The 54,538-nt window shown below is 61.8% G+C and carries 50 protein-coding genes and 2 pseudogenes; 34 read left to right on the top strand and 18 right to left on the bottom strand.

What is annotated here, in order from left to right:
• Positions 1 to 71 precede the first annotated feature (71 nt).
• Positions 72 to 512, top strand: a complete 441-nt coding sequence (locus tag AC792_RS03225) for a hypothetical protein (RefSeq protein WP_049829143.1) — start codon at positions 72 to 74, stop codon at positions 510 to 512.
• Positions 513 to 1,012: 500 nt separating this feature from the next.
• On the opposite strand, the gene AC792_RS03220 is transcribed toward AC792_RS03225, so the two are convergent.
• The 6 genes from AC792_RS03220 to AC792_RS03190 form a co-directional block, all read right to left on the bottom strand.
• Positions 1,013 to 2,584, bottom strand: a complete 1,572-nt coding sequence (locus AC792_RS03220; RefSeq protein ID WP_200903351.1) for an arsenic transporter — start codon at positions 2,582 to 2,584, stop codon at positions 1,013 to 1,015.
• 85 nt (positions 2,585 to 2,669) lie between these two features.
• Positions 2,670 to 3,092: an arsenate-mycothiol transferase ArsC gene (locus AC792_RS03215; RefSeq protein ID WP_049829141.1), complete on the bottom strand. Its 423-nt coding sequence runs from the start codon at positions 3,090 to 3,092 to the stop codon at positions 2,670 to 2,672.
• 91 nt (positions 3,093 to 3,183) lie between these two features.
• Entirely contained in the window at positions 3,184 to 3,468 is a 285-nt protein-coding gene (locus AC792_RS03210) for an ArsR/SmtB family transcription factor (RefSeq protein ID WP_235436325.1), read from the bottom strand.
• An 817-nt stretch (positions 3,469 to 4,285) separates the two neighbouring features.
• A complete protein-coding gene (locus AC792_RS03200) occupies positions 4,286 to 4,570 on the bottom strand; it encodes a hypothetical protein (RefSeq protein ID WP_049829139.1) in 285 nt (94 codons plus the stop codon).
• Positions 4,567 to 5,133: a recombinase family protein gene (locus AC792_RS03195; protein WP_049829138.1), complete on the bottom strand. Its 567-nt coding sequence runs from the start codon at positions 5,131 to 5,133 to the stop codon at positions 4,567 to 4,569. The genes AC792_RS03200 and AC792_RS03195 overlap by 4 nt, the downstream gene beginning before the upstream one ends.
• Positions 5,134 to 5,287: 154 nt before the next feature.
• Positions 5,288 to 6,241, bottom strand: a complete 954-nt coding sequence (locus AC792_RS03190) for a LysR family transcriptional regulator (protein ID WP_082177341.1) — start codon at positions 6,239 to 6,241, stop codon at positions 5,288 to 5,290.
• A 105-nt stretch (positions 6,242 to 6,346) separates the two neighbouring features.
• Between AC792_RS03190 and AC792_RS03185 the strand changes: the two genes are divergently transcribed.
• The 5 genes from AC792_RS03185 to AC792_RS03170 all read left to right on the top strand — a co-directional run bounded on the left by AC792_RS03185 (position 6,347) and on the right by AC792_RS03170 (position 12,946).
• Positions 6,347 to 7,534, top strand: a complete 1,188-nt coding sequence (locus AC792_RS03185; RefSeq protein WP_049829137.1) for a TDT family transporter — start codon at positions 6,347 to 6,349, stop codon at positions 7,532 to 7,534.
• Between the two features lie 465 nt (positions 7,535 to 7,999).
• The gene (locus AC792_RS18135; RefSeq protein ID WP_200903350.1) at positions 8,000 to 8,167 is read left to right on the top strand and encodes a DUF3105 domain-containing protein; all 168 of its coding nucleotides are present in this window, start codon (positions 8,000 to 8,002) and stop codon (positions 8,165 to 8,167) included.
• Positions 8,168 to 8,645: 478 nt separating this feature from the next.
• Positions 8,646 to 9,005: a heavy-metal-associated domain-containing protein gene (locus tag AC792_RS17205; protein ID WP_160317597.1), complete on the top strand. Its 360-nt coding sequence runs from the start codon at positions 8,646 to 8,648 to the stop codon at positions 9,003 to 9,005.
• A gap of 293 nt (positions 9,006 to 9,298) precedes the next feature.
• Positions 9,299 to 11,272, top strand: coding sequence for a heavy metal translocating P-type ATPase (locus AC792_RS03175; protein ID WP_049829136.1), 1,974 nt, complete (start codon positions 9,299 to 9,301; stop codon positions 11,270 to 11,272).
• Positions 11,273 to 12,232: 960 nt separating this feature from the next.
• Positions 12,233 to 12,946: a DUF305 domain-containing protein gene (locus tag AC792_RS03170; RefSeq protein ID WP_049829135.1), complete on the top strand. Its 714-nt coding sequence runs from the start codon at positions 12,233 to 12,235 to the stop codon at positions 12,944 to 12,946.
• Between the two features lie 429 nt (positions 12,947 to 13,375).
• Here the strand turns inward: AC792_RS03170 and AC792_RS03165 are convergent, their stop codons facing one another.
• From AC792_RS03165 to AC792_RS03155, 3 genes are all read right to left on the bottom strand, one after another.
• A complete protein-coding gene (locus tag AC792_RS03165) occupies positions 13,376 to 14,359 on the bottom strand; it encodes an arsenic resistance protein (protein WP_049829146.1) in 984 nt (327 codons plus the stop codon).
• Between the two features lie 152 nt (positions 14,360 to 14,511).
• On the bottom strand, positions 14,512 to 14,943 hold the full coding sequence (locus tag AC792_RS03160; protein ID WP_049829134.1) for a MerR family transcriptional regulator: 432 nt from the start codon (positions 14,941 to 14,943) through the stop codon (positions 14,512 to 14,514).
• Between the two features lie 212 nt (positions 14,944 to 15,155).
• Complete coding sequence (locus tag AC792_RS03155; RefSeq protein ID WP_049829133.1) at positions 15,156 to 16,202, bottom strand: NAD(P)-dependent alcohol dehydrogenase; 1,047 nt, start codon at positions 16,200 to 16,202, stop codon at positions 15,156 to 15,158.
• A 501-nt stretch (positions 16,203 to 16,703) separates the two neighbouring features.
• Between AC792_RS03155 and AC792_RS03150 the strand changes: the two genes are divergently transcribed.
• The 6 genes from AC792_RS03150 to AC792_RS03125 all read left to right on the top strand — a co-directional run bounded on the left by AC792_RS03150 (position 16,704) and on the right by AC792_RS03125 (position 22,198).
• Entirely contained in the window at positions 16,704 to 17,540 is an 837-nt protein-coding gene (locus tag AC792_RS03150) for an alpha/beta fold hydrolase (RefSeq protein WP_049829132.1), read from the top strand.
• Between the two features lie 363 nt (positions 17,541 to 17,903).
• Positions 17,904 to 18,680, top strand: coding sequence for a CHRD domain-containing protein (locus tag AC792_RS03145; protein WP_049829131.1), 777 nt, complete (start codon positions 17,904 to 17,906; stop codon positions 18,678 to 18,680).
• A 445-nt stretch (positions 18,681 to 19,125) separates the two neighbouring features.
• A complete protein-coding gene (locus AC792_RS03140) occupies positions 19,126 to 19,668 on the top strand; it encodes a helix-turn-helix domain-containing protein (RefSeq protein WP_049829130.1) in 543 nt (180 codons plus the stop codon).
• A complete protein-coding gene (locus AC792_RS03135) occupies positions 19,665 to 20,399 on the top strand; it encodes an ABC transporter ATP-binding protein (RefSeq protein ID WP_326947619.1) in 735 nt (244 codons plus the stop codon). Before AC792_RS03140 ends, AC792_RS03135 begins: the two co-directional genes overlap by 4 nt.
• 71 nt (positions 20,400 to 20,470) lie before the next feature.
• A complete protein-coding gene (locus AC792_RS03130; RefSeq protein WP_049829128.1) occupies positions 20,471 to 21,208 on the top strand; it encodes a hypothetical protein in 738 nt (245 codons plus the stop codon).
• A gap of 144 nt (positions 21,209 to 21,352) precedes the next feature.
• Positions 21,353 to 22,198, top strand: a complete 846-nt coding sequence (locus tag AC792_RS03125; RefSeq protein ID WP_082177335.1) for an alpha/beta fold hydrolase — start codon at positions 21,353 to 21,355, stop codon at positions 22,196 to 22,198.
• Positions 22,199 to 22,219: 21 nt separating this feature from the next.
• Here AC792_RS03125 and AC792_RS03120 read toward each other — a convergent pair whose 3' ends face one another.
• The 3 genes from AC792_RS03120 to AC792_RS03110 all read right to left on the bottom strand — a co-directional run bounded on the left by AC792_RS03120 (position 22,220) and on the right by AC792_RS03110 (position 26,383).
• Positions 22,220 to 23,167: a tyrosine-type recombinase/integrase gene (locus tag AC792_RS03120; RefSeq protein WP_152915995.1), complete on the bottom strand. Its 948-nt coding sequence runs from the start codon at positions 23,165 to 23,167 to the stop codon at positions 22,220 to 22,222.
• Positions 23,168 to 23,547: 380 nt separating this feature from the next.
• Positions 23,548 to 24,597, bottom strand: coding sequence for a LacI family DNA-binding transcriptional regulator (locus AC792_RS16070; RefSeq protein ID WP_235436323.1), 1,050 nt, complete (start codon positions 24,595 to 24,597; stop codon positions 23,548 to 23,550).
• Positions 24,598 to 24,637: 40 nt separating this feature from the next.
• The gene (locus AC792_RS03110) at positions 24,638 to 26,383 is read right to left on the bottom strand and encodes a glycoside hydrolase family 13 protein (RefSeq protein ID WP_049829125.1); all 1,746 of its coding nucleotides are present in this window, start codon (positions 26,381 to 26,383) and stop codon (positions 24,638 to 24,640) included.
• Positions 26,384 to 26,494: 111 nt separating this feature from the next.
• Here AC792_RS03110 and AC792_RS03105 point away from each other — a divergent pair, with 111 nt between their 5' ends.
• From AC792_RS03105 to AC792_RS03080, 7 genes are all read left to right on the top strand, one after another.
• Entirely contained in the window at positions 26,495 to 28,420 is a 1,926-nt protein-coding gene (locus tag AC792_RS03105; protein ID WP_200903348.1) for a glycoside hydrolase family 13 protein, read from the top strand.
• Between the two features lie 199 nt (positions 28,421 to 28,619).
• The gene (locus AC792_RS03100; RefSeq protein ID WP_049829123.1) at positions 28,620 to 29,930 is read left to right on the top strand and encodes a sugar ABC transporter substrate-binding protein; all 1,311 of its coding nucleotides are present in this window, start codon (positions 28,620 to 28,622) and stop codon (positions 29,928 to 29,930) included.
• A gap of 122 nt (positions 29,931 to 30,052) precedes the next feature.
• A complete protein-coding gene (locus AC792_RS03095) occupies positions 30,053 to 31,684 on the top strand; it encodes an ABC transporter permease subunit (RefSeq protein WP_235436322.1) in 1,632 nt (543 codons plus the stop codon).
• A gap of 1 nt (position 31,685) precedes the next feature.
• The gene (locus AC792_RS03090) at positions 31,686 to 32,645 is read left to right on the top strand and encodes a sugar ABC transporter permease (protein WP_049829122.1); all 960 of its coding nucleotides are present in this window, start codon (positions 31,686 to 31,688) and stop codon (positions 32,643 to 32,645) included.
• A 53-nt stretch (positions 32,646 to 32,698) separates the two neighbouring features.
• On the top strand, positions 32,699 to 34,585 hold the full coding sequence (locus AC792_RS03085) for a glycoside hydrolase family 13 protein (RefSeq protein ID WP_152915996.1): 1,887 nt from the start codon (positions 32,699 to 32,701) through the stop codon (positions 34,583 to 34,585).
• Between the two features lie 19 nt (positions 34,586 to 34,604).
• On the top strand, positions 34,605 to 34,760 hold the full coding sequence (locus AC792_RS17200) for a hypothetical protein (protein WP_160317596.1): 156 nt from the start codon (positions 34,605 to 34,607) through the stop codon (positions 34,758 to 34,760).
• Positions 34,760 to 35,638: an aldo/keto reductase gene (locus tag AC792_RS03080; RefSeq protein WP_049829120.1), complete on the top strand. Its 879-nt coding sequence runs from the start codon at positions 34,760 to 34,762 to the stop codon at positions 35,636 to 35,638. Before AC792_RS17200 ends, AC792_RS03080 begins: the two co-directional genes overlap by 1 nt.
• Positions 35,639 to 35,986: 348 nt before the next feature.
• On the opposite strand, the gene AC792_RS03075 is transcribed toward AC792_RS03080, so the two are convergent.
• Entirely contained in the window at positions 35,987 to 36,580 is a 594-nt protein-coding gene (locus AC792_RS03075; protein WP_326947614.1) for a recombinase family protein, read from the bottom strand.
• Between the two features lie 208 nt (positions 36,581 to 36,788).
• A complete protein-coding gene (locus AC792_RS16775) occupies positions 36,789 to 37,532 on the bottom strand; it encodes a hypothetical protein (RefSeq protein WP_152915994.1) in 744 nt (247 codons plus the stop codon).
• A gap of 318 nt (positions 37,533 to 37,850) precedes the next feature.
• Here AC792_RS16775 and AC792_RS03070 point away from each other — a divergent pair, with 318 nt between their 5' ends.
• From AC792_RS03070 to AC792_RS16055, 5 genes are all read left to right on the top strand, one after another.
• The gene (locus tag AC792_RS03070; protein ID WP_200903347.1) at positions 37,851 to 38,897 is read left to right on the top strand and encodes an AAA family ATPase; all 1,047 of its coding nucleotides are present in this window, start codon (positions 37,851 to 37,853) and stop codon (positions 38,895 to 38,897) included.
• Positions 38,894 to 39,346 (top strand): hypothetical protein, encoded by a 453-nt coding sequence (locus AC792_RS16770; protein ID WP_152915993.1) that lies wholly within the window; start codon positions 38,894 to 38,896, stop codon positions 39,344 to 39,346. Before AC792_RS03070 ends, AC792_RS16770 begins: the two co-directional genes overlap by 4 nt.
• Before the next feature lie 231 nt (positions 39,347 to 39,577).
• On the top strand, positions 39,578 to 40,018 hold the full coding sequence (locus tag AC792_RS18130) for a DUF4365 domain-containing protein (protein WP_160317595.1): 441 nt from the start codon (positions 39,578 to 39,580) through the stop codon (positions 40,016 to 40,018).
• Positions 40,015 to 41,145: a hypothetical protein gene (locus tag AC792_RS16765; RefSeq protein WP_152915992.1), complete on the top strand. Its 1,131-nt coding sequence runs from the start codon at positions 40,015 to 40,017 to the stop codon at positions 41,143 to 41,145. The genes AC792_RS18130 and AC792_RS16765 overlap by 4 nt, the downstream gene beginning before the upstream one ends.
• Before the next feature lie 62 nt (positions 41,146 to 41,207).
• The gene (locus AC792_RS16055) at positions 41,208 to 44,510 is read left to right on the top strand and encodes a type ISP restriction/modification enzyme (protein WP_152915991.1); all 3,303 of its coding nucleotides are present in this window, start codon (positions 41,208 to 41,210) and stop codon (positions 44,508 to 44,510) included.
• Between the two features lie 53 nt (positions 44,511 to 44,563).
• Here AC792_RS16055 and AC792_RS03060 read toward each other — a convergent pair.
• Positions 44,564 to 44,758: pseudogene (locus AC792_RS03060) on the bottom strand (transposase); the annotation flags it as partial.
• Positions 44,759 to 44,796: 38 nt separating this feature from the next.
• Here AC792_RS03060 and AC792_RS16050 point away from each other — a divergent pair.
• A pseudogene (locus AC792_RS16050) lies at positions 44,797 to 45,003 on the top strand (transposase); the annotation flags it as partial.
• A gap of 7 nt (positions 45,004 to 45,010) precedes the next feature.
• On the opposite strand, the gene AC792_RS16045 reads toward AC792_RS16050, so the two are convergent.
• A complete protein-coding gene (locus AC792_RS16045) occupies positions 45,011 to 46,183 on the bottom strand; it encodes a type II toxin-antitoxin system death-on-curing family toxin (RefSeq protein WP_160317594.1) in 1,173 nt (390 codons plus the stop codon).
• A gap of 345 nt (positions 46,184 to 46,528) precedes the next feature.
• On the opposite strand from AC792_RS16045, the gene AC792_RS03055 reads away from it, so the two are divergent.
• The 6 genes from AC792_RS03055 (at position 46,529) to AC792_RS03040 (ending at position 50,470) form a co-directional block, all read left to right on the top strand.
• Entirely contained in the window at positions 46,529 to 47,209 is a 681-nt protein-coding gene (locus tag AC792_RS03055; protein ID WP_082177327.1) for a recombinase family protein, read from the top strand.
• Between the two features lie 189 nt (positions 47,210 to 47,398).
• Positions 47,399 to 47,749 (top strand): histone-like nucleoid-structuring protein Lsr2, encoded by a 351-nt coding sequence (locus tag AC792_RS03050; RefSeq protein ID WP_049829115.1) that lies wholly within the window; start codon positions 47,399 to 47,401, stop codon positions 47,747 to 47,749.
• 121 nt (positions 47,750 to 47,870) lie between these two features.
• Positions 47,871 to 48,119: an antitoxin gene (locus tag AC792_RS16040; RefSeq protein WP_082177326.1), complete on the top strand. Its 249-nt coding sequence runs from the start codon at positions 47,871 to 47,873 to the stop codon at positions 48,117 to 48,119.
• A 483-nt stretch (positions 48,120 to 48,602) separates the two neighbouring features.
• Entirely contained in the window at positions 48,603 to 49,070 is a 468-nt protein-coding gene (locus AC792_RS03045; protein ID WP_152915990.1) for a hypothetical protein, read from the top strand.
• 1 nt (position 49,071) lies between these two features.
• The gene (locus tag AC792_RS16035; RefSeq protein WP_082177325.1) at positions 49,072 to 49,272 is read left to right on the top strand and encodes a helix-turn-helix transcriptional regulator; all 201 of its coding nucleotides are present in this window, start codon (positions 49,072 to 49,074) and stop codon (positions 49,270 to 49,272) included.
• Between the two features lie 274 nt (positions 49,273 to 49,546).
• The gene (locus AC792_RS03040; protein WP_049829113.1) at positions 49,547 to 50,470 is read left to right on the top strand and encodes a hypothetical protein; all 924 of its coding nucleotides are present in this window, start codon (positions 49,547 to 49,549) and stop codon (positions 50,468 to 50,470) included.
• Between the two features lie 137 nt (positions 50,471 to 50,607).
• Here the strand turns inward: AC792_RS03040 and AC792_RS03035 are convergent, their stop codons facing one another.
• Entirely contained in the window at positions 50,608 to 51,228 is a 621-nt protein-coding gene (locus AC792_RS03035; RefSeq protein WP_049829112.1) for a hypothetical protein, read from the bottom strand.
• Positions 51,229 to 51,427: 199 nt separating this feature from the next.
• On the bottom strand, positions 51,428 to 51,991 hold the full coding sequence (locus AC792_RS03030) for an RNA polymerase sigma factor (RefSeq protein ID WP_049829111.1): 564 nt from the start codon (positions 51,989 to 51,991) through the stop codon (positions 51,428 to 51,430).
• Between the two features lie 156 nt (positions 51,992 to 52,147).
• Between AC792_RS03030 and AC792_RS16030 the strand changes: the two genes are divergently transcribed.
• The 3 genes from AC792_RS16030 to AC792_RS16025 all read left to right on the top strand — a co-directional run.
• Positions 52,148 to 53,008: an aminoglycoside phosphotransferase family protein gene (locus AC792_RS16030; protein ID WP_082177324.1), complete on the top strand. Its 861-nt coding sequence runs from the start codon at positions 52,148 to 52,150 to the stop codon at positions 53,006 to 53,008.
• Between the two features lie 61 nt (positions 53,009 to 53,069).
• Complete coding sequence (locus tag AC792_RS03020) at positions 53,070 to 53,546, top strand: hypothetical protein (RefSeq protein ID WP_152915989.1); 477 nt, start codon at positions 53,070 to 53,072, stop codon at positions 53,544 to 53,546.
• Positions 53,547 to 54,421: 875 nt separating this feature from the next.
• Positions 54,422 to 54,538 (top strand): MerR family transcriptional regulator (locus AC792_RS16025; RefSeq protein WP_152915988.1); only part of this gene is annotated, 117 nt, incomplete at its 3' end.

Raw genomic sequence — 54,538 nt, 5'->3', positions numbered from 1 at the left:
CTGACCGTTAGGTAAGTGGGCATGGTTCGCCCGCATGTGCAAGGTTGTCGAGTGGAAGGGGACAGATCGTTATGGCGGCACCACGGAAGTCAGCGCAGCAGGTCGCAGCACGGGAGAAAGCACGCGCGAAAGCGCAGGAGCTGACCGAGCGGCACGAGAAATTGATTGACCTTGCGGCGGGGTTCTTCGAGCAGCAGGAAAACGCCGAGCAAATCCGCGCCGAGGCGCAGGAGCGCGCGGATGCGATCCTGGCGAAGGCCGAGGAAGACGCGGCGTCTGCCCTGGCGGAGGCTGGGGCGAAGGTACGCGCAATGTTGGATACCGGGGAGTCGCGCGCGGCGGTCGCGGCTCGCCTGGGGTTGAGTGGCGCGGAGGTAAAACGAGTCCTCGACGGTGTAGGAACGACCATAAGTGCAAGTACCGGTAAGGGGACCGAGGACCGTGCGGCGACGATCACAGAATCAGCCACCGAAGTCGCTGACCAGGTCGCGGCCGAAACAGCAGCGGCCTAACGGTTTGACCCACGCATGACGGATTGTGAGTGCGGGGGGATCGACGTAGTCGGTCTCCCCCGTCGCGTCCGCGGGTGTGGTGGTTGATCGGGTGTCGGCGTGTTGACGCGGGTGCCCTGTACGGAGCTGGTGGCACGGTGTGGTTCTGGTGATGGCTGGGTGTGCGAGGGACGGCGATTCGTCGCCGGTGACCACCGTTTGAGGTAAGCCCGCCGGCGTCGAAGCGCCCCGCCCACTAACGGCGAGCTGACCGGCTCCCCCTCCCTCGCCTCGTACAGGTCCGGGGCCGGGGCAGGTGGTGCAGTTTCCTGCACCACCGGCTAGATGGTACTTGGTGACGGCGTACTCCTCGCCGGTCATCTCTTCCTGCTCTGCCTGCATGTCCTCCATGTACTCCACCGGCTCCGCGTCCTCAGTGATGTTCCTATAGACACGCTCCGCTCGAGAAGTCGTCACTGTGTAGGCCGAGCCTGAAGTCATCTACGGGGTAGTTTCCCTACTCAGACCCCGATGATGGTGAGCCAGCCAGCCAAGGCGAGGAGGGTGATGATCAGGACGGGGATGGTGAGGACGATGCCGACGCGGAAGTACTGGCCCCAGCCGATGTGGATGCCCTTACGGTCCAGGACGTGCAGCCACAGTAGCGTGGCGAGGCTGCCGATGGGGGTGATCTTCGGGCCGAGGTCCGAGCCGATGACGTTGGCGTAGATCATCGCCTCCTGTGTCACACCGGTAGCACCTGCGGCGCCGATCGCGAGGGAGGCGATGAGCACGGTGGGCATGTTGTTCATCAGCGACGCGAGGACCGCGACGATCACACCCACGCCGAGGGCCGTGATCAGGACGCCGTTGTCACTGATCGCCGAAAAGACGCCGGCGAGCTCGTCGGTGAGGCCCTGGTTCCGCAACCCGTACACCACCAGGTACATGCCGATGGAGAACAAGACGATCTGCCACGGCGCCTCCTTCAGAATCCGTGGAACCGAGATCCGCCCGTCCGGGAGCACAGCTACGCCGTCCCCTGTTGAAGTGAGGAATCCATCATCGATGTTCACATCAGAGGTGTTCACGTCGGCCGCAGAGGCATTGACCGTGGTGCTGTCGGTGGAGCGATGGGCTGCGCCAACGGTTTCGTCGTCGAGGTCCGCTGCCCGACCGGCACAATCAGTCCCAGCCGTCGGGGTCTGCGTCGCGGAACCTGCTGCCATCGGGTTTGTCACTGGGCCTAGCACTGATGCGGTGCGGCGGAAGAGGACTGCGGGTTTTCGGGAGGCGACGAGCATGAGGACCACGGCGCCGAGGCCGGCGACAGCCGAGAGAGGAATGTGGAGGGGTTCGGCGGCGAAGTACCCGATGAGCAGGACCACAAGGACGATCCACCCGGTCTTGAACGTCAGAGGATCCGCGATGGCTGACGTGGGTGTTCCCAGGACGCTCACGTCATAGGTACGGGGAATGACCTTGCGGAAGAACAGGAACAACATGCCAAGGCTCGCGGCCACCGAGACGATGCCGACCGGGACCATGACGACCGCGTAGCGGGCGAAGCCAATGTCGAAGAAGTCCACGGTGACGATGTTCACCAGGTTGGAGACCACCAGGGGCAGGCTCCCAGCGTCGGCGATGAAACCACATGCGATCACGAACGCAAGGGAAGCCTTGGCCGGGAACTTCAGGGCCAGGAGCATCTGGACGACGATCGGGGTCAGGATCAGCGCCGCCCCGTCGTTGGCGAAGACCGCCGCGATCGCCGCCCCCAGCAGCACGATCAGCGTGAAGAGTAGCCGGCCGTTGCCCCTGCCCCAGCGGGCGACGTGGAGGGCCGCCCAGCGGAAGAATCCGGACTCGTCGAGGATCAGGGAGATGATGACGATCGCAACGAACGCGAACGTCGCGTTCCACACGATGTCCCACACCACCGGGATGTCGGACAGGCTCACCACCGTGGTCACCAGGGCCACGGCGGCCCCTCCCAGGGCGGACCACCCGATCCCCAGGCCCCTGGGCTGCCAGATGACCAGGGTCAAGGTGGCGAGGAAGATCAGAACAGCGACCACGGTCATGGCAGTCATAGCGAGAGGGCTCCTAACAGGAGGGCAGGAAGAAACACACCAATGAACTCACTCACGAGCTCACCGGCGACGAAGTGACGGGGAGTCAGCTGGTGGTGAGCTTCCGGTGGAGGTCGGTGACGCGGGCGAAGATGTCGTCGCGGACCAAGCACATGCGTTCGATGCCATCGATCCCACGGTCGCTGGGCTCATCCGTCACCCACCGCTCATACAGGGTCCCTTCGACCCTCTCGATCTGCGCTTCGGCGCCGAGGATGACAACGACGTCCGCCTGGCTCTGGTCCTCCGCGGTGATCTGCCGGGGGACATTCTGGCTGATATCCACCCCTACCTCGGTCAGGACCTGGGCCGAGAAATCGTTGACCGCGGAGCCCGGCTTCGACCCGGCAGAGGCGGTGGTCACGGAGTCCCCGGCGACCTTGTCCATCAGACCGGCGGCCATCTGGGACTTACCCCCGTTCTTTACACACACGAACAACACCGAGGGCTTCTCAGCCTTGAAACTCATCAGGGGACACTCACTTCTTCTGGGCAGACAAGAACCGAACAGGAATGAAGCAGGGGCCAGGTAAGAACGGGCCCGGGAGGCTAAAGCGCCGTTACTTGGGTTCGGTGAGGACACCGGCGAGGGTGTCCAGGGCCCCGGGCATGATGGAGAAATACGCCCAGACACCACGCTTCTCACGGTGCAGGATCCCGGCGTCGACGAGGATCTTCAAATGATGCGACACCGTCGGCTGCCCTAGATCCAACGGCTCGATGAGATCACACACACACGCCTCGTTCTCCGGACTGGCGGAAATCAACGAGACCAGGCGCAACCGGTGCGGGTCGGCGATCGCCTTGAACTGCTTCGAGAGCTCCTCGGCCCGCTGCGCACTCATCGCCGGCGCACCCGAGGGCACACAGCACCGACCCCCATCAATCACCTCTGTGGTCGCGAAACCCGTGTCTGCAGCCCTGGTAACAGTAATAGTTCGGGGCCCGGAAATCGTCGTCATGCCACCCAGCATACCCAGACATTGACAACCGTCGATATGGTTTCGCATACATGAGATCAGGGGTAATACGTCTTCGATGTACTACCCCTGATCTGGTTGACCAGCCCACCGGTGATCTCGCCCTGAAGGAGCTTTAGAACAGAGTTGGCGCACTGGGGTCACGGCCTATGATCAACGGCCGAATGATTGGCTCGTTCCAACCGTGCTCAAGCAGAGCAGCACGCAGTTGCACGGACTGGGCGTGGAACTGGGCGCGGCCGACCCCGCGCCACCGAAACGTCGAGGCGTTGGCATGACGGCCCTTCCGCGACCGGTCCAGCATGTTCAACGCCTGAGTACCCGGCAGTAAGTGGGAGTCTCCTCCAGTGCTGGCGTGGACGCACAAGGGCACATCACACATGTGCATCAAGGCGATGCCGGGGTGCAGGGTTTCACCGGTGAGGTGTTCATAGGCGTAGCGTTGCGGCCGCACTGCCCGCTGTCCCCCGTCGCGGGGAACCCAGAACCGTCCGTACCCGTCGTCCGCGATCGCGCCGACCCAGATCCAACAGTCCTGCAGGCGAGGGCCCTTGACGCCTTTCTCCCAGAACCGCTCCGTTTCTATCCTCGGCTGCCGCGCCACTGCCCTACCCTCCTCTAGTCATCGTCATCGTGCCGGAACCGGGCGTGACAGGGACATGGGGCAGGGGACGTAAGTGATTCAACGGTAGGCCAGGACATGGCGCCTCTCCATGCACACGGTCCACCCAATGACCAGGACTAAGACGCCACCGACCAGCAGTAATCCCCACGACGGTGCGTCGGCTGTAACGACGATGACGAAGGCACCAAGGAACCACAGGCCGACGGCCAGGGCGCCGGCGACCTGGTGACGAACCCGCCGACGCATCGGCAGCACGAGCAGTGGAAGCAGGAACAGGGAGCGAACGAGCAGGTAACTGTAGCGGGTGCTCGCGGTCAAGACCCACAGAACGATCCTGGTCATCGCGCTCCCCCGTCCTCGCCAAGGTGGCGGTAGATCGTCGCCCGGGACACCCCGAACGTGTCGGCGATCTGCTGCACCGTGTACGTCTTCTCCTCATACATGGTCCGTGCCTGCCGGATCTTCGTCGCACTCATCTTCACCCTTCCCCCACCCTTACGCCCCCTCGCCCTGGCAGCGGCCAAACCATCCTTCGTGCGTTCGACGATCAGGTCGTGCTCGAACTCGGCGATCGCCGCGAGCATATGGAAGAAGAGCCGCCCACCCGGAGTCGTCGTATCAATACCTTGCGACAGCGCCTTCAACCCGACACCCTGATCCTCGAGACTGTCTGCGACTTCCTTCAAGTTCCGCACCGACCGACCCAGACGGTCGAGCTTCGTCACCACCAGGGTGTCCCCCGCCCGCAGATACTCCAACGCATCATCAAGGGCCGGCCGCTTCGCCAACACCCCAGAGGCATGCTCGACGAACACCTTCTCGCACCCGGCGGCTTTGAGCACATCAGTCTGCCCGTCGAGTTTCTGCTCCCGAGTCGACACCCGCGCATAACCAACAGCTGCCATGCCCAAAATGTATTGCGAACGCACCTGACGAGACATAGCTCTCGGACACGAGCCACGAGACACAACACGCCGCTTTTGACGGCAAGTCTGCGAACTATCTCATGGACGGTCGTTTTAGGTAGCCGATCTCCTCTGCTTCGCGACGTCGCTTGGTTCATGACTTCCGGCGGGTGCTGGTTCCCGGGACAGTTTTGGCGGCGATCGCTGCGAGGTCACGGGCCGGCCCGGGAGGCGGTGAGGTGCCGGTCTGCCAGATGGCGGTCAGTGTGCGGCGTAGGGGCAGCCCGTGAACGGGTACGGCGACGAGCCGGTGCAGTGCGAGGTCGTCGCGGACGGCGAGAGCGCTGAGTACTCCGGGGGCCGTGCCGGCTGCGATGGCGGAGCGGACGGCCGCCGTCGTGGAGAGTTCTACCATTGGTTCTACCGGGGGCGGGGCCCCTGCGGTGGTGAGCAGGTGCTCGAGGGCGTCCCGGGTTCCGCTGCCGTGTTCCCTGGTGACCAGCGCGGTTGCTGCCAGCTCGCGGGCCGTGACGGGTGTCTGGCGCCGGGCCCAGGGGTGCTCCGGTGCGACGACCAGGACCATGTCATCCTCCTGCACCGCCGCGGCACTCAAGTCCGGGGGAAGGTGTGGGCTTTCGATGAAGCCGATGGCTGCCTGTCCGGATCGGACCCGGGCTATGGTGGCTTCACTGTTGTTCACCGCCAGCTCCACGACGGTGGGGACGAGTTCGAGGCTCTCCTGCTGGCGGCGCAGCGCGACCAGCCAGAGCGGCAGCAGGTGTTCGGCGATGGTCTGGCTGGCCGCGACCTTCAACTGCCGGGCGGTGTCGGATCGGAGCGAGGCGATCCCGGCATCGAGCCGTTCCCCGGCTGCGAGGACCTCTGCGGCCCACTCTGCGACCAGTTCACCTGATTCTGTCAGGGTGGACCCCCGCGGGGTCCGGGTCAGCAGGACGAACCCGATCTGGGACTCCAGGGAACGCATCCGGGAGGAGACAGCCTGCTGGGACAGACCCAAGTGTTTCCCGGCGGCGGAGAGGGATCCCAGATCATGGACCGCGGCGAGCATTTCCAGGGCGGAGAGCTCCGGTATCCGGGGGCTGAGCATCGAGATTCTCCTTCAGACACGGTGCATTAGATACAAGTCCGGCTTGTAGCCTGACAAGTGTATGCCCCCTACTGCGCCAGGTCCGAGACCGGGAGCATGGAAGGTATGGGAACACTGCTGCTGACCGCCGACAAGGACCACACCACACCACCGGCACAGACCCCGGGTAGCCGTACCGGGGGCCGGCGCGTCCTGCGCCGTCTGGAGAAGCCCTCGGAGCTGTTCGCGAACCTGACCCCTAACTGGTTCGCCTCCATCATGGGTACCGGGATCGTCGCGACCGCCGCCGCGACGCTGCCCCTGCAGTTCCCCGGCCTGCGCACCGGCGCCACCATCGTCTGGGCCCTGGCGTCCTTGCTGTTGATCCTGCTGAGCGCCGCCACCGGGGTGCACTGGATCCGGTACCGGGAAACCGCCCGAAGCCACCACAGCCATCCGGTGATGGCACACTTCTACGGCGCACCCCCCATGGCCCTTCTCACCGTCGGCGCCGGGACCCTGCTGCTGGGAAAGGACATCCTCGGCGAACAGCTGGCACTGAGCATCGATGTGGTGCTCTGGACTGCCGGGACCCTGCTGGGGTTGGCCAGCGCCGTCGCCGTCCCGTATCTGCAGTTCACCCGGCACCAGGTCACACCGGACAGTGCGTTCGGCGGCTGGCTGATGCCTGTCGTCCCGCCTATGGTTTCGGCCTCCACCGGGGCGCTGCTGCTGCCCTACGTCCCGGCCGGGCAGGCACGCCTGACCCTGCTGATGGGCTGCTACGCGATGTTCGGACTGAGCCTGCTGGCCTCCATCATCATCACCACCCTGATCTGGAACCGCCTCGCCGGGCACAAGATCGGGGCCGCGGCGGCCGTTCCCACCTTGTGGATCGTGCTGGGCCCGCTGGGCCAGTCCATCACTGCCGCGAATCTCCTGGGCGGAAACGCCCACCTCGCCGTGTCCGGGACCCTGGCCCGGGCGATGGAAGCCTTCGGGGTCCTGTACGGGGTGCCGGTCCTGGGCTTCGCGCTCATGTGGGCCGGCCTCGCAACCGCCATCACCATCCGCACCGCACGCCAGGGCCTGCCGTTCTCCCTGACCTGGTGGTCCTTCCCCTTCCCCACCGGCCCCTGCGTCCCGGCCCCGACTGGCCTCGCTGCCCACCCCCGCCCCGCCGTGTTCGACGCGATGGCCGTTGCCGGCTACACCCTGCTGGTCGCCGCGTGGATCATCGTCGCCGCCCGGACCTTCCACGGCAGCATCCTCGAAGGCCCCCTCTTCCAGAAACCCGCAACGACCACACCGTAGGCGCGGCCGCAGCGCACCGTAGGCGGGGCCGCAGCGCACCGTAGGCGGGGCCGCAGCGCACCAGTAAGCCCCCCACGGAAACAAGCAACCGGTCACAGCACCCGAAGGCGGTCTCATGAAACCCCGGACAACACCCGGCTCACAGCAACGCTCACCCACCACCACAAAAGGGCCAAGTCGCCCGCCCGATTCCAGCGGCCGCTGATCGCCGTCGGCGTGCCACTCTTCCTCGCAACCGGCGCGCTCACCCACGGGCTCGCCGTAAACGGCGGCGGTCAACACCGACCCCGGCAGCAGAGAAGGACCCGACCATGATCGAAGAAGTCACCAGCTATCCCGGCCCGAGCAGGAACCACGTCCAGACCGCGGTGACCTATCCGCAACGTCCCGGCGCCGGCGGAGACCACTCACCGGTGTGGACGAACTGCGGAGCCAACGACCGGCCCGTACAGAAAACCCCGGGCAGTGCACTCCCTTGAACACGGTGCCCTCTGGATCAGCTACCAACCCAGGCTTCCCGCCGATGACATCGCCAAACTCGCCGGCTTGCAATCAACCACAGCCACGTGCTGGTTAGTCCCTCTCCCGGCCAGGAATCCCGCATCGAAGCAACCATCTAGGGAAAACGACTAAGCGTCACAGACCCCGCAGCTCCGCGGCTGTTCGCATTCATCAAAGCATCTCAGCCAAGGTCCGCAGACACCCGAACCCGGCGAGACCTACAGCGGCGGAATCAACGCAAAAATCAGGAGACATACTGCCGCTCGGCCGATCAGCCATCCAACGCCCACCGTCCCATGAACTGCCGATCACCCATTGATGGCTCCCCGGACGGGACGACAAACCGCCAATCTAAACTGCGATTTAACTGCCATCTCCGACTAAAAGTCACACACCAGCGGACGCTCCAACAATGATGCACCACACCTTGACGTATACCCCTGGGGGGTATACATTCGGTTCTACCTCAGAAGGTAGTCTCCCCTCCCCGGGACGTACGCCGTACAGGTCAACTGCACCGCGCGATGGAACCAGAACCTCACCAGCGCTCACGCGTTCTTCGCCGCGGCTACCTCGACACTTCGTTGCTCACCGTTTGCAGGAGACCACCATGACTGACCCTGTCAGGACCCCGCTGAACCTCACCGACATCAGCGGACCCCAGAACGTGGATGCGAGCTCCCCCATGGGAGGGTCGTGTGGGTGCTGCGCGCCCCAGCAGGCCACTGCAACGCAGCCGACGACTGAAGGCTCGATCTCTGCCGACTATGCGGTCACCGGCCTGACCTGCGGTTCCTGTGCAAGCCGTGTCAGCGGCGCTATCAGCGCCCTGGACGGTGTGGACAATGTCCGGATCGCTCTCGTTCCTGGCGGCGTATCAACCGTCAGTGTCACCAGCAGCCAACCCCTTGATGCGTCGTCCGTCCAGGACGCCGTCGAGAAGGCCGGCTATCAGCTCACGACCGCCTAAGATCCACCGCGCCTAGGCACGGGTCCCTCCCCTCGAGAGGGCCCAAAGGAAGAATCATCATGAGCAAAAACCAGAACATCAACAACCAGCACCACCCGGGCGAACCGAAATCAACACACGGTCAGGCCATGCCCGAAAGCCACGCCCACTCAGTAATCTCCACCCAGGAGCAGCCCGAGGGAGGCCATGAACCCGATCAACACACGAACCACGAGGCTCACGGCGCGGACCAAGGCACAGATGAGGATCATCAGGTCCATTCCCATGGGGAGCATGCCGGGCACTCGACGGCGATGTTCAAGAACCGGTTCTGGATCAACCTAGTCCTCGCGGTTCCCGTGGTCGCGTTCAGCCCGATGTTCACTATGTTCTTCGGGGTCATGCCGCCCGAGTTTCCCGGCTCCACCTGGATCGCCCCCATCCTGGGCACAGCCATCTTCGTCTACGGCGGCGCCCCGTTCCTGAAGGGCGGGCTGACGGAGCTGAAGTCCCGGCAGCCGGGCATGATGCTGCTGATCGCGATGGCGATCAGCGTCGCGTTCATCGCCTCCTGGATCACCACCCTGGGCATCGGCGGGGTCGACCTGGACTTCTGGTGGGAGCTCGCCCTGCTGGTGGTCATCATGCTCCTCGGGCACTGGATGGAGATGCGCGCCCTCGGCTCCGCCGCCGGCGCCCTCGATGCCCTGGCGGCCCTGCTGCCCGACGAGGCCGACAGAGTGACCAGCACTGGCCCCGAGACCGTGCCGGTCAGTGCATTGGTCGTCGGTGATGTCGTGCTCGTACGCTCCGGCGCCCGTGTACCGGCCGATGGGCAGATCACCGACGGGACGGCCGAGTTCGACGAGTCGATGATCACCGGCGAATCCCGCACCGTGTCCCGGACGATCGGTGACACTGTCGTCGCCGGCACAGTCGCGACCGATAACGCGGTCCGCGTGCAGGTGAACGCCGTGGGGTCGGAGACGTCCCTGGCCGGGGTCCAGCGCCTGGTCACCGAAGCCCAAGCCTCATCCTCGAGGGCCCAAGCCCTTGCGGATAAAGCCGCGGCCCTGCTGTTCTACTTCGCCCTGGGATCCGGGATCCTGACCTTCATCAGTTGGATGCTCCTGGGCAGCCCGGATGATGCGGTGATCCGCACCGTCACCGTCCTGGTCATCGCCTGCCCCCACGCCCTGGGCCTGGCGATCCCCCTGGTCATCGCCATCTCGACCGAGCGGGCCGCGAAAGCCGGGGTGCTGATCAAGAACCGCATCGCCCTGGAGCGCATGCGCACCATCGACGTGATCCTGTTCGATAAGACCGGCACCCTCACCGAAGGACAGCACGCCGTCACCGCGACCACCACCATCACCGGGACCACCGAGCCTGAGCTCCTGGCCCTGGCCGGGGCGGCCGAGGCCGACAGTGAGCACCCCGTCGCCCGGGCCATCGTCACCGCCGCCGGCACCAACCCGGACGCAGCCGACCTCGGCTACACGGGCACGGGCTTCTCGTCCATGACCGGCCGCGGTGTCCGCGCCACCGTCAACGGGTCCGACATCGCCGTGGGAGGCCCGAACATGCTCAAAGAACTCGGACTGGAGACCCCTGCCGACATCGCCGGGACAGTGCAGGACTGGGTGGGTCGCGGCGCATCGGTCCTGCACGTCATCCGCGACGGTTCCGTGATCGGCGCGCTCCGCCTCGAGGACAAAGTCCGTGAGGAATCCCGGGCTGCCGTGAAGGCTTTGCAGGCCCGCGGGGTGAAGGTAGCGATGATCACCGGGGACGCACGCCAGGTCGCCGACGTCGTCGGCAAGGAGCTCGGCATCGATGAGGTATTCGCCGATGTCCTACCCAAGGACAAGGACTCCAAGGTCACCGAACTACAGTCCCGCGGATTGAAGGTCGCGATGGTCGGCGACGGGGTGAACGACGCACCGGCCCTTGCCCGGGCTGAGGTTGGTATCGCGATCGGCGCGGGTACGGACGTGGCGATGGAATCCGCCGGCGTCGTCCTTGCCGGAAACGATCCGCGGGCTGTACTGGCGCTGATCGACCTCTCCCGGGCCAGCTACCGCAAAATGATCCAGAACCTCATCTGGGCCACCGGGTACAACGTCCTGGCCGTCCCCCTGGCCGCAGGAGTGCTGGCCTTCGCCGGCATCCTGCTCTCCCCTGCCGCTGGAGCGGTCCTGATGAGCGTGTCCACGATCGTGGTCGCACTCAACGCCCAACTACTGCGCCGGATCGACCTCAGCCCGGAACGGATCAGTACCAACTAGAACCGGCAGCACCCGCGCCAGTCCTGCAAGGCCCCGTACCGACCCTGCTCGATGACCTGTTCGTCGAACAGGTTCGGTTCCCGTGTCTGGCCCTGGTTACGCTGGAAACCAGGATCAGACGGCAAGACCTAGAACCCGCCGGCGACGAATGATGACGACGACATAGTCCGGAGCAGTAGGACGCCGCCTTGAGCGCAGCAAGGGCAGTCATGGAAGAGGTGAGGACGGTGAAAGAGGTGAGGACGCGTCGTTTCACGCTGCTCCGCGTACCCGTGGCTTCCTTGCTTCCTGCCCTGCTTTCGTTCATCGGGCTGACCGCTGTGATCGTCGGGATCCTCGCCATGCACGTATGGATGGGCGGCCACGTGGCAACAACCCACCACAGCGCCGGCACCCCGACGTTGCGCATCACGACGGTAAGTTCCGCCCATGCCCACTCTGCTTCCACAACAGTGCTATCAGGAGGCTCTTCAGCGGTCTCAGCCAGCGACACGGATAACCAGTCGGTGACGCAGCTACTACCTGCACTGACCCAGCTGGCCGGTGATCACACTGATCAAGGAATGCTCACAGGGTGCGGTGGGGACTGCGCAGAGATGGCGTTGGGCATGTGTGTGCTGGCCCTGGTCCTGGTCGGTATCGCCTGGCTCCTCACCCCGACCGGACGGGCCCTCACCTTCTCGCTGCTTCGCCGCGGACCGCCCGTGGTGTACTGGGCGTCCAGACCAGCTCCTACCCCTTCACTGACTCAACTCTGCATCAGTCGCACATAGAATCCGCGGCCCATACCCGCACCTCACGGGCGGTCGGGCTGCCGATATTCCAGCACACTCCGCGCGCCCACGACGCATCCACGTCGATTGACGGCGTCGCCGACGCTGCCTCACCCCTTGGCCCGTGCCCGGGCAAGGGTGAGCAACTGACAGCACACCACTTTGAGCTTTGAAGGATCTGACCACTATGAAGCATTACCTTTCCCTCGCCGCACTAAGCCTTACCACAGCCCTCACTCTCTCCGCCTGCGGCACAGAATCCGACACCACCAGCACCGACACGACCAGCTCCGAGGCGGCTGCTCCTGCCTCGAGCGCAGCTACCGAACCCTCCCCGCCGGCTGACGCGTCAGCGACCACCGGTCCGGACGCCGTGTCCGAGGAGCACAACGACGCGGACGTGATATTCGCGCAGATGATGATTCCCCACCACCAGCAAGCCGTGGAGATGAGCAAGATGATGCTCGCCAAGGACGGCATCAGCCCCGAGATCACAGACCTCGCGACGAAGATCAAGGACGCCCAAGGACCCGAGATCGAGACCATGACCGGCTGGCTCGAAGCCTGGGGTGAGCCCATCGAGCCCGAAGGCGGAATGGACGACGGTTCCGAAGGCCACGACACAGGCGACATGGGATCCGACTCCGATTCCGGGTCCATGGGCAGCATGGAGGGAATGATGAGCGAGGAGCAGATGTCCGACCTCGAATCCGCCGAAGGCACCGAGGCGTCCGGCATGTTCCTGGAATCCATGACCGCCCACCACGAGGGCGCGATCGGCATGGCCCAGACCGAGATCAACGACGGTGAGAACCCGGAGGCGATCGAGCTGGCCGAAACCATCATCGACACCCAGCAAGCCGAGATCGACGAGATGGAAGAGCTCCTCGCGGGCCTGTAGACCTCACGCCAGCAACACCACGCAATCCACCCCTCGGACACGGCTCACGTGAGGACCGGGTCCGAAGGGACGTGATTGCCCTCTGACAGGTGCCGGTGTGGGGGGGCCCGTCCCCTCCACACCGGCACCGTTTCAACCCCTCCCCCGACTCCTCAGGTCACCGGTCAGCTACTCAGCGATTCGTTCCTGTGTCGACTGATCTTTTCGACGCTATCTCCTAAAGACTGCCTGTTGTCTTCGTCCCTGTCCCGCATCGCACACCTCGGCTCGATCGCCGCTCTGGCCGTGCTGCTCAGCGCCTGCACCACCCCGACCCAATGTCCCAAAAGCCATCAGATAATAAGTGATGCGCTAGGAATTCAGGCGAGGGCGCGGGGACTGTCTGATAAACGGTGTGTGGGGTCCGGGGGGATACCGAACCTTCGTATGTTAGTGCGTGGAATGGGGTTGGTGGTCGGTGGGTGCTTTTTCACGGTGCCGGACGATCTGGCTGAGGGCTGCCAGGATCGGGAGCTCGATCAGGGGCCCGATGACCAGTGCTACCGCGATGAGGGGCCGGTCGGGGAACGCTGCGACGGCGATGCCGAGGGCGATCGGGGAGTTCCGTGCAGTGGTGACCATGGTCAGGGTCACCCGTAGCGGTCCGGACAGGCGCAACAGCTTGGCCACCCCTGTCGCGACGATCGGGAGGGTGATGAAGAAAACCGCCAGCGATGGGAGGAGCATGAGCATCTCGGCCCCGTTCTCGGCTACTACGGGTGCCTGCCAGGCGAACATGGCGAACACCGCCAAGCACAGCAATGGCATGACCAAACGATTCGCGGCCGTGCTCACGTGCTCCTGGCGCCACGTATCACCCTTGGTCCGGGTGATGATCCAGCGGAGCCCGAACGCCACCACCAGGGGTGTCAGCAGCATCAAGAACACCGCCTCGAGGAGGGTTCCGGTGTCGACCATGGCCGAGGTGCCGCCAAGGAGCAGCACGTAGACCGGAAGCAGGAGCAGTTGCAGCACCAGGTTCACCGGTAATAGCGCGGTGGCGATCCCGGTGTGGCCCTTGGCCATGGCGGTGAAGACCAGGTACCAGTCGGTGCACGGGGTGACCAGCAGAAGCAGCAACCCGATCCGCAGATCAGGCTGCCCGCCCAGGAGACCGGCGCCCAGAGCCCATGCCAGCACCGGTGTGAACGCGTAGTTCAATACCAGGCTGGCGGCGACGAGGCCCTTGGCATTGCCGACGGCTTTGAGGTTCGAGGCATCCAGCTGCACGAACACCATGGTGAGCATCACCAGCAGGGCCGGGACCACCACGTGTTCCCCTAGTTCCCCGACCGGGCTAACCAGCCCGAGGCCAAGCCCGGCCAGGGCCGCAACACCGACGAAGACGCTCTGCAATCGTTCGGCCCAAGTCATCGTGAAGCTCTCCATCCGTGAAAGTGATCAGATCCCGCCCAGGTGTGCGGAATGAACATCCGCGCGGCGTGTCTGCCCGATCACCGTAAACGTTGGAGTCAACTAGAAGGTCAAACCAGCTCGTCGGGCCTGAGGCTTGGCGCTGATCTTCCTCAGCAGGGGTCTTGATCCGTACACGAATCTGGGGTGCCCTGCAGGAGGGCGCACTCGGTGCGGCACCGGCGTCCACTGTCCGGGCAGGCGGTCACATTGCGGTTCGCCTCCGCCAGCCGGCCCCGAAGACGCTGTAACACTGCTAGGCGTTCATCGACCTCACGCAGGCGTTCGGCCAGTTTCGGACGCAGCGTCTCACGCACCTGCGTACAGCTCTCGTCCTCCACGACCGTGAGTAGGTCCGAAATCTCCGGCAGGGACAGATCGAGTTGCTTCGCCCCGTCGATGAACGACAACCGCTCCAACACCGCCTCGTCATACTCCCGGTACCCATTCATGCTCCGCCCGGCGGCGATCAGCCCAGCCGACTCATAGAACCGCAGCGTCGTCGCCGGCACCCCGGACTTCCGCGCAACCTCTGAAATCCGCATCCCCTAAACCTAAACCCTCGATCTGAAGCGAATGCCGGGGCTTATACGCTCGACAAGCGAGAGGTAGAAGAGCCCCTTGCATGCGGCCAATGTTGCGCAGGGCGTACCCCAACGCAACACCTGCAGCGAGCTAGCTGTGCGACCGACCGTGTCACGGAAAAGGCCACCCTTACCGGGTGCGGTAGGGGTGGCCTGTTCCTGTTTCGTGTGGGTTAGGCGAGGGTGGCGGCGTCGATGACGAAGCGGTAGCGGACGTCGGAGTTCAGGACTCGCTCGTAGGCGTCGTTAATGTCGTCGGCGCCGATGAGCTCGGTCTCGGGGTGGATGCCGTGCTCGGCGCAGAAGTCGAGCATTTCCTGTGTTTCTTGGATACCGCCGATCATGGAGCCGGCCCAGCTGCGCCGGCCCGGGATGAGAGCGAACGCGGGGACCGCGAGGGGCTCGGACGGGGCCCCGACGTTCACGAGGGTCCCATCGACCTTTAGCAGGCCGAGGTAGGCGCCCATGTCGACCTTCGCTGAGACCGTGTTGATGATCAGATCAAATGAGTTCGCGAGTTCCGTGAAGGTCTCCGGATCCTTTGTCGCGTAGTGGGCCTTCGCGCCGAAGCGTAGGGAGTCCTCCTTTTTGGAGGTTGTCTGGGAGAGCACGGTGACCTCGGCGCCGAGGGCTGCGGCGATTTTCACGCCCATGTGGCCCAGACCGCCTAGGCCGACGATGGCGACCTTCGTGTCCGGGCCGGCCTTCCAGTGGTGCAATGGGGAGTAGAGGGTGATCCCGGCGCATAGCAGCGGGGCGACCTTCTCGAAGTCCAAGCTCTCAGGCACCCGCAGGACGAAGTCCTCCGTCACGACAACAGCCTGGGAGTAGCCGCCCTGGGTGATCGTGCCATCAGCGGGGTCCACACCGGCGTAGGTTTGGATGTTTCCCTTGGCGCAGTACTGCTCATCGCCGCGGACGCAGTACTCGCACTGGCCGCAGGAGTTGACCATGCAGCCCACACCCACACGGTCGCCGACCTTGTGCTTGGTGACCTCGGAGCCGATCTCGCTCACGGTGCCGACGATCTCGTGGCCGACGACCTGGGGGTACTGGATCTCTCCCCACTCCCCGCGCACGGTGTGGATGTCGGAATGGCAGATACCCGAGTAGGCGATGTCGATCAGCACGTCCTTCGGGCCGACGTCGCGGCGCTCGATGGTGGTCCTGATCAGCGGTTCCGTGGCGGACGGTGCCGCAATGGCGTTGACGGTGCGCATGATTCTCCTTGAGAACGGGTGTGGGGTGATCACGCTGTGCGCGTGGGTGGGGCATCGAGGTGTCGAGACCGACACGTCAGCAGATCCGCAGGCTCCGGGTCGGAGCCGCCTTGGATGCTGCTCTCAAGTATATCGACTGCGATGAGCTCCTCCCGGGTGAGGGAGACGTCGACCACATCAGAGTTTTCCGCGATGCCACCACGGGAGCGTTTGCCGGCGTCCCACCACAGCTACGCCGATCGTTGATCTGGGATCAGGGACAAGAGATGAGCTCCAACATCTAGTAGCGAGTTCGCAGGTGTGAGCTTCTTCGAAGGTGGCGGGGTTGTCGGTGGGTAGCTGGCGGTCGAGGTCACCGCGGTATCGTCCGGGGCTTCCGGGGGCTGGGTGCACGGTGCGGTCGAGGGAAAGTATCTGGGTCACCCATCCGATAGACAGCGTGCTGACGAATACTGTGGGTATGTCACGTAACCCACGTCTTCACCCTTTGGAGGTACAGCTATGACGGAGATCGTCGCTCATCACGGTTTGTTCAAGGACACCAACCTGCATGTCGATGACACCGGTGGGACCGGTCGTCCCGTGGTCCTAATTCACGGCTGGCCGTTGTCCGGGGAGGCGTTCAAGAACCAGGTGCCGGCGTTGGAGGCTGCCGGGTACCGGGTGATCACCTATGACCGGCGTGGTTTCGGTCGTAGTGACAAGCCGATGACCGGGTACACGTACGACACGCTCACCGAGGATCTGCAGGCTCTGCTCGAGGAGCTCGATTTACAGGAGGTGACCCTGGTGGGGTTCTCCATGGGTGGAGGGGAGGTCGCCCGCTACTTCTCGAAGTACGCTCCGGAGCGCATCCGCAGTGTCGTCTTCGCCTCCGCGGTGCCGCCGTTCATGATGCAGGGCGAGGACAACCCGGACGGGCCCCTCACCAAGGAAGCAGCCGCCTCGATGACGAAGGATCTGACGAAGGACCAGGAGTCGTTCTACGACGGGTTCACCACCGACTTCTTCACCGCCAACGGTGAGCTGAAGGTCACCGAAGCCCAGCGTCAGGAAGCCATCGAGTTGTGTCTGCAAGCGGATAAGAAAGCAGCCCTTGCGTGCATGGAAGCCTTCGGCACCACAGACTTCCGCGATGACCTGACCAAGATCACCGTCCCGGCACTGGTCCTGCACGGCGACGCCGACGGCGTCGTACCGTTCGAAGGCTCCGGGCAGCGCACTCACGCCACTGTGCTCGGCAGTGACCTGCACATCATCAAGGGCGCCCCGCACGGGTGCAATGTCAGCCACCCCGATGAGTGGAACCAGGCCCTGATCACCTTCCTCGCGAAGTAAGCCAGGGCGTGCTCGTCCGGATCAGCCAGGAGAGGACCGCACTGCCCGGCCATGCAGGCCGGGCAGTGCACTGCTGCTCGCAAGACCCCTTGGTTCTGCTATCGCGTAGCGGTCCACCCAAGACCTTCCACACCGACAGTCAGACCTCATCCTGCGTTCAGCGCCGGCTCCAGGATCCAGTTCCGCAGCCGCTGGACTGCTAACGGGTTCCAGTCAGGATCAAGCCTTTCCGGTACGAGCTGGTACTCGTGCACCCCAGGCTGGGGCGCTATGTGGACTCAACATCGTGGCGTACATCGGAAATGAGTAAGCACACTGATAGATTTTCGTTTGTCTCACTCATGCATCAAAAGGACTTTTTTCATGAAGAACAGCATGCGTCTCCTCGCAGTCCCGACCCTCGCCCTCGGCGCCATCGCCCTGGCAGGATCCCCGGCCATGGCCGCCCATGACGGAACCTACTCCTCCACCCTCGGCCAGCTCAACGGCACCACCGGCACCGGCTCGATCACCCTCGACGTCACCGGCGACCAGGCAACCGTGGACCTGCAGGTCTCCGGCCTCGCCGAGACCTTCATGGACGGACCCTACCCCCACGTCCAGCACGTCCACGGCGGAGCAGCAGGCACCTGCCCCACACCCGACGCCGACGCCAACGGCGACGGCATCATCAACACCTCCGAAGCAGCAGCCAACTACGGCGACATCCTCACCACGCTCACCACCTCCGGTGCCACCACCCCGGCCGAGGGCCTCAACCTCGAACTCGGTGGCCAGGGCGGAACCTACTCCATCCAGCGCACCATCACCCTCGACGACGCCACCCAGGAAGCCCTCGCCGCCGGCACCGCCGTCGTCGTGGTCCACGGCCTGGACCCCGCCACCGCCGGTGTCTCCGAGGACGTCTTCAACTCGCCCAGCGACCTGGACCCCGAACTCCCCCTCGGGGCCACCTCGCCCGCACTGTGGGGCACCCTCGTCGCCGCCCAGATGGCCGCCATGCCCGAAGGCGGGGCCGACCCCGGTGTTGCCACCTCGTCCTCCAACACGGCCGGCATGATCGCCCTCGGTGGTGGCCTCATCCTCGCCGCCGCAGCCGGCGGAACCTACATGGTGCGCCGCAGTAACACCAAGGCCTAACACCCGCGCAGCCAGCGCCGGGAACACAATCGGCCTGCAAGGATCTGCTGGGCACACAGAAGCGCCACACACCCTCACAACAGGTGGTGGCGCTTCTGTGTGCCCGGGGTGAGCGTGCCCGGGGTCAAGGAGTTCCGACCACCACCATCATGGGACGCGGCTCGTCCTCGGTCCGCGTCTTACCGGTAGTGCAAACAGTTCGCCCCGCACCAGGTGATCGAGCCCACGACGAAGCTGTCGGTGTTCTTTCCTTCCCTCCTGACACTCAAACGCGCATGGCTGCAGCAGTGTAACCACTGCGGGCGCACATCCTGGATCAGCACCTCGGAGCCACGGAACCTTACACACTCGTCGCGGGAGAACCAAGAACGGCTAGCCCGATGCTGATGCACCCCCCACCAACTCGGTCAACCGTTATCAGTATCAATACTGATACTCTCGAGTCATGGTTACTTCTGCTGCTCTTTTGCATCCGGTACGGCTCCGGGTAGTTCAAGCACTTCTGGCCGGTGAGGGTCTGACGACTCATCAGCTGCATGAGCGGTTGTCGGATGTCCCGATCGCGACCCTGTACCGGCATGTGGGGTACTTGGTCACCCATGGGTTACTCGAGGTCAGTAGTGAGCAGCAGGTGCGTGGGGTGAGCGAGAGGACCTATCGGGTGGTCGAGGAACTGGCGAACCCGTCGGCGGAAGAGTTGGGGGCGTTGTCGCCGGAGGAGCTTCTGGCGACGTTCACGATGTTCACCTCCGGCATGATCCGAGACTTCAGCACCTATGTAGATCAGGGTGACCATGATTTGGTCGAGGACCGGGTGAGTTTCGCGCAGGCCGATTTCTGGGCGACGACGGGCGAGGTTGATGCGTTCTTCGACACCGTGATGGTGGCGTTGCGTGAGCTGATGAGCAACGAGCAGGCCCCGGATCGTCCCCGCCGTGTCCTGACGACGGTACTGCTTCCCCGGCCCGAGAAACTCGTTGCGCGATGACACCGTCTGAGATGGGATCGGCAGGGATTGTCGTTGAGGCCCAGGACCTGGTGGTCGGGTATGACCGGGCGGTAGTGGGTCCGATCACCGGGGGTCGTGGGCCGGGTGTGACCGCGTTGCTCGGGCGGAACGGTGCGGGTAAGACCACACTGATGCGGACCCTGTGCGGGGTGATTCCTGCTATGTCGGGGCGATGCGCGGTCTTCGGTGAGGACGTCAGCGACGGGGCGGCGGTTCGCTCCCGGGTCGGTTACCTCGGTCACGAGCTTGCGCTGGCCAGTGCACTGACCGTGGAGCAGAACCTGAGCTTCTGGCGTGAGGTATGGGACAGCATTCCAAAGAGCACACTCATCGACCACGATGAGCTGATCGACCGGTTCGACCTCACCGAGGTCCTCGGCCGACGGGTCAGGTCGCTCAGCCGCGGTCAACGTCAACGCGTCGAGATGGCCCGCCTGGCGATGACCGACCCCGACGTCGTCATCCTCGACGAGCCGTTGACCGGGTTGGACCCGGTGTACGCGGCGCAGATCCGCGACCTCCTCCGTGACTGGGGTAGGACGCGTACGGTCCTGTATTCCACCCACAGTGTCCCTGAAGCACTGGAACTCGCCGACAGGTTCCTCCTGGTGCGCGGAGCAGACCTCATCGACCTCAGCCCTGACAACAACCAGGGTGAGGACGCTGTCACCGAACAGATCATCCTGAACCACCTGGAGCCAGCGGCATGAACGGCACCCGATACTTAGTGGGCCCTCGTGTGCGCGCCTTTACCCGGCGGGCGTGGATCCAGCAAGGAACCATGGCGCTGTGGCTCTCCGTCCTGATCGGCGCCGGCTACGGCCTCCTCGTTCTCCTGGCCCCATCGGGCATGGACACGATGCCTGAGATGAGCGAGGTGATGGGCTCTCATGCATCCGGGCTGGCAGCGGTGCTGGGAGCCGACGGCCAAGTACAGGTGATGGGTTCCTACCTGCTCGTCATGGCCCCGGCCCTGCTCGGCGCTCTGGTCGGCATCATTGCCACCCTCACCCTGCCCGGTGTGGTCGCCGATGATGTCAGCGGAGGTGGTATCGAGGTGCTCCTCGCCAGCCCTATCCCCCGCCGGAACCTGTTCCAGGCCTACCTCGGCGCCGGCTTGGTTCTGGCGGGTGCTTCTTGGATGGCAGCGACCTTCAGCTTCGCTGTCGCGGTCGCCCTCAGCACTCTTTTCACGGATGCGTCGGTGACGATGACCGTGCCTTATGTCCTTGCTCTTGTCGTCCTACCACTGTCCATGGGCATCTGGTCGGCAACCATCACGCTCTTCGGGGCACTCCTGTATCCGCGCGCCCTGGAGTCCCGGGCCGGCATGAACGGCGGACCCATCCGCCTACTCGCCATCATGCCCACACTCTTCGCTGTCCCGTCCGTCGTGTTCCTGGACCGATGGATCCTTCCTGCCCTCGGCGCCGTCCTCCTCACAACACTTGTCGCGAGCATTCTCATCACTGACCTGACAGCCCGACGATTCCGCAGCACCCGACTCCTCGGCACCTGAACCCGCGGCATCTGAACCCATGACAGCCAATCGATTCACTGGTCACCGCTAAAAATGGAAGCGAGCTGACACTTGCTCCACCCACGTCCTTACTGCCATCGCTGTCCGGTTGACCATGTCCAGTAGACCGGCAAGGCTCGGTTGATGGCTTCTCCACCTGATCAGACCCGCGTGATCGTGAAAGAACGATCCGGATGTGCACTCCACGCATGGGTACATGGCCCTGGGAATGCGCCCCTGGTGGTGCTGACTCATGGGGCGACGATGGATCACCGGATGTTCGACAGCCAACTACCACCGCTGCTGGCTGCGGGATATCAGGTCATGACGGTGGATCTTCGCGGCCACGGGCACTCCAGACCACTCGGTGGCGCACCTCTGTCGGTTCCGGCCCTGGCAGAGGATGTCCTTGCCCTCATCGATGAAGCAGGAGCCGACCGGTTCGTCGTCATCGGCCAGTCCCTCGGCGGGTACGTGGCCCAGGACCTCGTTCTGCGGTATCCCCACCGTGTCATCGCCCTGGGAGTCATCGGGTCGACGGCCACCACCACCCCGATTTCGCGCCTGGACGCATACCTTCTCAGAAGCTCGGTGACCTGGTTCCGTTTCTGGCCGTATAAGCATCTGCGGAAGCTTATGGTGACGTCTCTCGCCCATGACGAGGAGGTCCAGGCCTACGCCCGGGAGGCCATGAACACGCTGACGAAGGAGGAGTTCCTCACCATCTGGACTGCGGTGACCCACGTCCACCAGCCACTGCCTGAGTACCGTATCGAGCATCCATTCCTGCTGACGCACGGGGACCAGGACCGCACCGGGAACATCCGTGCAGTCGCACCGGCCTGGGCTGCACGCGACCCGCAGTCCACGTACGTGGTGATCCCTGACGCCCGCCACAACGCCAACCAGGACAACCCCGACTTCTACAACCGGGCCCTACTGAACTTCCTGACCCAGCATGCACCTACGGATCCATCCCAGCGGAAATGAGCACTTCCCCGGACCAGCATGTTAGGCGAGAGCGCGGGCGACGTCGTAGCTGGCCGACTTCACCAGGTTGTTCCGAGCCCTGTCGTACCGGCGGGTGGTGCGGGGGTCTGCGTGGCCCATGCTGTCCTGCAGAGCATGGAGAGACGTGCCGGTGTCGAGGGCGATGGTGGCGAAGGTGTGCCGGAGACTGTGCGGGCTGACCCGCCCCTCAATCCCGGCCTTAGATGCCAAGCGTTGAACCGTGCGGAAGGCTTCGCTGCGCTGCCAGGGCTTTCCGGTGCTGGTGGTGAACAACGGCTGCCCACGGAGGTGAGCGGCGCCGTCGCCAACAACGTGGATGAGTTCAGCCCCGTTGGTCTCGAGGTAATCGTTCAACGCCACCGCAGCAGGCGCCGGCACGGCGACCTTCGCGCTTTTCCCACCCTTACGCCGGATGGTCAGGGTGCGGTGGCCTGAGTCGTGCCCGTAGTCGGTGGTACTCGCACCCAACGCCTCCCCCACCCGGATCCCGGTAAACAGCAGCAACGCGACGAGGGCGTGGGACCGTGGGTCATCGACCCGCGCTGTGGCGAGCAACGCCCGGGCTTGGTCGCGGGTGAGGCCCTGGGTCGAGCTGTGATCCGCATCGACCACAGGCCGGGTCACCGTCGCCACCGGGTTCAGGGTCGTCACCCCGTCGGCGATGGCGTAGCGGTAGAAGCTCGATAGAGCAGCGAGGTTACGGGCGATCGTGGTGGGGGCGCCTTGGAGGGTGTGCCGGTACCCATCGACGTGGACCCGCCGGACGCTCAGCAGATCGAAACCCATGGCGTCGAGCCAGGTGCAGTAGTGCTCGAGGTTCCGGGTGTAGGCGGTAAGGGTGTGGGGCGAGGTCTGGGCGAGCTGCCACGCGGCGATAGTGCTGGCGTGTCGCTCCCGATTCGGGGCAGGGGCGCTGGTATAAGCAGCACTGAAAACAAGGTCACTCATACTGACCACATCATAAGCGACATTATGGTGTGGATCCTGGACGTAAGCCAGGAATCGAGAAAAGCAGCCATTTCACCCTCGAAAACTCTTGACTCTGAGAGGCGTAAGGCTATATGGCCTATCGCCGATCCGGTGGTCAGGACAGAAGACGACACCTCCTAGTGATGCAGGTGCGTGTCTTACTCGTGCTGCTCATGGCCTATACCGGCTGGGGTGAGAACTACTGACAGCTCCACGTCCCGTGACAGAACTACAGTATTTGAGACCCAATAATGAGACTTCACCTAACCAGTGAGTCTGCGAAGTGGCTCGTCTTTGTCAGCTACGGATTACAGCGGTGAATGGCGTGGTTTTGCGGTAATTGGTAGCGGGGGTGCATCTCAGTGGAAGGTAGGATTCTTGTTCTTCGTGGGGGATGCGGTTGATGACCTGGTCACGATGGTGATGGGAAGCTCGGTGAGCGAGGGGAGCGTTCCTCTCCTGCCTTCGTGGGTTTCGGCGAGTTCATCGAGGAGTGTGTGAGCTGCTCGTGTTCCTTGCTCTTCCACGAATTGGTCGATGGTTGTCAGTCCGAAGACGACGCCGAGCGGGTGCTTGTCGACGCCGATGACGGACAGCTGTTCCGGAATGTGGAGTCCGAGGTCGCGAGCTGCGAGGATCGCGCCGATGGCCATCTCATCTGAGGCACAGCAGATTGCGGTGGGCCTGTTGTGGGGATCTGCCAACAGTGATTTGGCCACTTCGTATGCGCTGTTGACGGTGTAGTCGCTGATGACTGACCAGGCGGATCTCTGCTCGAGGCCAGCGGCTTCCATTGCTGCTCGGTAGCCCTCTCGTCGGTCCCAGGAGACATGGAAGTAGAGGTTGGACTCGTGTTCACCACCGATGTGTGCGACTCGCGTGTGACCGAGACCGATGAGATGATCTGCTGCTAGACGACCAATTGCGTGTTCATCGATGGTCAACGAAGCGATGCCTGGAAGCGATCCGCCGATACTCACGACGGGAATATCTAGTGAGAGAAACCTTGTGGTGTCAGCCTCATTGAGACGAAGACCGACGGTGATGACCCCGTCGAGTCTTTTTCTGAGGAGAAAATCATCCAGGACGGTTCGGCGGTGAAGATCACCCTGGAAGTCGTACAGGGTGAGGTCGTAGCCGGCGTCGATCAGTGGCCGTGTGAGTCCCTCGAGAACTGTTGAGAAGTACCAGCGATTCACGTAGGGAAGGACGACGCCGATATTACGGCTACGACCGGTGGCAAGACTCGATGCATGATAGGAGATCTGGAAACCGAGGTCAGCTGCTGCGGCTTGAACCCGGGCGCGGGTTTTCGGGGACACACTGCCGCGTCCGCTCAGCGCGCGTGAAGCGGTTGCCTGCGAGACACCAGCGGCAAGAGCCACATCTTTGATGCCGAGTACGGGCACATCCCCTCCGGGCGTCACTGCCCGCGACCGTGGCGTGGGCTCACTTGAATCGCAGCCAGATGCACTGCTCAGGGACCAGTGTATGGCTCGTCTTCGGCGTGCCTGGGATGACGTTGTCGCTGTCGAGCAGCACATCGAAACCGGGAAGAGCGACCTCACTGGATCCGAGGTTCATGACCACCAGTACCTCACGGTTCACGAACGCGAGCACGTCGTCACCGAAACCGTCGTACCAGGCAAAAGATCCTGAGCCCAGGTTCAGGGCTCGGCGCTGATCGAGTGCGGCGCGATAGAGAGAGAGCGTTGATCGACGGTCGTTCTGCTGCTCAGACCGCGCGTAATTGCCCCAACCGGTTGGTTGCGGAAGCCATGAAGCGCCGGTGTCATTGAACCCGGCGGTTTCACCGTGCTGCGCCCAGGGAAGCGGGATACGGCAGCCGTCCCGACCAAGACGCGCGCCGTCAGTGCGAGCAAATGTCGGATCCTGTCGCACCTCGTCCGGGAGCTCTGTGTGGTCGGCAAGTCCCAGCTCCTCCCCCTGATAGAGGTACACACCTCCTGGGAGGGCGAGCATCAGCATCGCCGCGGCGCGGGCGAGGGTGAGGCCTCGTTGCGTGTCCGGCTGAGCATCGCCTGTGCCGATTCCGTCGCCGTCCCGGATGCCGTCAGGTCGTCCGCCGTGGGGATAACCGAATCGTGTGGCGTGGCGGACCACGTCGTGGTTCGACAGGACCCAGGTGGTGGGTGCGTTCACGGCATCGAAGCCTCGTAGTGAGGTCTCGATCACGCTACGAAGTGATTCCGGTTCCCACTTCGTGCCGAGGAAAGCGAAGTTGAAGGCCTGCTGCATCTGGTCCGGCCGCACCCAGTCGGCGAGTCGCTCCACGGGGGAGATGGATGCTTCAGCACACAGCACCCGGTCGCCGTCGTATTCGCGCATGATCGCGTTCCAGCGGCGGTAGATGTCGTGCAGTTCGGGTTGCCCGAACATGGGTGCTTCGTGCCCTGGGAACCCCTCGGAGCTGTTGCCGTCGGCCCGTCCGCCCCAGTCCGGCAGTTCGGGGTGTTTGACCAGTGAGTGTGCAACATCGACCCGGAAGCCGGCGACGCCCCGGTCGAGCCAGAAGCGAAGTGTCTGCTCGAATTCCTCGTGTACGACGGGGGCGTGCCAGTTGAAGTCCGGTTGGGACGAGTCGAAGAGGTGCAGGTACCACTGGCCCGCAGTGCCGTCGGTCTCGGTGATCCGGGTCCAAGCCGGGCCCCCGAAGTGGGACTGCCAGTTGTTGGGCGGTAGCTCACCGTTCTCGCCTTTGCCGTTGCGGAAAATGAAGACCTCCCGCTCGGCGCTTCCTGGCTCGGAGCCGAGGGCGGCTCGGAACAGTGCGTGTTCGAAGGAGCAGTGATTTGGAACGAGGTCGATGATGATGCGAAGACCAAGGCCGTCGGCACGGGCTATCAGGGTGTCGAAGTCCTCGAGGGTGCCGAACATGGGGTCGACATCGCGGTAGTCGCTGACGTCGTACCCTCCGTCGCGCTGCGGTGAGGGGTAGAAGGGCGAGAGCCAGAGGGCGTCGACGTCGAGTTCACGGATGTTCGCCAGCTCGGCGGTGATTCCCTGGAGATCTCCTTCGCCGTCTCCGTTCGCGTCACGGAAGGACCGCGGGTAGATCTGGTAGATCACCGAGGACCTCCACCACTCAGTGCCACGATGGGCTTCCTCGTCCGATTGACGGATGTGAATGAGGTTGGCGGTATCCGGTAGCCCGGTAGCGGCGTCGATCGACATGATGGCGAGTGTACCGAGAACCGCCCTACAGTGGAACCGCTTCCAACTACTTGGTAGTTACCGGCCCCCCCTGTGCGGGGCCCACTCAACCGTTTGGAGAAAGGGCCAGAGATGACCGGAAACGCTCAACCGAAACCAGATGCCGCCGATGCTGACCAGAAGCAGCCAGGAGCTGTCGGGTTCACTGATCTGTCAATGGTCCCCCATCACGACGGATCCGCCCTGTACGTTTCGGATCTCGCCCCGAATCTCGGCGATACGGTGTCGGTGTTTTTGCGGGTACCCCGTAGCAGTGGAGTCACTCAGGCGATGCTGCGGACCTTCATCGACGGCGAGCAGGCACTGACAGCGACGACCGTCGCCCGTGACAGTGAGCACGAGTTCTGGTTGCGTGGAGACATCCGAGTCGAGAACCCGGTGGTGACGTATCGGTGGCTCCTCGATGGGCTGCCGGGCGGCTATCAGTGGTTGAACGGTGAGGGGATCCACGCCCGGGACGTCACCGACGCCGCTGATTTCCGGATCACGACTCATCCGGCTCCGCCGTCCTGGGCCGCAGACGCCGTCCTGTACCAAATTTTTCCCGACAGGTTCGCAAAATCCATGGACCGTCCTGCACCCGAATGGGCAATCCCGCAGGAGTGGCATGATCCCGTGATCGGGGTGGGACCGGAGACCCCGTACCAGTATTACGGCGGTGACCTCGACGGCATCATCGCTCATCTCGACCACATCGCCTCCCTCGGAGCGAACACCGTCTACCTGACACCGATCTTCCCCGCGCGGTCCAACCACCGTTACGACGCGTCGACGTTCGATGAAGTCGATCCGCTCCTGGGCGGGAACGCAGCTCTCGCACGCCTCACAGAAGCGATTCATGCACGCGGTATGCGCATCATGGGGGATCTGACGACGAACCACTGCGGTGCAGCGCACGAATGGTTCCAGCGCGCCACCGCGGATGCGGAATCACCCGAAGCAAGCTACTTCACGTTCACGCATCACCCCGATCAGTACGTGTGCTGGTTCGGCTATTCCTCACTTCCCAAGTTCGACCACCGGAGCCAGGAACTACGCAGCGCCCTCTACGAGGGGCCCGAGTCCACAGTGGCCACCTGGATCAGCGAGCATGGCCTCGATGGGTGGCGTATCGATGTCGCCAACATGACAGCCAGGCTCGGCACCATGGATCTCAACCACATGGTCGCAACCACTATCCGCGCGACCATGGCCGAGGCGAACCCCGAGTCCCTGCTTCTGGCAGAACACTCGCACGACGCCTCCGGTGACCTGCTCGGTGACGGTTGGCACGGGGTCATGGACTACGCAGGTTTCTCCCGACCTGTGTGGCAATGGCTCAAACGACCGGAGACGGTCCGCTTCGAATCCGGCCCCTTCACCCCGATGCCCTCCTTTGGTGCCACGTCGATGGTCCCTGCGATGCGCGGCTTCAGCGCAGCGCGCCCCTGGCGTGCGACCGCGCACGCACTGACCCTCATCGGCTCCCATGACGTGCCGAGAATCGCCGAGTACTTGGACCGGAACGAGGATCTGATCACCGTCGCCTTCGGGCTCCTGGCCTCCATGCCCGGTATACCTATGCTCTGGGCAGGCGATGAGATCGCTCAGGAAGGTTCCAACGGAGAAGACGGACGACGCCCCTTCCCCTGGCAGGACACCGACCAGTGGGATACCGCCCGACTCGCGACCACCCGGGCCCTGTTCACCACCCGTGCCCAGAGGCACGCGCTGCGTCACGGAGGACTGCGCTGGCTCGGTTACAGCGATGCCGCCATCCCCTTCCTGCGGGAATCACCCGAAGAGACAGTCCTCATCCACGCCGCCCGCGCCGCCCCGACCCCGCCCGGCTCCCCAGCACGATCATCGGAAGGACCCTCACCGGCCTGGCCGGCACCCCCGATCTCCAGGCCGACGCCGATGGAATGCTCACCCTTCCCGCTCACGGCCCGGCCTTCTCGATATGGCTCAGCGAGAACGACTGAATCAACGGCCAGCGAGGTCCGCCGAAATTGCTGAGAGCGAATCGGACACGTCCGCGTCCAGGGCCGGCCACCTCACAGGGTCGTGCGCAGAGGGGGGAAACCGAGTCATCTTGAGGAAGTTTTTGTAAGCGGTTCCATTTTGTTCTCTGGCGCGTTACTGTCGTCCTGTCCGCAGCGCAGCGCTCTCGCCTCAATCGGGGCCCGCGCCAACCGATTATCGTGTGAGGAGCAACATGCGCACCAGAACTACGCGCACCACTGTCCGGTCATTTGCCGTCGTCGCAAGCGTTTCCTTCCTTCTCACCGGATGCTCCGGTGGAGGCGGGGAGACAACATCGGCCGATACCACCGCAACAACCGCTGCCGCCCCTGCGGCCGGTGAAAGCGCCGCTCCCGCTGTGCGAGGCGATGAAGACCTCATCATCTGGGCCGAACCCCCTCGTGTGGAGTACATCCAGAAGATCGCTGACGTCTTCGCCGAAGAGAACGGCATCACGGTCGGAGTGCAGGGGATCGTGAATCCGCGGCAGGAATTCATCACCGCGAACTCTGCAGGTAACGGACCCGATGTGATCGCCGGCGCCCACGACTGGATCGGGCAACTTGTTCAGAACGGTGCTGTCGATCCGTTGCAGCTCTCCCCGGATGATCTCGCTGGGTATTCTGAGACAGCAGTGGACGCCTCCACCTACGAGAGCCAGCTCTACGCCCTGCCGTACATGGTGGAATCGGTAGCGCTCTACTGCAACACCGAGTACGCACCAGATACCTACGCCTCGATCGAGGATGTCGTCGCGGCCGGCCAGCCAGCCGTGGACGCAGGCACTTTGGACCTCCCATTGATCCTGCAGCAGGGCGAACTGGGCGACGCCTATCATATGCAGCCCCTGTTCACCTCAGCAGGCGGATACATCTTCGGCCGTGACGCCGAAGGCAACTACGACCCGACCGATCTGGGGTTGAACAAGCCCGAATCGATCGCTGCGGCCGAGAAGATCGCATCACTGGGCGAAACCGGCGCGGACACCATCCGGCGCTCGATCAGTAGTGATAACTACCTCTCGCTGTTCACAGAGGGCAGGGCTGCGTGCATGGTCTCCGGCCCCTGGGCGCTGCCTGATGTGCAGGAAGCACTGGGAGAGAACTACTCGATTCAGCCCGTACCAGGTTTCGCCGGTATGCAGCCTGCGCAGCCGTTCATGGGCAGCCAGGGCTTCATGGTCGCCTCTAGCGGTGAGAACAAGGCCTTCGCTCAGGAGTTCGTCGCCAACGGCGTCAACAACGAAGAGGCCATGCAGATCCTGTTCGAGGCGAGCAATCAGCCACCCGCCATGGTCTCTGTCCGCGAAGGCGTGACGGACGAGGACGTGCTGACCTTCGCTACCGCCGCGGACCAGGGCGCCCCGATGCCGGCACTTCCCGCGATGGCTGAAGTCTTCGCTCCGCTTGGGCAGGCATGGTCAGCGATTGTTGGCGGTGCCGACCCGACCGAGACGATGAACCAGACCAGTGAGACGATCTCGCAGGCCATCGCCGGTCAGTGATCTCAGCTCACATCCAGGGGCCCGGCTTCCCGGCCTGGCCCCTGGATGACCTGGGGACGTTTGACCGTCTCCACCCAAACAACCCGTAGAGGTTTCTGAAGCGATTTTTGGAGCGTGACGGCGTGGACCAGCGTCTGACAAGTAGGGCCGAGAAAAAATCACAGCAAGCCGATCCACCTGGGCAAATATCCGCCGGTAAAGCAAGAGGTACCAGCAGCGTCATCGGTCTGCTGGTGAAGATCGTCGCTCTTGGCACGATCATCGGTTTGGCCGTCATGCTCACCCCGGCCTTGATCAGCACTCAGCAGTGGGGATTCCTCGCAGTTATCTGGGGCGTCGTGATCGTCCTCGCGGTGACGTATGCAAGCCGCCGCTTCGTACCCGCCAAGTACCTCGTACCAGGCACCCTGCTGCTCGTGTTGTTCGTGGTGTACCCGATCCTCATGACATTCCAACTCTCGACCACGAACTACGGCGACGGAACACGCACCACCAAAGAGGTTACCGTTTCGCGCATCATCGGCAACGCCGCCCAGCAGGTCCAAGGCGCCCGAACCTTCGAGCTCTCCGTCGGCAGCGAAGGCACAGCAACCTCCGGCCCTTACACCTTCCTCCTCGTGGACACGGCAACCAACGATGTCTTCGCCGGCACCCCCGACGGACTGAGTGAACTCGACCCGGGCGCAGTCCCGATAGAAGGCGGGACCATCACCGCCGCGGAAGGGTTCACCCTCTTAGACCGCCGCCAGATCAACGAGTTCAGCCAGCAAGGCGGTGACCTCGAGGGCTTCGCCGTCCCTACCGACGATGGTGTCATCACCGCCCAGGGTTTCAGCGCCGTCGAACTCTTCTCGCCGCTGGAGTACGACGAAGCCGCCGACACGATCACCAACGTCGAGACCGGCGTCGAATACACACCCGTCCAGTCCGGTGACCGGAAATTCTTCACCAGCGCCGATGGTGAACGCCTATCCGATCAGTCCTGGGGCGAGAACGTCGGCATGAACAACTATGTGCGGGCCTTCACCGACCCACGCATCAGCAGCGACTTCGTCGGGATCTTCATCTGGACCCTGGTGTTCGCGGTCCTATCCGTCGGCACCACCTTCGCGCTCGGCCTGTTCCTCGCCACCGTCCTCAACGACGCCCGGGTACGCGGACAGCGGGCATACCGGTCAATCCTTCTCCTGCCCTACGCCATCCCCGGATTCATTGCCCTGCTGGTCTGGTCCAGTTTCTTCAACTCGGAGTTCGGGCTCATCAACAACTTGTTGAACCTCGACATCAACTGGCTCGGCAACCCGTTCTGGGCGAAGGTCGCCGTCCTCATGGCAAACCTGTGGCTCGGATTCCCCTACATGTTCCTGGTCTGCACCGGTGCGCTTCAGGCCATCCCTTCCGACTACAAGGAAGCCGCGTCGCTGGACGGAGCCACCGGGTGGACGAACTTCAGCAAGATCACCTTCCCGCTGCTGCTGGTCGCCATTGCACCCCTGCTGGTGTCAGCGTTCGCGTTCAACTTCAACAACTTCAACGCGATCTTCCTCCTCACCGAGGGCGGGCCCTTCAGCCCGGACAACCCTACCGCCGGTGGTACGGACATCCTGATCAGCTACACGTACCGCTTGGCGTTCGGTGGCGGCGCCCAACAGATCGGTTTCGCCTCGGCGATCTCAGTGATCCTGTTCATCATCACCGGAGTGCTCGCCGCACTCCAGTTCCGTGCCACCCGGGCACTCGAGGAAGTTGGCTGACATGACACAGGTAAACCCACAGGCCGGTCAGGTGGTCTCACCCTCCGACCTCGCAGATCCCGCCCAGCACGCTGAACCCTTCGAGCACCCGCGTGGGCGAAGTAAAGTCCGCCGCGGCCGCTGGTTCAAAGAAGTCGGTTGGCGCCACCTCGTCGGCATCATCGCGATCATCTACGCAATCATCCCGATCCTCTACACCCTCTCCGCGTCCCTGAACCCGGTCGGCAGCGTATCGGGGTCCTCGATCCTGCCGCAGACCATCAGCGTCGATAACTACGTCGCGCTCTTCACCGACCCTGAACGGCCCTTCGCGCGGTGGTTCCTCAACACGCTGATCGTGGCGGTCGCCGTGGTCATCGCGTCGATCTTCTGCAGTGCGCTGGCAGCCTACGCGTTCTCCCGTTTCCGCTTCAAGGGCCGCCGCGGCAGCCTGCTCACGCTGCTGCTCATCCAGATGTTCCCGCAATTCCTTGCCGCTGCGGCACTGTTCCTGCTGTTCACGCAGATCGGTGAAGTGATGCCGGCCATCGGCCTGGACACACTCGCCGGATACATCATCGTCCTCCTCGGCGGGGCACTGGGCCAGGTCTGGCTGATCAAAGGCTTCTTCGATTCCATTCCCCGCGAACTCGACGAAGCCGCCCTCATGGACGGGGCCACACACACCCAGCTGTACTTCAAGATCATCCTGCCGCTGGTCACCCCGATCCTCGCTGTCACCGGTCTGCTCTCCTTCATCGGCGTGCTCGGGGAGTTCATCCTCGCCTCGCTCTTCCTGCGCGACAACGAGATCAAAACCCCCGCCGTCGGGCCCTACGGGCTCCTCGACGCGGACCGGACCAACAATCGCGGGATCTTCGCCGCGGCAGCCGTACTGCCCCCCATCCCGGTCATCCTGCTCCTCCCGTACCTGCAGAAGTTCATCGTCGGCGGTATCACCGCAGGTTCGGTCAAAGGCTGATGAACGCCCCCCTGGCACCCGGAGGGGACCAGGCTCCGACGTACCCCGCTCACGTGCTGTACCAGCCGCACCACGACGGCTCGGTACTCTACGTCCCCGAACAGGCGCCCACCCTAGGAGATGTCATACCGGTGCGCCTATTCGTGCCCCATGGTCCCGACGGGTTGCCCGGGGCCACGGCGGTCACGCTGCGTGCCGTGCACGACGGTGAACCTCATCTCGAAGCCGCGGAACTGGAAACCAGTAATCCGTCCGGGTCCTGGTGGCGGGCCCCGCTACAGGTGGTCAACCCAACCACCGGCTACCGGTTCCTTCTCACCGGGCCACCGGCATCGTTAGCCGGCGCGTACACCTGGCTGAACGCCACCGGTACCCACCGGCGGGAAGTCACCCACACCGCGGACTTTCGGGTGCTCGCCCATCCGCCGGTACCCGGGTGGGTCGCCGACGCGGTGGTCTACCAGGTCTTCCCCGACCGCTTCGGCCGCTCAGCCGCCGCTGATACCCGAGCCCTGCCTGCATGGGCCAAACCCGCCGCGTGGGACGAGGCGGTCATCCATCAAGGACCAGACACCCCGTACCAGTTCTACGGCGGGGACCTGGCCGGGATCGTCGAACACCTCGACCACCTCACCGATCTCGGGGTGACGGTGCTCTACCTCACGCCGTTCTTCCCCGCGAACAGCAACCACCGCTACGACGCCTCCAAGTTCGACCATGTCGACCCATTACTCGGTGGGGACGAGGCCTTCGCGAACCTGGTGCGAGAGGCACACGCCCGCGGCCTGCGGGTCATGGGAGACCTCACCACGAACCACACGGGCGACTCCCACGAATGGTTCCTCACCGCGCAGGCAGACGCCGGAACACCCGAGACCGAGTACTACTTCTTCGGCGAACACCCCGATCAGTACGCCTCGTGGTTCGGTATACCGTCATTGCCCAAGCTCGATCACTCCTCGGCCGGGCTGCGGCGGCGCATGTACGACGGACCCGAATCGACCGTCGCACATTGGCTCAAAGCGGGCCTCGACGCCTGGCGGATCGACGTGGCGAACATGACCGGCAGGCGCGGCGCCCAGGACCTCGCCCACGAAGTCGCTAGGACGACGGTCACCACGGCCCGCGAGACGAACCCGGACGCGTGGGTGCTCGCCGAGCACGGCCATGACGCCGGCCCCGACCTCCAAGGAGGTGGCTGGCACGGCACCATGGACTACGCTGGCTTCACCCGACCCCTCTGGACATGGCTCGGCGGGGCTGAAACCTCAACCCGACCATTCTTCGGCCAGCCAGCAGCCTCCCCTGTGCTCAGCGGCATCGACGTCGTCACCGGGATACGCGAAGTACACGCGCAAATGCCATGGCGGGCGCAAGCCGCCTCCACGCTCCACCTCGATTCCCACGACCTGCCACGATTCCGCACCGCGACCGGTGGTGACGGCTCCGGGAACGTCTCCGAGCGGGGCCGTGAGAAACACCTGGTGGGATTGGCGCTGCAATTCACCATGCCCGGCATCCCATCGGTCTTCGCAGGGGACGAGATCGGTCTCACCGGCGTCGACGGCGAACACTCACGCACACCGTTTCCCTGGCAGCACCGCGATCAATGGGACCAGCTGACTCTGGACGCCTACCAGGCTTTGATCGCACTTCGGCGACAGCACGTCGCGCTGCGCCACGGTGGCCTGCGCTGGGTCCACATCGGGGATGACTCCATGACGTACCTGCGTGAACACGCTGACGAGCGGATCCTCGTACACGCCGCCCGAGCCGGACATCAACCACTTACTCTGCCCCTGACAGCCCTCGGCATCACCTCGGTGGACAACCTCGTTCCCGTCCTCGGGGAACCTTGCACCGCGGTCGACGCCGACACCACGCAGTTACCGGCCAACGGCCCGGCAGCCCATATTTACCGGCTTCCCGCGGCGCCCTGACAGCATAAGGACAACCCCCATGTCGACCAAAGAACCAAGCGAGGAACCACGGAGCTGCCCGCACTGCGGGCAGCTCCTGCACGACGAGCCCGTCGTGATCGATCACGCGCTGCGCATAGGACTGGCGTGCAACCAGCACGGCATCGCCTCCATCGCAGAGCCCTTCATCCGATAATGATGCGAGAGCTCGGCGGTTCATCCCTGAACGTTTCTGCGCTTGGCTTCGGTGCCGGCCACATCGACACCACAAACCTCAGCGAAAGGGACACGCAAGAGCTACTGGACACAGCCCTTGGGTTGGGCATCAATTTCTTTGACACCGCCCGCGGCTATGGTGCCTCCGAAGAACGGTTGGGACGATGGCTGGCCCCGCACCGCGACCACGTCGTCCTCTCCACAAAGGTCGGCTACGACGTTCCAGGACACACGGACTGGACCGCCGGAGCCGTCACAGCCGGTATCGATCGTGCCCTGAAAATGCTCAACACCGATGTCATCGATGTCGTCTTCCTGCACTCCTGCCCCCTACCCGTCCTGCAGCAGGGAGAAGTCATCGACGCTCTACTCGCCTCACGCGACGCCGGGAAAATCCAGGTCCCTGGCTACAGCGGCGAGAACGCCGAACTGGCGTGGGCCGCGGACGCCGGCGTCTTCGGTGTCCTTCAAACCTCGGTGAATCTGGCAGATCAACACTCACTCAGGCACACGCTACCCCGAGCCCAGGAACACCATCTCGGAGTCATCGCCAAACGCCCCTTGGCAAACGCCCCCTGGCGTCACACGCATCGCCCTACCGGGATCTACGGGGAAACGTACTGGGATCGGCTCCAAGAAATGGGCCTTCCCCCCGCCGACGGCGACTGGGCGGGCACCGCCCTACGGTTCTCAGCCTTCACCCCCGCAGTCAGTCCCGCCATCATCGGTACATCCAGCAAACGCAATCTCGAAGCCGCAGCGTCCGCCATCGACAAAGGCCCCCTACCCGCCCCCGAACGGGAACGATGGGAGCAGGCGTTCAACCCTCACGACAATGAATGGACCGGAGAAGTTTGAAACCTCCACACTCACCCGACCAGCCCTCAAAGCACAAGAACCCCGATACGACCAGCGTTGAAACATCCTCAGGTAACTCCACCACGAGAGCGACTCTGCTCTCTGACAGTGGGAAAGGAAACGTCGAAGTTCTCGCTGTTGTGTGCTGGGAGCCGTGGTGACCATCCACTCACCGGTCGAACCAGAACCTTCGACACATGAGCATCCCAACGGCGACCGTCCTTCGAACACGCCCAGATCGCACACCTGAAATCGGCGCCGTATTTCGCAGTCCTGTCAGAGAGCAACGTACCGTGAGCTGCGTCTGCGTAGAGCTAGCTGAACACCCAACACGATCCTGACGACACTTCAGATCACCCCATCCACCCCCAGACTCAGATACCGGTACACCGTCGCCCGACTGGCACCGATGATCTTCCCGATATCAGCCGGAGCAAGCCCTCGAGCCTTCAACTCCTGAGCGCGTTTGACCTTGGCGTGCTCGGCAGTGACTTCTCGTCGGCCAGCTTTCCGCCCGTGTTCCGCAGCCACCGCCATACCAGCCCTGGTCCGCTCAGCAAGCTGGTCCCGTTCGAGCTGAGCAAACGCCGACATCACCGTGAGCATCGCCCGGCCCATCGAGCCCGTGGTGCTGATGCCCTCAGTCACGCTACGGAAGTGCACTCCCCTAGCCTCAAGATCATCAATCAGCGCCAGTAGGTTGCGGGTATTCCGCCCCAACCGATCCAGCTTCCACACCACCACCTCGTCCCCGCTCCGTAGGTGATCGAGAAGCTTGTCGAGTTCTGGCCGGCTGACCGTCATTCCGCTCACACCGTGGTCGGTGAAAATCCGGGTACACCCAGCAGCGGAGAGTGCTGCGTGCTGCAGATCCGTGTCCTGCTCAAGCGTGCTGACCCTCGCGTACCCGATACTTCCCATCCCACCGCTCCTCACACTCATCAAAGGCACTTCTCGACTTTGTTGAGAATAGCTGACGTGAGACACAATGCTGGGACGAAATAGCGGTTCAAACTTCCCCGCAAATGCCGGGGCTGACCTAGCCCCCGCCAGACTCACTCGACGGTCCGGTCAAGGGATCCTTTGCTGAGATGACAGCTAATCCCGTTGTAGCCATGACAACGCTAGGTACGGCGTATCCGAACGTTCGCTACCAGGCACCGGGACTCCTCCGCCTAGGATGTCCTCCCTCAGGCGGCGCAGGCGGTAGTTGCTTTTTCGTCGGATGGTAGTGCTTCTTGTCATACAACTTGTCGTAGGCCTTGCCCGTGGCACACCAAGTGAGTTTTGGTGTTGGAGAACCAAGAACGCCAGTGATGATCGGCCAGATAGGAACGTGAATCACCATATAAAGGATGCTCAAACTCAAGAATGCAGTAATGATGATCTGAAGAGCGGCACGTATAGCTGGATCGTGACCGAACGGGACGGTGAGGTCAAGTTCAGTTGCTGAGTGGGTGAGGAGAGCTTCGCTATCAGGAAATGTTGAAAACTGCTTTTCGAGTTCCTTGGTGTAGACAAGGTTATTTTCTTCGCGAATTGACTTGACCAATGAGTCAAATGTCGTCCTATCGACGTTTTCAAGCATGTGAGCAATGCCCGGGAACTGCCCAGCAGAGCGGACCACCGACAAAGCGTCGGCCACCACCGATGATCCCAACCCGACCCACGCAAGGTCCGGCATCTCGACAACACCTTTGAGCGCGGAAGCGAACGTGTCCCCCAGAATCGACGACGACGTCAACGACTCGATGCCCGGGAACTGCCCAGCAGAGCGGAACACCGACAAAGCGTCGGCCACCACCGACATTGACTTGAAGGACGAAGTAAATTCGCTCGATCCCGCAGCGCTACCACCGCCGTCTTGCCCGTCTGCATGCTGGTTCATTCCCATGCGGCTGATTGTTCCGCACAGCGATGACAAACTGCCGTAGGACGAGTTGCAAGGTGAGGGCAAGGATCCTCTGCTGAGGGCAACGTTCGGGGCCGGAACGCCCTACTCCTTGAGAGAGGGCATTCCTAAGGAAGCAAACCTCTTGACAGCTGCAAGGCCGGACGGCCTTCGGTGTGTAGCAAACGTGTAGTGCGCAATCGGTCGCTTTTGCCATTCCAGGTTTCCAGCCACTAAACAAGCTTTGACAAGCCATTGACAGAGGTGTGGACGACGTCCACACTAAGTGAACCAGCCGTGAACGTCATCCACAGGAGCGCGATGTCCAACGACGATCTAGTCGGACTTGCAGAAGTAGCTGAACTCGCGAAGGTAAGCAGAACTGTTGTCTCCAACTGGCGTGTACGCGATCACAAGTTTCCTGCTGCTGTAGCCAATCTCAGAAGCGGACCTGTCTTCGATCGAGACAAAATCACCAGATACTTAGGAAAGCGAGCAAAAACTGTGGCACATGTGATTTCTACCATCAATCTTAAAGGTGGTGTTGGTAAAACCACAACAACTGTTGGGCTCGCTGAATTACTGGCGGTTGAGTTCGATAAGAAGGTCCTGGTTATCGACCTAGACCCTCAAACCAACGCCACTACGGTACTCATTGGAGAAGACCGATGGCGTGAATTGAACAATAATCACCACACACTTGCGACCTTGTTCAAGGATGCACTTCGCCCCCAGGATGAACCGGCACAATTCGATCTAGAGGGCACACTACAACGCGATGTTAGTTCTGTTGGCGAGGTGAAGAACGTTGATCTACTGCCCTCGTCCCTCGATCTTATAGATGTTCAGGACCGTCTTGCATCAATGCCGTCTGGTCAATTCTACTCAAACAATCCCACAGATCTGTTGCGACGAGCCGTAAGGCCGATTCTTAACAACTACGACTACGTGATCGTTGACTGCCCACCCAACCTTGGAATAGTCACACTGAACGGCATCCGCATATCTGAGAGTTACATCATTCCGACCATCCCCGATGTTCTTTCAACATACGGGATTCCTCAGATTCAAACCAGGGTCAAGGATTTTGCGGACAACCTCGGTGAAACGATCACGGAGTTGGGTATTGTCATCACCAAGTACCGTTCAGGCTCAACACTTCACAGGAACACATTGGACCGGTTGCAGACCGACCGCAGGTTGCCGTTGGTGTTCAACACCGTCATTCCCGAGGGCAATGCCATCGCCGCATCTAGTGAGTATTCCTCCACCTCGACCCTGAAGCAGAAGTATCAGTACCAGGGTGGCTACGAGGCTTTCCGAGACTTGGCTGCTGAGGTCATAGAGGCTGCGGAGGCAATCGCGTGACACACGAGAATATTGCAAAAGCGGCACAAGATGCTGCTGATGCCCTTGTAGCTCTTGGGAGCAGTCGGCCCGAACTGGCATGCACGCTGTCAGGCCTGATGGTAACCATTGCTCAGGAAGCTGGGCGCACTCCTCGTTTCGCCAACGCTTTACAGGCTTCAATGACAACGGGTTCAACAATCACGCCAAAGGTTAAAAGAACAGGCCGACGACCACCCGGAATCATCGACCCGTTCGCTATCTACAGTGGCGAGGATGAGCAGGGTCTCCGGCTGAAATTGACAGACCTCGACCTCGAACAACTTCGCGACATCGTAGCCGAGCACGGGATGGATCACGATCGACTAGCGATGAAGTGGAAGGATCCCCAAAGGATTATCGACCGGATCGTGGAGAAGGTGGTTTCAAGGACATCTAAGGGCTCAGCCTTTCGTCCTGACTCAACTTAGACCAGCTTCCGGGTAACGCTACAGGTTTCGACTAGCAGCGGCCTGGCATCCTGGGCTGAAGCAAGGAGCCCTTCTCAGATATCAACCCGTTACACCCCCTGACAGCTCAGTAGGTAGAGTGCATGAAACTAGCTTGTCTCAGGACGGCTCGCGACGACTGGGGATCCCTTGAATTTTGCACATGCTCCATCTGCGCTTTTCGATTTGAACAGACGAAAGGGTCGGTACGGAGTGACCTACCTGCGAAATATCTGTGCGCAGTTTGGGGTCGGCCTGGATGAAACATCGTCTGACGAAGATGTGCACGGATTCGATTGTGCTGTGAAGTATCGAATAGGCAGTGTTCCCGTACAGGTTAAGTGCACTTCTAAAAACTTCAGCAGGGACACGCATCTTACGATGCCCGTCGAGGATGGTTGGAAAGAAGCTTGGACTGGCTACACTTCCGGCCCCGCCTACTTCCTAGTCGTTCGAGTGCCGGATACAGCCGAGGAATGGATCGACCATGCCGTTGATCATCAGACAACTCATCGCGCTGCAGCGTATTGGGAGCGTATAGATGGACGTGACATTGGATCGAGTATCCAAGTTCAGCGATCCAACCGCTTCTCTGCCTCCACACTGCAGGGCTGGTACGAAGATGTACTTCGCGCCAACGGGGTGCCGGCATGAACCAAACGACATCGGACATCCAGGACCTCGTTGACTACTTGAACCTCACCGGCTGGGATCAACGCACCAATGGCGAGTCGGGCGGTCTATGGGAAGCGAAAAACGGCGATGTCATCGCAGTTCCACACAGGGCATCCGCCGGCGACTTGGCATGGAACGGTGTCATCGAACGTGTTGCTGACAGTGCTGGCCTCAGTAAGAAATCTATCGAGGCGTTGGTTCGCAATCTCTACGTCGATGTGACCGAATTTCGTGCTGCTGACGACATCCTGATTCATGGATCAATTCCAGTGGAAGCGGGGTTCTCGCTGATTTCCACCGCACGAACGCTTCTGCGTACAAGCGCGACTACATCTCGCGGCCCTAAAGCTCTCATCAACGGTAACTACTCCCGCCCTGGAGAACGGATCGTCGAACACGCCCGCTTTGGCCACACCATCCCGGGCTCGTACATTCTGCCGATGCTCGTGCCGATATCACGACCACAACGCATCAGTGACTCCCTCCTCCATGACCCAACATTGCCCAGCCTTTATGAGCCAGAGGAGCGCCGCGCTACGCGCACGATGGCTCAAGCGCTGAGCGCGATTCAAAACCGGGTTGTTGATCCCGATCGAGTGCCGGGACCCACGGTCATCAGTGACCTCATCATTGCGGGCGTGAGCCGGGAAATGGTGAGCGCTTTGCATCAAGTGGTCAGTGATGCTTCGGTCACGACCTTCGATGCTTCCTTCCGGTGGGCTTCGGGGTTTCAAGAGCCACAGAAGTTACCGTCGAAGATTGAGATCCCGGCAGGTGCAGCACGTGTACTGAAGAGCACGTTCGAGTTGATGCGACCACTGAAGAAAAGCCGCACTGAGAGCCTGACCGGTCAAATCGTTCAGCTTCGCGACGATGATTCAGTCGTCTTTGGTGATGTCAGTATTCGTACCATGCGAAATGGAAGAACATCCGAGATCGATGTTCGGCTAAGAGGACACGAACTACAGCAAGCACACCGATGGTTTGAGGAACGTGAAGTTCTCGTCGTCGAGGGCGAGGTGGAGTCGATGCCCGGCAAAGGCTTACGTATTGACGCACCCATACGAGTAGAACCTCTGACCAACACGCTGTTGTTCGACGGATAAACGCGTCTCGCGTGACCACCCGTAAGGTGGTCGCTGTGATTACACGTAGTGGGGATCCGGGCGTGCCGAGCTGGTTGCAGGAGTACGTGTCAGCTTTCGGAGCGGACTGCAAGAAGAAGCTCAAAGATCATGTCGGGCAGGCAGAGGCTTCGATTCGGAAGCCACTGGACGTCCTCATTACGTCCTTCGGTGCCCAGTTGGGACTCGCGGTCGTCGCATTCGACGAAGCCGCGGATGTGGAACGAAGCGTGCGGCCCGACTACGCGGTACAAGTCAATGGAGCCGTCACTGGCTACGTGGAAGTGAAAGCACCAGGCGAGAATCTGGACCCCACAGCGTTCAAGGGCCATAACTTGCAGCAGTGGAACCGCCTCAAGGACCTGCCGAACCTCGTCTACACCAACGGGATTGAATGGCGGTTATGGCGCGGAGGTGAAGCTGTCGGCGATCCGGTTCACTTGCTCGGTGGAACACTCATGTCTGCCGGATCAGCGCTGCTTCCAAACGAACGCTTCGAAGGACTCCTCACAGACTTCCTGAGGTGGGAGCCCGTCCCCATACACTCCGTGAAGAAGCTCGTTACGACGATTGCTCCCCTCACTCGTCTGCTACGTGTCGAGGTCTTGGATACCCTCGCTGCCGAACGGCGCGCTGTCAGCAGTAGCGGTGGCAGGCTGAGCAATCAGGTGTTCCTTGGCATGGCGAAAGAGTGGAAGCACCTCCTTTTCCCTGGCGCCACGGACGAGGAGTTTGCGGATGGTTACGCCCAAACAGTGACCTTTGCACTGCTCCTCGCGAAGTCCGAAGGACTCGATCTGAACGATCGGGGCCTACACGACACCGCTACTGAGCTCGGGGAATCACACGGCCTCATGGCTCGGGCCCTGCAACTGCTAACCGACACCGTCTCGAAGAAGTTCAGGGTCACCCTGGACCTGATGGTTCGAACCACCAACGCTGTTCACTGGAGCGGAGTCCGTTCCGGTGTAAGTGACATGTACCTTCACCTCTACGAGCACTTCCTCGCCGTCTACGACAACGAGCTGCGCAAGCAGTCAGGCAGCTACTACACGCCGGCACCAGTGGTCGAAGAGATGATCCGGCTTACCGAAGAAGTGCTCGCCGGCCGACTCGGCAAATCACTGCGACTACGAGATCCTGATGTTCGAGTGATTGACCCAGCCATGGGGACCGGCACCTTCCCCGTCCACATCATGGAGAGAGCCGCCTCTCAAGCAGCAGCTGAGATAGGCCCCGGAGCAGCCACCGAAGCTATTAATTCGATCGCCAGGCGGCTGTACGGTTTCGAGCTCCAGACTGGCCCCTACTCGGTCGCGGAACTCCGACTATCGGACCTGATTCGCGCTCACAATGCTCGGGTCCCCAGTAGTGGTCTCAACCTCTTCGTAGCAGACACTCTCGAGGACCCGACGGCAGCCGTAGGACAGATGTCCTACATGACCCAGCTCATTGCACAGCAACGTCAAAGAGCCAACCAGATCAAGGCCACAACAAACGTGACCGTCTGCATTGGAAACCCTCCGTACAAGAACAACGCGGAAGGCAAAGGGGCCTGGATTGAGAATGGTGCCATCGACAGCGAGGGTGAGGGCATCCTCCGTGACTTCCGCAAGGACGGAAACGGCCCTGTCGAGTACACACTCAAAAATCTTTATGTCTACTTCTGGAGATGGGCCTTCTGGAAGGTTTTTGAATCAACACCACCTCCCGGCGCTCTGGATGGTGACTCCGGAATAGTCTGCTTTATCACGCCATCCAGCTTCATGACTGGGCCAGGGTTTAAAGGGATGCGTGAGTACATCAGGCGCCATTGCACAGAAGGGTGGATCATTGACTGCTCACCTGAGGGTCTTCGACCATCAGTGAACACACGCTTCTTCCCAGCTGTTCAGCACCCCCTTGCTATCTCGATCTTCCTTCGAAAGCCCGACAACGATCCCGACGTCCCAGCTGCACTTCACTACACATCGCTTCATGGACGTCAGGCCGAGAAGTTTCGTCAGCTACAGGCGGTAACGATCGATGACTTTGAATGGACTCCAGTTCGTGCTGATTGGACTGCACCCTTCACCGCTGCCGCAGCTGGAGAATGGGACTCCTATCCGGGTATAGGGGACCTATTTTCATGGTTGACTCCTGGAGTGAAGCCCAACCGGAACTGGGTATTTGCACCTAGCACGGAGACGCTCGCCTCACGATGGCTCGAACTCGTGTCGTGCGACAACCGCGCTCGGAAAGAGGAGTTGTTCAAGAAGTCTCGCGACTCGTCCTTAGATCGGAGCAAGCCACCCCTACCTGGATCCGATGTGGAAAAACTCACTACGAAGCGATTCGCGGATGAGATCCGACTGGAACCCACCACCGTTAGAGTGGGTCACCGCTCTTTCGACCGTCAGTATCTCATCGCCGACCATCGTCTGATAGATACCCCCCGACCTGACCTTTGGCGCTCACGCATCCCTGGTCAGGTGTTCCTCTCCGAACTGCACTCGAGCTCGCTGAGAACAGGACCCGGCATAAGCTTCTCCAGCCTCATCCCTAGCGAGCATTTCTTCCGAGGTAGTGAAGGTGGACGACTCGCTCCTATCTATCACCCGGACGGCACAGCGAACACAACCCCCGGATTGCTCGAGGCCTTGTCCTCACACTTTGGAGTACCGGTATCGGTTGAGGACCTGACCGCCTACATCGCGGGCACTGTAGCCCACAGCGCCTACACCGCCACTTTCGGCACTGAGCTTCAAACGCCCGGAATCCGCGTTCCTCTCACTAAAGATCCCGAACTCTGGACGCAGAGCACTGAGATTGGCAAAGAAGTTCTGTGGTTGCACACCTTCGGACAACGCTTCGCAGGTCAGGGCCGGAGCCAAAGCGTGCTCTCTGCCAGCCCACACCAGGTCAGGTATCTCTCCACCGTTGAGCGACTGGACGACGAATACTCCTACGATGCACTCACCCAAACGCTCAATTTCGGTGGTGGTTCGTGGGGTCCGGTGTCACCACAAGTGATGGAGTACAACACGGCGGGTAAGCCAACCGTTGGAGCGTGGTTTTCTTACCGGAAGAAGGCACCGGTGGGTAAGAAGACCTCGCCCTTAGACAGCATCGTAGCGACGTACTGGCACCCTGAGTGGTCAACCGAGCTAACCGAGCTTCTCACCGCGCTTACACATCTCACAAGCCTCGAACCGCGCCAAGAAGAATTACTTAGTCAAATCATCGCCAGTGATCACTTCACAGTGGATGAGCTGAAATCACTTGGTGTGACACCCGGCACCGATCGAAGCAGCCGGTCCCCGCGGCTCAGCTTGTCCTCAGAATCCAGCGACGAAAGTCTCTTCTAACCAACTACTGGCTGCTTCACCAACTCCGCTGTCCGAAATCACCGCAGCAGCCTAGTCCGCTTGACGACGTAGTCCTTCGTCCGGGGGTCGATGTTTATCCGGACCAGGACGATGTGGTGCAACGCGCAGTTGGCCTGTCTGTCGCCACCACGGCTGAGCCGGTGCCGACTGGTCTTACCAGAGGACGCCTGAATGGGGGCAACACTCGTGAGGGCCGCGAACTGAGTTTCACTACCCATGCGTTCCGGTTATCACCGAACGTGAAGAGCCCGTTAAGGTTCGCCGGCTCGGCTGGACGTTGAAACAACGAGCCTCTGGTGTCCTCGCGTTCTTCGACCGACCCGGCACCAACAACGGACCCACGGAGGCGATCAACGGGCGGCTCGAGCACCTGCGCGGATCAGCCCTCGGCTTCCGCAACCTCACGAACTACATCGCCCGATCCCTACTGGAATCCGGCGACTTCAGACCCCTTCTACACTCTGCTTCTTGAAGAGCCACTAAACTTTGGCAAGCTTGGAGAGTAGCTTGGAGTACTGAAGAATGAAAAAATCTGGTTCCCTTCGCTCGGAGTAGAACATGTAAGAATCTATACCATGCTCCTCGTCAAGCTCTAAATCGTGACGGATTGATTTTATCTTCGATTTTGGAACTTCTCGACCGTCTCCCGTATTCGTGAAGTAAGTGTCTACAGTTCTTGTTTTTCTTCGACCCGGAAAACGGCGTTTTTCATCTATTATTCGAACTATTTTTAGTTTTTCACCCCGATGTTGCTGTATCTCGCATTCTTTGCTGCGGAGTATCTTTGCAAGTTCTCGCCACGTCACCGAGCGTTCTTCTTTGCTCACGGATCGAGTATTCCTACATATCCAATCCGTTATTGCTGCAGTTTCACGGTCGGCAAAGTTATCGTAGGAGTAACCTTCCGGTAAAAGTTTATGAGCCGCAACACGCAACATCCACTTGAAAAGCTCTGTCTCGGTAGAGTCTAAAACTAAATTATTACGATCCAAGAAAACGAGTAAGCTCACAAGCGCAGTTCGTTTATTACCATTGTGAAATGCATGGTTTTGCACTAGAGAGTGCAGGAGTGCCGCCCCCGCAGATTGAATAGTCGAGTATTTATATTGACCACCCATGCTTGTCGCTGGCCTAGAAACCGCACTTTCAAGCAGTGCTATGCTGCGAACTCCAGGAGGACTGATAGGGTCGGCAGCTTCAGCGAAGTCCTTTTCTAGTTCTTCGTGTATTCCTAAAACTTCTTCAGGAGTTAGAAATTGGCTTTCGCGAGTAGTACCCTTAGCCAGCCATTCGTAGGGCTCAGCCGCCGGCATTAGACTGGTTTTTTTGCTTTCTCGACGTTGCCCGAGTTCCATAGCATTTTTGTCCGTACCGGACCTCATGTAAGAATTAAGGCGCCTTATGGAACCTTCAGGCATTCCCGTTGCGTTAGGTTTAAGGGTGAAACCGAGTACTTGAAGAAGTTCTGCGAGTTCACTTCTTTCTAAGCCGTACTCGTCGAGCCAATAAGCTACTCGGCGCTGTTGAATTCCACCGATACCAAGAGCTTTCAGTGCAAACCTGGCGTCAGCTTTACTGATTCGTGAGGTCGGACTTTCGACGTACTCAATACCTACCGCCCACAAGGAGACCAACACTTGCTCGGCATCCACATTGGCACGGGCCGCCAGAGAACCTACCGTCCATGATCGTTGACTCATCGTTATCCCCCGTGTTGCTGTCGTCTCACTGAAAGTTGAGCAGAAGCTTAGCCGGTCCAACACCAATGCTGCCTTGTATCCCATGGGATACGACACACCCCGTCGAGACACCACCCCTCCCCCGCCACCACAAGCCAGTCACCGTCTCGCTACTATGCTCTATAAGCAGGAGCCCCAGAACACGACTGTAGGGTTGGTTGCGAGACAGATTTGGAGCTTCCCGAGCGTGGTGGAGCATCTTGGTTAATCATGGCAACGACTGAGCAGGTTGTGGGTGGTTCGATCGAAGGAGCAAGCATGGGCAGGTTGATCGGGTACGCGCGGGTCTCGACCCGAGCACAGGACACCGACCGGCAACTCCAGGACCTCGTCGGTGCTGGCGTCCGACGGGATGACTTCTACGTCGACCAAGGGGTCAGCGGCGGCCTCGCTCGGCGGCCCGAGTTCGATCGGGCCCTCGAGGCCCTGCACGAGGGTGACACCCTCGTCGTGACCACTCTGGACCGGTTGGGTCGCTCGACGGCGAACATGCTCTCCCTCGCCGACACTCTCCGAGCTGGGAACGTGAACCTGCGGGTACTGAACCTTGGTGGCGGGAACGTGGACACCGGGACTCCCATGGGGTCCATGGTCTTCACCGTCATGGCCGCACTCGCGCAGATGGAGCTCGAGATCAAACGCGAACGCGTCAACGACTCCAACACCAAACGCCGCGCCGCCGGGATGGACCTCGGCGGCCGCCGCGAAACATTCAGTGACAGTCAGATCAGCAACGCCCGCCGGCTCATCAACCAAGGCCAACCAGCCTCCCACGTGGCCCGTGACCTGGGTATGTCCAGGGCGACCCTCTACCGCAGGATCAACAACCTCGAAGCCCGCGAATGGCTCACCACCCACCCCGCACCCGTGCCATCCCCCCCCGAGGACCCCGCCACACCAGGAGCCTCAGAACCTCTCACTCCCCCACCGGCCGGATAGGACAAGCCTCTTACAGATCGGCCCACCGGAATATTTCCATGAACGATCGCCGCTATCGGGTAAGACATCACCGTGGAAAACGAGTAGTCCACGGAAAAAGCGGGTTTTCTTTCACCTCACGGATCTGCACTAGAATCGATAGTCAGGGGAAAGAAAGACCCACACCACAACATTCTGGAGAACACAGTTATGGCACAGAAGGTACACGTACACCTCGTTGATGACCTCAATGGTGAAGATGCCCACGAAACCGTGCGCTTCGGGCTCGATGGCACCGAGTACGAGATCGACCTCACCGGAGACAACGCACACAATCTCCGCTCAACCCTGGGCGAGTACGTAGACAAGGCCCGCAAAGCCCGCACCGGCGGCCGGAAGAGCCAAGGTGGGCAGAAGAGCACCAGCACAGCCTCGGGTTCTGGCCGGTCCCGCGAGGAGACCCAGGCGATCCGCCAGTGGGCGCAGGACAACGGGCGCAACCCCAGCGCCCGGGGACGTATCACCCAGTCCATCATCGACGCCTACAACGAAGCCCACTAACCACACCGCGGCACTCACCGTCCGTCGTTCCTCCACCCGTCCCACCAGGGGCAGTAAAAGGGCTGGAAGATCATCGGCAAACAGTTCGGTACACCTCACTCACAAGAGATTGGAATCACTCATGGGCTTATTCAGCAGGGGAGCCAAAGGGGCGGCCCTCGCCGCCGCAGCAATGGGCTATGTGAAGAAGAACCCCGAGAAGATCAAGAACGGGCTGGCGAAAGCCGGGGACTTCGCGAACAAGAAAACCCACGGTAAGTACGCCCGCCACATCACCGGGGCACAAACCAAAGCCACCCAAGCCATCGACAAAACCACCCGGGGAAACGGCCAAAACGGGATCGATCCCACACCCCCCTCGAACAGATAACCGCCGGCACCGGACGATCACCCACCATGCTCTGCCACAAGACCGGGGCCATCGGGCAGGAACTCTTCCGGGCAGTGGGCCTCACAAAAGCTCCAGCGATACGCCAGGCACGACAGATCACGGCGAGGAGGCCCTCCCACCATAGTGGGCACCTTCGGGGTCTCTGGGAACCGGAGGTGCCCAGAGGGCCCCTTCCAAGCGCCCTATTCAACCTGGAGCTACCCGAGGCACCACCACCGAGCGGCGGACCCGAAACGGCGTTTCACTTAGGGTAGCCCTGCGCCCGTTTTCATCGCCCGGGCTAAACGTCCCTCCCGCGTCCTGATGCGGTTGTCGTATCAGGAGCTCCTGCACAGTGTCGGTGGACGACCGGTTTGTGGACCCCCGCAGTGCCGTTGCACGGCACTGCACAGTTCACTTGACACTACTCACAGTGTAAAGCACGCTATACGTAAAGCGAGCTATACACCAAGGGGAGCCGACATGACACTCGAACAAGCACGCACCAAATGGGGACGCACCAAATTCGGAACCAGTCACATACCGGCAATGACAATAGCCATTCCCCTCGGAATCATCATCGGAGCAACAGGCGGTCTGCTGTCTGTAATGGCCGGTGTCACCGGCCCGCACCCCCTCATAGGCTTCCTCGTATTCACCGCCTGTCTCGCACTGCCGGGCATAGCTTTGGTGTTCGCTATCGTCGTCGACCGCAACACCCTCCAGGGAGCAACCGACCGGCCTGACGATTCGATCGAGTCCGGGTGGTACGACAAGGCCACCTCACGTTCCTTCACCGACATCATCGGGGCTCTAGGAGTCACGTCCGTCGTCCTTGCATTCATCCCCCAGGACTTCCTCGTTGATCTAAAACTCGTACTACCAGCTGTGGTCGTGTTCTGTTTCGCTTCTTTCAGCATTCGCTACCTGGTGCTGCGATGGAAGAGCTGACGTGAAGAACCTGGTCAACGAATCACGACAGCGACTAGCTTGGTCTCAACAAAAACTCGCGGACGAGCTCGGCGTCTCACGTCAAACCATTATTTCCATCGAACGCGGCCGCTTCGACCCATCCCTACCGTTGGCCTTCCGACTAGCAGCAATCTTCGATAGCACCATCGAGGAGCTTTTCTTCCCCGACGACAGGCCATAGACAAACCTCATCAACCAAACGCAATAGTTCCGATGCACGAACGCTAGGGGATCCGCTTGTGAGCTACTTCGGGTTTATCTACGTCCGGGTATAGGCCGGGTCCGAACGCGTTCGAATAAACACTCCGATGATGAGCAGCACCGGAGCTATCAGGACAGTCAATCAACTTACGTTGTGACCAATGAGCCCGACGATCACGGGAACCAACACGGCCAGAAAGGCCTGACTAAACAAAGCATCACACGGGAACGTCGTACATCACCTCCGTGGGGACTTGACCGCTATCGAATCCACCGGCAAAGTCCTCGGCATGATCGTCGATGAGCCTGTGAAGGGGCCTCCGTGGGGACTTGACCTGCTCAATATGGCCACACCACCGTGGGAAGAGGACCTGCTGGTCACCGCTCGGCGCAAGGGAATCGTGGACGTATGGTCGCTGGTGCGCGGGGCGCGCTTCGCCACGCTCGAGACGGTCTGGGGCTCCGGCGGCTGGCGGGGGGCACTGGTGACCGGTGAGCATCCCGTGGTGGTCGCTGGCTCGTGGGAGCGCCACGGCGTGTGTGGGTATGACCTGACGGGACAGCGTTTGTGGCAAGACCGCAGCCGCACGAATGTAGAGGCCGTGACTGCCCTGACCGGAGGTCGCGTGGTCATCACCCACCTCCGCAGGGCCACCCGCGTGCTGGAGGCAGCGACCGGGGAGGAGGTGCGTACCCTCCGCGGGGCGCTGAGAGTGATCGCGCTGACTTCGGACCTCACGCTTGCAGTAGGTGGGGGTTGGTGCCGCTTACTGGACAGTTCCCTGGATCCGCTGGGGTCCCGAATCTCGACCGGACTGAACACGGTGTGGATCGCGGCCAGCGACGGGGAGCACCTAGTGATCGACGAGCTAGGCGAAGGGCCCTTACGCATTCTCGACTCCGACGGGCGAGAACGAGCGAGGATGGATGAGAGCTTCCGTCATATCCTCCACGACCCGGTGACGAACACCTGGGTCGCGGTCCAGAGTTTTGAAGCGGAGCACTCCCTGATCCGCTTCAACAACGACGGAGAGGTTCTGGAGCGACGTTCCCGGGACCTCTACGTCTACGATGCGGCGACGATGCGCGGAGGCAGAACCTTGATCCTGAACACGGAGGAAGGCGTGCGGGTCGTGAACTGCGCGGACTGGAGCGTGCAAGGGCTCGAAGCGACGTGAGCCATGGGCGCCGAGCAGCCCAAGGCATTGCCACGGACTGGCGGTTGTACCTGCCAGCACCATCGGCCACATCGCAGACTTCGAGCGAAACACCGCTGTCGACTAGTCGAGACGAGCGTCGTTCGGTAAAGGATCCGTCAGCGTGCTTGTTCGATGGTTGTCTGTGGGGCGTGGTCGCTTTGCCAAGCCATGTCGACCTGCGAGAAGTGTTCGGCGTAGCAGCGGCCTTCATCACCCGAGGTGACGGCAGCGGCCGGGTTGTTGTAGGTGATGACCGTGTCGGATTTGTTGATCGATCCTAGGGGGTAGCCGGCGGCGGTCATGCACTCGGAGTAACGGTCGAATTGCGCGTGGTACTCCGCTTCGTTGACCTCACCATCGGCTATCGCTTCTGTCTGTTCGGGCGATGGTGCAGGAGGAACGGCGCGAGCGGCCCAGGAAGCCCAGACCTCGTATCGCTCTCCATCACCGGCGTCGACCGTTACTGCGTGGGTGGGCCTGTCCTCCACGCTGAAGTAGCTCCCGCCACCCGCAGTGGCGCTCGAGTCCTCGTCACACACTACGGTCACCTTAGGTTGACCGTCGATGAAGACGTTGAAGGTGCCGGCACCCTGGCAGCGGAGGATGACGGCTAGCTCGGTTGCACCTTCTGGTTTCGCTCCGAGTGGGATGACGGTTTCGTCTTGTCCGCTGACTTGTACCGGCTCTCCGATGAGCTGCGTGTCGTAGTGCACGAACATGGCGACTGAGTTGTCCATGGAGACAGGCGGGTCATTCTGCGGTGCGTTCGTTGTATTCAGTGCGGTGGCGGACACCGTTCCCGTCAACGCTCCTGCCAGGGCGAAGGCGGCGATCGGGGCGGCGACCCTCCAGCGGCGTCGTGGGCGTATGGGGGCAGCTGAGGCGGTCGCAACGAGCATGTGTCGTAGCTTGGCGTCGCGAGTGGTGGTAGGCAATTCAGAGGACATGGGTCGCACCTTCCGGACGCAGTGCTGTGGTTGATTCGCTCAAGGACTCCCGCAGCCGCGCTCTGGCTCGTGAGAGACGGGACTTGATCGTGCCTGGGCGTACGCCCAGGACCCGGGCAGCGTCCTCCACACTGATGCCTTCGAGGACACACAGTGTGAGGATCTGCTGGTCGAGGAGGGAAAGCTTCCCGAGGGCTGTTACTGCTTCACCGTCGTCGAACTGCTCCGCGTGATCCGGTTGTGTGTCCCCTGGGGGAAGGCGTTGGAGCGCGGCTTTGTGGCGCCGCGAGGCTCGGGTCAAGTTGCTCGCTGTGAACGTCGCCGTTCGAAGGAGCCAGGGCAGCATCGAACCGTCCACGAAGCGGATGTCGTCGCGTTTGCGCCAAGCCTCCAGAAACGTCACAGCAACGACGTCGTCTGCGTCCGACCACGACGAGGCCAGTCCGCGGGAGTGCCGGTAAAGGCGGGAGCGATGACGGTCGAAGACCTCTCCGAACGCGTGTCCCCTCCCTGCCAGCACCTCGGCCCACACCTCTTCATCACTGACGCTCATACTCTGTAGTGTCCGCAGCCAGCCAAAAGGTTCCCCATTTCTCGAAGTATTCAGGAATCACCGTCAAGATATAGGACGTAACGACGAGCGATGTCCGCCACGGGTCCCGGATGAGGATCCATTACCGGAGCGCTCAGCGGTGACAGACTTCTGACCATGAGCACTCTCGAACAGGACGCGTCCTCGGCTTGGTCTGCTCTTCGCAATGTTTGGCCGGACCTTGCGTGGGCCAACTCTGTGAATAAACACGGGGCATTCCATCACGTCGCGGTTCTCGGATCGACCAGCGTTGTGCGTGTGTCTTTCGCCGGCAACCATCAAGAACTCACTGCCCGGAACAGCACCACCGTTCGCGTGATCAGCGATGCCGGACTCACAACGCGGGTCCCGCACCTCCTCCGCGTTCACACCGGAGGCACATGGTCAGCGATGGCTTGCACCTACGTCGAGGGAGCCCATGACACGGATCGGCCATGGGATGACGTCAAAGACCACGTCGCTGCTGTTCTCGACGATCTTCGGTCCGCACGAATACCCCCGTCGAGCTTGCCACCGGTACGCGCGTGGTGCGGTGCAGCATCCTGGCCTGACCTCGTTGAGCGGATCACCGCTGAATCAACTACCGCCGTGAAGGACGCTGCACGGGGCATAGTGCGGGAGGTGATAAACCTCGACGAACCAGTGGTGCCCTCGCTGGTTCACGGTGATTTCGGTCCGCATATCATTCTGTGGGACACCTCTGGCAGACCAGGCCTTATCGACTTCGATAATGCGTGTGTGGCGGACCCTGCCGTTGATGTCGCTCCTCTCATTGGGTTCTATGGCGCAGCGAACGTCCAGGACATCGTCGACGCTGACGTGTTTTCGCGGGCGAAGGTCCTGCGAGCCTCACTTCCCTTGCAGGTGGCCGCGGCCGCAGCGCTCGGCGGTGACTCGGCACTGCGAGACCATGCGCTCTCGAACTTCGCGCGTCGACTCGAGGCAGGATCGCTGTACGACCCTGCGGCCGCCGCCTGAGATGTCCGGTGCAGGATCCTCATACGAGGTGATGTGTAGTGGCCGAGAGTTAGGCTGACTCATGACAACCATCGTGCGCGCACCAGGGAACCTGATCGTTGCGACCATCGGGAAGGTGAATGTTCGCCTCGCAGGAATCGACGTCACGAAAGCTCCCCAGCACGTGGATGTTCCATCCGGTACCCCCTGCGTAGTGGTCTACTTCAGCGCAGCGCGAGGGTACGAGACAGTAAGTCACGACGCGGAGATGGCTCAGACCCGAAGCTTCGAGGACCTAGTGGCAGAAGCGGTGGAAGCCCAGAAAGACGGTCCTCCCAAGCTGAGCAACCTCAGCAGAGTAGCCGCCACCCTTACGGACGACGAGGGCACTCAGTACGAGCCGTCAGGGTTCCGGATGGTCGGCGACGGCACTGGGTGGGATGACATGCGCGTGTACACGCCAGCACCACCGTCACATGCCGTCATGCTGCACCTAGACTTCACAATCGACGGCGACTCCACCGGCAGAAGTTGCGACGTAGACCTAACGGCCCGCTGAGGGATCCCTTACTGGGCTGTTACTCAAGGTCAGTCATGGAGGAAGTCGAGCGATCGTCTCTTACTGAATACTCTTGTTTCCTACGCTGCTTCTGCCGGAGCCATCTCGTACTCCAAGTGATAATCAGCGTCGCGCCGGCAATCACAAGAAAGATGCTTGGGCCTGTCCAACCTTGTTCGTCGAGCCGCAGTAGTGGCGGGGTGATGACGCACACCCCGAGGGCTACGCCCGTCCACGTCTGGAATGGGTGATCATACGGTCTCTTCGACGGAGGCGACATATGGGCAGTATTCCTCACCAAGTGGTCCGCAGGAAGCCGCCTCGTTCGTATGCCGATCCCGCCGTTGCGGGACGTTTCTCATTCCGCCGTCTCAGATGGGTAGACGGATACTCTTCATCTGTGAGAGTAAGAGCGCTACCTTTCGCTGCGGTGTTCCTGGTTGCCATTGCGGTAGCTGCCCTTGTTGGATGGCTATTCGGGGCAGCAGCGGGCGGCGCGACCGCGACGATCTTGGCTGTTGCCGTTGGCGTTCATTTCGGAGCTGACTGGGGCAGCGAATCAGCTACAAGAACAGAGGAGTACCGTCAGACCCTCCTCCGTAAGCCGGCACCTCATACGAGGTACTACTACGACGATGGTTCCTCGAGCGATGATCCGATAGAAGGTAGCGAGGCTACTCGGAACGCTGACTGATAGAGCTACTTCGGATGCCCCTCCACGACATATGCTCGGGGATCCTTGTGCGTCCCCGGTGGAGGGTTCCCTTCCCAAAGGGTTTCTAAGTGGTGTGCTACGTGAGGGTCGGGTTTGCTGCTGCCGTAGCGTCATGTGATCTGCTCGAAGTACGTTCCGACCCGCTCCGAAAGGCCCCGTCATGTACTCGTTCCCGGCCCCGCCCCGTCAGGTCCTGATCGGTGACGCCGCGGCGTTCGTCGGCACCACGGCCAGGACGATCCGCCACTACCACCAGATCGGTCTGCTTCCCGAGCGG

The organism is Arthrobacter sp. RIT-PI-e (assembly GCF_001187915.1).
Lineage (GTDB): Bacteria > Actinomycetota > Actinomycetes > Actinomycetales > Micrococcaceae > Arthrobacter_D.
This window is presented reverse-complemented; position numbering and strand designations above follow the sequence as displayed.

Coding starts and splice junctions, on each gene's coding strand:
- AC792_RS03145 (WP_049829131.1), top strand. CDS start 17,904: ATGAAGAACAGCATGCGTCTCCTCGCAGTCCCGACCCTCGCCCTCGGC.
- AC792_RS17200 (WP_160317596.1), top strand. CDS start 34,605: ATGTCGACCAAAGAACCAAGCGAGGAACCACGGAGCTGCCCGCACTGC.
- AC792_RS03140 (WP_049829130.1), top strand. CDS start 19,126: ATGGTTACTTCTGCTGCTCTTTTGCATCCGGTACGGCTCCGGGTAGTT.
- AC792_RS03225 (WP_049829143.1), top strand. CDS start 72: ATGGCGGCACCACGGAAGTCAGCGCAGCAGGTCGCAGCACGGGAGAAA.
- AC792_RS16775 (WP_152915994.1), bottom strand. CDS start 37,532: ATGGGAATGAACCAGCATGCAGACGGGCAAGACGGCGGTGGTAGCGCT.
- AC792_RS16040 (WP_082177326.1), top strand. CDS start 47,871: ATGGGCTTATTCAGCAGGGGAGCCAAAGGGGCGGCCCTCGCCGCCGCA.
- AC792_RS03120 (WP_152915995.1), bottom strand. CDS start 23,167: ATGAGTGACCTTGTTTTCAGTGCTGCTTATACCAGCGCCCCTGCCCCG.
- AC792_RS17205 (WP_160317597.1), top strand. CDS start 8,646: ATGACTGACCCTGTCAGGACCCCGCTGAACCTCACCGACATCAGCGGA.
- AC792_RS16765 (WP_152915992.1), top strand. CDS start 40,015: ATGAACCAAACGACATCGGACATCCAGGACCTCGTTGACTACTTGAAC.
- AC792_RS03135 (WP_326947619.1), top strand. CDS start 19,665: ATGACACCGTCTGAGATGGGATCGGCAGGGATTGTCGTTGAGGCCCAG.
- AC792_RS03055 (WP_082177327.1), top strand. CDS start 46,529: ATGGGCAGGTTGATCGGGTACGCGCGGGTCTCGACCCGAGCACAGGAC.
- AC792_RS03105 (WP_200903348.1), top strand. CDS start 26,495: ATGACCGGAAACGCTCAACCGAAACCAGATGCCGCCGATGCTGACCAG.
- AC792_RS03100 (WP_049829123.1), top strand. CDS start 28,620: ATGCGCACCAGAACTACGCGCACCACTGTCCGGTCATTTGCCGTCGTC.
- AC792_RS03155 (WP_049829133.1), bottom strand. CDS start 16,202: ATGCGCACCGTCAACGCCATTGCGGCACCGTCCGCCACGGAACCGCTG.
- AC792_RS03030 (WP_049829111.1), bottom strand. CDS start 51,991: ATGAGCGTCAGTGATGAAGAGGTGTGGGCCGAGGTGCTGGCAGGGAGG.
- AC792_RS03075 (WP_326947614.1), bottom strand. CDS start 36,580: ATGAGTGTGAGGAGCGGTGGGATGGGAAGTATCGGGTACGCGAGGGTC.
- AC792_RS03050 (WP_049829115.1), top strand. CDS start 47,399: ATGGCACAGAAGGTACACGTACACCTCGTTGATGACCTCAATGGTGAA.
- AC792_RS03200 (WP_049829139.1), bottom strand. CDS start 4,570: ATGACCAGGATCGTTCTGTGGGTCTTGACCGCGAGCACCCGCTACAGT.
- AC792_RS03160 (WP_049829134.1), bottom strand. CDS start 14,943: ATGCGGATTTCAGAGGTTGCGCGGAAGTCCGGGGTGCCGGCGACGACG.
- AC792_RS03130 (WP_049829128.1), top strand. CDS start 20,471: ATGGCGCTGTGGCTCTCCGTCCTGATCGGCGCCGGCTACGGCCTCCTC.
- AC792_RS03185 (WP_049829137.1), top strand. CDS start 6,347: ATGGGAACACTGCTGCTGACCGCCGACAAGGACCACACCACACCACCG.
- AC792_RS03175 (WP_049829136.1), top strand. CDS start 9,299: ATGTTCAAGAACCGGTTCTGGATCAACCTAGTCCTCGCGGTTCCCGTG.
- AC792_RS03125 (WP_082177335.1), top strand. CDS start 21,353: ATGGCTTCTCCACCTGATCAGACCCGCGTGATCGTGAAAGAACGATCC.
- AC792_RS03220 (WP_200903351.1), bottom strand. CDS start 2,584: ATGACTGCCATGACCGTGGTCGCTGTTCTGATCTTCCTCGCCACCTTG.
- AC792_RS03150 (WP_049829132.1), top strand. CDS start 16,704: ATGACGGAGATCGTCGCTCATCACGGTTTGTTCAAGGACACCAACCTG.
- AC792_RS03090 (WP_049829122.1), top strand. CDS start 31,686: ATGACACAGGTAAACCCACAGGCCGGTCAGGTGGTCTCACCCTCCGAC.
- AC792_RS03020 (WP_152915989.1), top strand. CDS start 53,070: ATGACAACCATCGTGCGCGCACCAGGGAACCTGATCGTTGCGACCATC.
- AC792_RS03170 (WP_049829135.1), top strand. CDS start 12,233: ATGAAGCATTACCTTTCCCTCGCCGCACTAAGCCTTACCACAGCCCTC.
- AC792_RS03190 (WP_082177341.1), bottom strand. CDS start 6,241: ATGCTCAGCCCCCGGATACCGGAGCTCTCCGCCCTGGAAATGCTCGCC.
- AC792_RS03070 (WP_200903347.1), top strand. CDS start 37,851: ATGTCCAACGACGATCTAGTCGGACTTGCAGAAGTAGCTGAACTCGCG.
- AC792_RS03080 (WP_049829120.1), top strand. CDS start 34,760: ATGATGCGAGAGCTCGGCGGTTCATCCCTGAACGTTTCTGCGCTTGGC.
- AC792_RS03045 (WP_152915990.1), top strand. CDS start 48,603: ATGACACTCGAACAAGCACGCACCAAATGGGGACGCACCAAATTCGGA.
- AC792_RS16030 (WP_082177324.1), top strand. CDS start 52,148: ATGAGCACTCTCGAACAGGACGCGTCCTCGGCTTGGTCTGCTCTTCGC.
- AC792_RS03035 (WP_049829112.1), bottom strand. CDS start 51,228: ATGGACAACTCAGTCGCCATGTTCGTGCACTACGACACGCAGCTCATC.
- AC792_RS03165 (WP_049829146.1), bottom strand. CDS start 14,359: ATGACTTGGGCCGAACGATTGCAGAGCGTCTTCGTCGGTGTTGCGGCC.
- AC792_RS03210 (WP_235436325.1), bottom strand. CDS start 3,468: ATGAGTGCGCAGCGGGCCGAGGAGCTCTCGAAGCAGTTCAAGGCGATC.
- AC792_RS03215 (WP_049829141.1), bottom strand. CDS start 3,092: ATGAGTTTCAAGGCTGAGAAGCCCTCGGTGTTGTTCGTGTGTGTAAAG.
- AC792_RS03195 (WP_049829138.1), bottom strand. CDS start 5,133: ATGGCAGCTGTTGGTTATGCGCGGGTGTCGACTCGGGAGCAGAAACTC.
- AC792_RS03110 (WP_049829125.1), bottom strand. CDS start 26,383: ATGTCGATCGACGCCGCTACCGGGCTACCGGATACCGCCAACCTCATT.